The sequence below is a fragment of the Bifidobacterium porcinum genome (assembly GCF_055378475.1).
This window is the reverse complement of sequence record NZ_AP029603.1, coordinates 173014-230684: the sequence shown is the minus strand read 5'-3', so window position 1 is coordinate 230684 and position 57671 is coordinate 173014. Positions and strand designations below refer to the sequence as shown.

General features: G+C 60.8%; 41 protein-coding genes and 1 tRNA gene (2 of these 42 only partly in view). 20 read left to right on the top strand and 22 right to left on the bottom strand.

The window, feature by feature from the left end; translation table 11 throughout:
* The 10 genes from ACZ41G_RS00860 to ACZ41G_RS00815 form a co-directional block, all read right to left on the bottom strand.
* Positions 1-738: the 5' portion of a glycerophosphodiester phosphodiesterase family protein gene (locus tag ACZ41G_RS00860; RefSeq protein ID WP_464145415.1), read on the bottom strand. Its footprint begins 318 nt before the window's first position; 738 of the gene's 1056 nt are visible here — the first part of the coding sequence; its start codon is at positions 736-738; the stop codon falls past the left edge of the window.
* Between the two features lie 335 nt (positions 739-1073).
* Positions 1074-3065, bottom strand: a complete 1992-nt coding sequence (locus ACZ41G_RS00855; protein ID WP_464145413.1) for an ABC1 kinase family protein — start codon at positions 3063-3065, stop codon at positions 1074-1076.
* A 110-nt stretch (positions 3066-3175) separates the two neighbouring features.
* Positions 3176-3403 (bottom strand): phasin family protein, encoded by a 228-nt coding sequence (locus ACZ41G_RS00850; protein WP_015449738.1) that lies wholly within the window; start codon positions 3401-3403, stop codon positions 3176-3178.
* 161 nt (positions 3404-3564) lie between these two features.
* A complete protein-coding gene (locus ACZ41G_RS00845) occupies positions 3565-4362 on the bottom strand; it encodes a type 1 glutamine amidotransferase (RefSeq protein ID WP_464146300.1) in 798 nt (265 codons plus the stop codon).
* A 73-nt stretch (positions 4363-4435) separates the two neighbouring features.
* Positions 4436-5944 carry a MurT ligase domain-containing protein gene (locus ACZ41G_RS00840; protein WP_464145411.1) on the bottom strand — a complete coding sequence of 503 codons (1509 nt, stop codon included), beginning with the start codon at positions 5942-5944 and terminating at the stop codon, positions 4436-4438.
* A 1-nt stretch (position 5945) separates the two neighbouring features.
* The gene (dnaB, locus tag ACZ41G_RS00835; RefSeq protein ID WP_081966536.1) at positions 5946-7385 is read right to left on the bottom strand and encodes a replicative DNA helicase; all 1440 of its coding nucleotides are present in this window, start codon (positions 7383-7385) and stop codon (positions 5946-5948) included.
* A 1571-nt stretch (positions 7386-8956) separates the two neighbouring features.
* On the bottom strand, positions 8957-10789 hold the full coding sequence (locus tag ACZ41G_RS00830) for a [protein-PII] uridylyltransferase family protein (protein ID WP_464145409.1): 1833 nt from the start codon (positions 10787-10789) through the stop codon (positions 8957-8959).
* A 240-nt stretch (positions 10790-11029) separates the two neighbouring features.
* The gene (locus ACZ41G_RS00825) at positions 11030-11368 is read right to left on the bottom strand and encodes a P-II family nitrogen regulator (protein WP_015449732.1); all 339 of its coding nucleotides are present in this window, start codon (positions 11366-11368) and stop codon (positions 11030-11032) included.
* Position 11369: 1 nt separating this feature from the next.
* Positions 11370-12653, bottom strand: a complete 1284-nt coding sequence (locus tag ACZ41G_RS00820; protein WP_033506608.1) for an ammonium transporter — start codon at positions 12651-12653, stop codon at positions 11370-11372.
* Between the two features lie 297 nt (positions 12654-12950).
* Positions 12951-14297, bottom strand: coding sequence for an ammonium transporter (locus tag ACZ41G_RS00815; protein ID WP_464145406.1), 1347 nt, complete (start codon positions 14295-14297; stop codon positions 12951-12953).
* A gap of 430 nt (positions 14298-14727) precedes the next feature.
* Between ACZ41G_RS00815 and ACZ41G_RS00810 the strand changes: the two genes are divergently transcribed.
* A complete protein-coding gene (locus ACZ41G_RS00810) occupies positions 14728-15954 on the top strand; it encodes a cation:proton antiporter (protein WP_464145404.1) in 1227 nt (408 codons plus the stop codon).
* Positions 15955-16713: 759 nt separating this feature from the next.
* Here ACZ41G_RS00810 and ftsY read toward each other — a convergent pair.
* The gene (gene ftsY / locus ACZ41G_RS00805; protein ID WP_464145403.1) at positions 16714-18024 is read right to left on the bottom strand and encodes a signal recognition particle-docking protein FtsY; all 1311 of its coding nucleotides are present in this window, start codon (positions 18022-18024) and stop codon (positions 16714-16716) included.
* Between the two features lie 460 nt (positions 18025-18484).
* Here ftsY and ACZ41G_RS00800 point away from each other — a divergent pair, with 460 nt between their 5' ends.
* A complete protein-coding gene (locus tag ACZ41G_RS00800; protein ID WP_464146298.1) occupies positions 18485-19288 on the top strand; it encodes a TetR/AcrR family transcriptional regulator in 804 nt (267 codons plus the stop codon).
* A 171-nt stretch (positions 19289-19459) separates the two neighbouring features.
* A complete protein-coding gene (locus tag ACZ41G_RS00795; RefSeq protein WP_464146296.1) occupies positions 19460-20527 on the top strand; it encodes a glycosyltransferase family 2 protein in 1068 nt (355 codons plus the stop codon).
* Between the two features lie 118 nt (positions 20528-20645).
* Here the strand turns inward: ACZ41G_RS00795 and ACZ41G_RS00790 are convergent, their stop codons facing one another.
* Positions 20646-22316 carry a C69 family dipeptidase gene (locus ACZ41G_RS00790; protein WP_464145401.1) on the bottom strand — a complete coding sequence of 557 codons (1671 nt, stop codon included), beginning with the start codon at positions 22314-22316 and terminating at the stop codon, positions 20646-20648.
* A gap of 158 nt (positions 22317-22474) precedes the next feature.
* Between ACZ41G_RS00790 and ACZ41G_RS00785 the strand changes: the two genes are divergently transcribed.
* The 5 genes from ACZ41G_RS00785 (at position 22475) to ACZ41G_RS00765 (ending at position 25537) form a co-directional block, all read left to right on the top strand.
* Entirely contained in the window at positions 22475-23209 is a 735-nt protein-coding gene (locus ACZ41G_RS00785; protein ID WP_464145399.1) for an amino acid ABC transporter ATP-binding protein, read from the top strand.
* A gap of 149 nt (positions 23210-23358) precedes the next feature.
* Positions 23359-24171, top strand: coding sequence for a transporter substrate-binding domain-containing protein (locus tag ACZ41G_RS00780; protein WP_044098625.1), 813 nt, complete (start codon positions 23359-23361; stop codon positions 24169-24171).
* 53 nt (positions 24172-24224) lie between these two features.
* Positions 24225-24887 (top strand): amino acid ABC transporter permease, encoded by a 663-nt coding sequence (locus ACZ41G_RS00775; protein ID WP_033506597.1) that lies wholly within the window; start codon positions 24225-24227, stop codon positions 24885-24887.
* A gap of 146 nt (positions 24888-25033) precedes the next feature.
* Complete coding sequence (locus tag ACZ41G_RS00770) at positions 25034-25294, top strand: mycoredoxin (protein ID WP_026503460.1); 261 nt, start codon at positions 25034-25036, stop codon at positions 25292-25294.
* A 166-nt stretch (positions 25295-25460) separates the two neighbouring features.
* Positions 25461-25537: transfer RNA gene (locus tag ACZ41G_RS00765), tRNA-Lys, on the top strand.
* A gap of 125 nt (positions 25538-25662) precedes the next feature.
* On the opposite strand, the gene ACZ41G_RS00760 is transcribed toward ACZ41G_RS00765, so the two are convergent.
* Positions 25663-26478, bottom strand: a complete 816-nt coding sequence (locus ACZ41G_RS00760; RefSeq protein WP_464145397.1) for a 5'-methylthioadenosine/S-adenosylhomocysteine nucleosidase — start codon at positions 26476-26478, stop codon at positions 25663-25665.
* Between the two features lie 314 nt (positions 26479-26792).
* Here ACZ41G_RS00760 and zwf point away from each other — a divergent pair, with 314 nt between their 5' ends.
* The 3 genes from zwf (at position 26793) to pgl (ending at position 30652) form a co-directional block, all read left to right on the top strand.
* Positions 26793-28331 (top strand): glucose-6-phosphate dehydrogenase, encoded by a 1539-nt coding sequence (zwf, locus tag ACZ41G_RS00755; protein ID WP_464145395.1) that lies wholly within the window; start codon positions 26793-26795, stop codon positions 28329-28331.
* On the top strand, positions 28328-29323 hold the full coding sequence (locus ACZ41G_RS00750; protein ID WP_464145393.1) for a glucose-6-phosphate dehydrogenase assembly protein OpcA: 996 nt from the start codon (positions 28328-28330) through the stop codon (positions 29321-29323). The genes zwf and ACZ41G_RS00750 overlap by 4 nt, the downstream gene beginning before the upstream one ends.
* A 525-nt stretch (positions 29324-29848) precedes the next feature.
* Complete coding sequence (gene pgl / locus ACZ41G_RS00745; RefSeq protein WP_464145391.1) at positions 29849-30652, top strand: 6-phosphogluconolactonase; 804 nt, start codon at positions 29849-29851, stop codon at positions 30650-30652.
* A 900-nt stretch (positions 30653-31552) separates the two neighbouring features.
* Here the strand turns inward: pgl and gndA are convergent.
* On the bottom strand, positions 31553-33007 hold the full coding sequence (gene gndA, locus ACZ41G_RS00740) for an NADP-dependent phosphogluconate dehydrogenase (protein WP_439729795.1): 1455 nt from the start codon (positions 33005-33007) through the stop codon (positions 31553-31555).
* A 483-nt stretch (positions 33008-33490) separates the two neighbouring features.
* Between gndA and ACZ41G_RS00735 the strand changes: the two genes are divergently transcribed.
* The 4 genes from ACZ41G_RS00735 to nrdF all read left to right on the top strand — a co-directional run bounded on the left by ACZ41G_RS00735 (position 33491) and on the right by nrdF (position 37785).
* On the top strand, positions 33491-33799 hold the full coding sequence (locus ACZ41G_RS00735; RefSeq protein WP_321046557.1) for a glutaredoxin domain-containing protein: 309 nt from the start codon (positions 33491-33493) through the stop codon (positions 33797-33799).
* 59 nt (positions 33800-33858) lie between these two features.
* Positions 33859-34404, top strand: coding sequence for a class Ib ribonucleoside-diphosphate reductase assembly flavoprotein NrdI (gene nrdI / locus ACZ41G_RS00730; RefSeq protein ID WP_464146294.1), 546 nt, complete (start codon positions 33859-33861; stop codon positions 34402-34404).
* A 96-nt stretch (positions 34405-34500) separates the two neighbouring features.
* Complete coding sequence (gene nrdE, locus ACZ41G_RS00725; protein ID WP_464145388.1) at positions 34501-36669, top strand: class 1b ribonucleoside-diphosphate reductase subunit alpha; 2169 nt, start codon at positions 34501-34503, stop codon at positions 36667-36669.
* Positions 36670-36789: 120 nt separating this feature from the next.
* Complete coding sequence (nrdF, locus tag ACZ41G_RS00720) at positions 36790-37785, top strand: class 1b ribonucleoside-diphosphate reductase subunit beta (RefSeq protein ID WP_044098634.1); 996 nt, start codon at positions 36790-36792, stop codon at positions 37783-37785.
* Between the two features lie 141 nt (positions 37786-37926).
* On the opposite strand, the gene ACZ41G_RS00715 is transcribed toward nrdF, so the two are convergent.
* A complete protein-coding gene (locus ACZ41G_RS00715; protein ID WP_464145386.1) occupies positions 37927-39375 on the bottom strand; it encodes a putative ABC transporter permease in 1449 nt (482 codons plus the stop codon).
* Between the two features lie 1035 nt (positions 39376-40410).
* On the opposite strand from ACZ41G_RS00715, the gene ACZ41G_RS00710 reads away from it, so the two are divergent.
* The 4 genes from ACZ41G_RS00710 (at position 40411) to ACZ41G_RS00695 (ending at position 47945) form a co-directional block, all read left to right on the top strand.
* Positions 40411-41325: a hypothetical protein gene (locus ACZ41G_RS00710; protein ID WP_464145384.1), complete on the top strand. Its 915-nt coding sequence runs from the start codon at positions 40411-40413 to the stop codon at positions 41323-41325.
* A 1032-nt stretch (positions 41326-42357) separates the two neighbouring features.
* On the top strand, positions 42358-44934 hold the full coding sequence (locus ACZ41G_RS00705; protein WP_464145382.1) for a YhgE/Pip domain-containing protein: 2577 nt from the start codon (positions 42358-42360) through the stop codon (positions 44932-44934).
* A gap of 5 nt (positions 44935-44939) precedes the next feature.
* Positions 44940-47144: a YhgE/Pip domain-containing protein gene (locus ACZ41G_RS00700; RefSeq protein ID WP_464146292.1), complete on the top strand. Its 2205-nt coding sequence runs from the start codon at positions 44940-44942 to the stop codon at positions 47142-47144.
* A 96-nt stretch (positions 47145-47240) separates the two neighbouring features.
* Positions 47241-47945 (top strand): TetR/AcrR family transcriptional regulator, encoded by a 705-nt coding sequence (locus tag ACZ41G_RS00695; RefSeq protein WP_464145380.1) that lies wholly within the window; start codon positions 47241-47243, stop codon positions 47943-47945.
* Positions 47946-48189: 244 nt separating this feature from the next.
* Here the strand turns inward: ACZ41G_RS00695 and ACZ41G_RS00690 are convergent, their stop codons facing one another.
* Positions 48190-49773, bottom strand: coding sequence for an MFS transporter (locus ACZ41G_RS00690; protein WP_321046550.1), 1584 nt, complete (start codon positions 49771-49773; stop codon positions 48190-48192).
* 235 nt (positions 49774-50008) lie between these two features.
* Here ACZ41G_RS00690 and ACZ41G_RS00685 point away from each other — a divergent pair, with 235 nt between their 5' ends.
* Positions 50009-50155, top strand: coding sequence for a hypothetical protein (locus ACZ41G_RS00685; protein ID WP_464145378.1), 147 nt, complete (start codon positions 50009-50011; stop codon positions 50153-50155).
* A gap of 179 nt (positions 50156-50334) precedes the next feature.
* On the opposite strand, the gene ACZ41G_RS00680 is transcribed toward ACZ41G_RS00685, so the two are convergent.
* The 6 genes from ACZ41G_RS00680 to ACZ41G_RS00655 all read right to left on the bottom strand — a co-directional run.
* The gene (locus tag ACZ41G_RS00680; RefSeq protein ID WP_033506578.1) at positions 50335-51039 is read right to left on the bottom strand and encodes an ABC transporter ATP-binding protein; all 705 of its coding nucleotides are present in this window, start codon (positions 51037-51039) and stop codon (positions 50335-50337) included.
* Positions 51032-51904, bottom strand: a complete 873-nt coding sequence (locus ACZ41G_RS00675; protein ID WP_033506577.1) for an ABC transporter ATP-binding protein — start codon at positions 51902-51904, stop codon at positions 51032-51034. Before ACZ41G_RS00675 ends, ACZ41G_RS00680 begins: the two co-directional genes overlap by 8 nt.
* A 1-nt stretch (position 51905) precedes the next feature.
* A complete protein-coding gene (locus ACZ41G_RS00670; protein ID WP_033506575.1) occupies positions 51906-53030 on the bottom strand; it encodes a branched-chain amino acid ABC transporter permease in 1125 nt (374 codons plus the stop codon).
* 2 nt (positions 53031-53032) lie between these two features.
* Positions 53033-53956: a branched-chain amino acid ABC transporter permease gene (locus tag ACZ41G_RS00665; protein WP_015449691.1), complete on the bottom strand. Its 924-nt coding sequence runs from the start codon at positions 53954-53956 to the stop codon at positions 53033-53035.
* Positions 53957-54233: 277 nt separating this feature from the next.
* Positions 54234-55430: an ABC transporter substrate-binding protein gene (locus ACZ41G_RS00660; protein ID WP_015449690.1), complete on the bottom strand. Its 1197-nt coding sequence runs from the start codon at positions 55428-55430 to the stop codon at positions 54234-54236.
* An 851-nt stretch (positions 55431-56281) separates the two neighbouring features.
* Positions 56282-57671, bottom strand: the 3' portion of a protein-coding gene (locus tag ACZ41G_RS00655; RefSeq protein WP_464146290.1) for an ABC transporter ATP-binding protein. The gene runs 485 nt beyond the window's last position; only the last 1390 of its 1875 coding nucleotides appear in the window; its start codon lies off the right edge, out of view; its stop codon occupies positions 56282-56284.

The window sequence follows — 57671 nt, the reverse complement described above, 5'->3', positions numbered from 1 at the left end:
CGGGTTGAAGGACTCAATCACATACTGGCCGTCATAGCGGCGCAGCAGCTCGTCACCGCGCTGCATCAGGGCTTCGTCACGCTCGCCCCACAGGGAGTTGTCGTCGAACTTGTACTCCACGATCAGCGGTACGCGGCCGTTGACCACACGCAACACATCCGCGAACAGCGGGACATGCTGGTAGTAGCCGTCCGGCGCGGCTTGCGGAGTGGACGGCTGCCCACCGGCGAAATCAATCCGCTCTGCGGCGGCGTCACCGGGGGCCGCGGGGGCTGGGAACAGCGGGATCCTCGTCAATTCGTCATAGGTGAGGTCTTCGATTCTGCGCGGGTCGCCAGCCACACGCAGCAGGTCGCCGTCATGCACGACCACGACCTGGCCGTCACGGGTCAGCTGCAAATCAAGCTCGATGCCGTACCCAGCCTCACACGCCGCCGCGAACGAAGCCAAGGAATTCTCGGGCGCGATCGGCCCTTCGACCACTGGCGAGCCGTACCCCGCCTGCATAGCCATGCGACGCGACAACGCCACGTATTCGCCGCTTTCCGCAGCGTACTGCTCGGTCAAGCCAGAACCGGCATCATGCAGACCGCGATGCGCGTACCATACCTGCGGCACGACGGGTACGAAATTGTTGCGTTTGTCATTGAACGAACGAGGCGCGATGGCCCATGCCGCAGCCCCGGCCGCGGCGGCGGCACCGACTAGCAGATGCGTCAGTTGCTTATTACCGGACATGTTTCCTCCTCGTGGACATGCTTATTCGAGCCTACCGTACCGGCAGAACCAACGTCCGGGAATCCAGTGAACGCAGCGTAACCATCTGGCAAACCGCAGGAAACCGCGCTGCCGGGCGCCCGCCCAGCGTAACCAGTTTGGGAAGACACACAAAACCAGCCACGCAAACCGACCGCCCAGCGTAACCAGTTTGAGAAGATGCACAAACCAACTACGCAAACACGCCCGCCAGCGTAACCAGTTTGGGAAAACACACAAACCAGCCACGCAAACACGCCCACTAGCGTAACTAGTTTGGGAGGACACGGAGCGCGATGCCGGGCGGGCGGCTCGATTCAGTGCTTCTTTTTGCGGCCTTTGAAATAGATGTCGAACACAATCCATACCGACAAGATGAACGCGATGACATACCCCATGAACCCGACCACGGGGATACCGAAGATAATCGGCTTCATGCCGGCGTAATACACAATCGACGAGCCGATGAACAGCCCGACCACAATCAGCGCCATCGTCAAGCGATTGACCATATCGCTCAGCAGTTTGAACGGCTCATCGAATCCGACGAGCTGCATATTGGCACGCAATTGGCCACGAGTGAGCATCCGTGAGGCGGTTTTCATCTCGGCGAGCGTTTGCAACGCGCCGTGCAAGGCCTTATGTCCCTCAATACCGAGCGTCTGGACCTCATTCTCGATTTCGGCGAGGTTTGTCTTGCTGCTGGCGATGTGCTGGGAGATGATCTCAATCATGTTGACATCCGGAATGAACTCGTCCAGCAGCCCTTCCAGCGTCACCAACGCCCGGCCGACCGTGGTCACCGAACTTGGCACCTCGATGCCGTGCCGTTGGGCGAGCTGGGTGAGTGAGGTGATGAAACTGGCGATATCCAGCTCATCAAGGTCAACCGTACCGTATTCTTCGACAATCAAATCAAGATCCGCAAGCAATTCCGGGTAGTTGTCCACCGCGGTGCCCGTCGTCGCGAACCGCAGCAACCCGTCGGCAAGCGCCGGTGAATCCTGCTTGGCGACAGCGAAAATCATATCCTTCATCACCGTGCGGGTCTTTTTGTTGAGCCTGCCGGTCATACCCAAGTCGATCAGGATGATCTTGCCGCCGGAGATGATGATATTGCCCGGATGCGGGTCGGCATGGAAGAACCCTTCGTCCAGCACCTGGGTCGCGTAATTATCGACGAGTTTGGTGCCGATTTCCTTCAGATCGTAGCCTTTGGCGACAAGCGCGCCCGGATGCGACAGCGAGATGCCGTCGATATAATCCATGACGACCACGTGTTCGGTACACAGGTCCATATATGGTTTCGGGCAGTCCATATAGGCGAATCGCGAGCAGAACCGCTTGAATTCCTGCAAGTTGCGTGCCTCGACCAGAAAGTCCGTCTCCGATTCGAAGGTGTCCCACAGTTCTTCGACGACGCCTTGGAAGTCGACGACCTGCGCGTTGTGCATGATTTTCGTGGCGCTCCTGGCGATGGTGCGCATGATGGACACGTCTTGCGCCATGGTTTCGCGCACGCCTGGACGCTGGACTTTGACGGCCACATCCTGCCCGGTCACGAGGGTCGCGCGATGTACTTGCGCGAGTGAAGCCGAGCCGAGCGGAGTCGAGTCAATAGATTTGAAAATATCTTTGACCGGTTTGCCGTACTCGTGGGACAGGGTGTCCAGCACGGTCTGGTAGGGCATCGGGTCGGCGTTGGCCCGCAGTTTGGCGAGTTCGTCGCAGAAAGATTGCGGCAGAATCTCCGAGCGCATGGACAGGATTTGTCCGACTTTGACGAAGGTGGGGCCGAGCGCCTCGAACATGAGACGCATTTTGACCGGCGTGAGTCCGTGGATTGCGTCGAACTGGTTGGCGATCCGGATGATCTGGTCGAGACGCTTGAGTTTGCCGCGCCGGGTGAGATGGTATTTTTCGGAGAAATCGTTCTTTCGGCCGCTGAACAGGCCGATTTTTTCGCCGGCGTATGTGGGCGCGGCGCCCGAGGTCTCCTGCTGGGGACCATCGTGCGCGAGCGGCGTATTGCCAGGCGAGGCGTCACCAGTCGCGGCGGTTTCTGAGGCGGTGTTGCCGGCGGCGGTCTCACCGGGAACAGTGTTCTCGGAAGCCGCATTGTCGGAAGTCGCGTTGTCGGAGACTGCACCGGGAACAGCACCAGAAGCAGCAGCGCCGGAAGCGGCCGCATCGTCGCTCCGGGATGACGCGCCCTGCGTTTCCGTGTGCTCTTCCAGCTCAGGCGCTACCGGTCCGCCGGATTCCTGCTTCGCGACATCGCGCGATACCTCGTGTTGATCGTCTGCCATATCAGCCATATGCTACTGCCTGACGCCGGGCATGCCACATGCCGCCGTCGGCCCTGCCGCATGTCATAGCACGCGACGAAGGCGGACGGCGGCATGGCAACCGACCGGAGTCAGTCCTTCTTCTCGTCGGAAGCGGGCTTGGTTTCCTCGGCCTTCGCTTCCTCAGCCTTGTGCTTGAGCTCGGCGTTCAGCGCCTTGCCCTGTTCAACGGTAATCTCGCCCTTCTTCACGAGATCATCCACGATTTCCTGGCTCTTTTCGACCGTAGTCGCCAGAGCGCCGACACCTGCGAGGAACACCTTGTGCAGCAGGCCGTCGTTGAAGTTGAAGTCAGCCATCATTACCTCCTTGTATCAGGTCCTTGTACGTCCAACATTACCCCACGAAGTCACGGGCGGGAGGCATGACACTCCCATTCGCGCGTCGCGTAGGCAAAATCCGGCCTGGAATGACGACGACGGGCGCTTCCGCCTTCCATCTGTCAATCCCCGTCTGTCGTTTATCTGGGCCGGGATGCGGCCACAACCCGAGCATGCTGCGCGAAATCGTCGATTCTGCGCAGCTCGGCGGACTGCTGCTCGTCCTGCTGAGGGGAAAACGCGCCATACCGCCGTTCAGCGGCGATTCGAATCAAACCGTCCGCCAGACGAGGGTTCTTCGGCAGAACCGACCCGTGCATGTATGTGCCGATCACGTTGCCGAACCGCGCGCCCTCGGTGTGGTCGGTGCCGTTGTTGCCGGTGCCTTCGGCGTCCACGCGACCCAAGGGCTTGGTGCCACCGGTCAGGAAGGTCTGCCCGGAATGGTTTTCGTAGCCGATGATGTCGCCAAATTCCTCGCTGTGCTCGACCAGATTACCGATCATGCGGTGTTCGCGGCCCACGGTGTACGCACCGAGGATGCCAATGCCGTCAAGCCTGGTGCCGTCCACGGTTTCGAAATACTCGCCGAACAGCTGGTACAGGCCGCAGATCATGAGCATCGGCACGCCGTCCGCGGCGAGCGTACGCAGGGTGTCCGCGCGGGCGAACAGGTCGTCCGTGATTTTCTTCTGCCCGTTGTCCTGTCCGCCGCCGCCGAGGATCAGGTCCACATGGTCCGGCCACGGGTCGCCCTGGTTGTATTCGTGGAGAACCGGGTCGTAGCCGTACAGCGACAGCCGGCGCATGACGGTGAGCACGTTGCCCCAATCGCCGTAGATGTTCATATCCTTCGGGTACAGGGACACGACGTCAATGCGGCGGCCCGGACGCGTGTCGGCCTCGGTATCCGCAAGGTTCCGGGTTGCTTCGTTCATTGCTGGCATGACAAGCTCCTTCATATTTCGCTGATTGCGTCCATGCATGATGGCGATGGCGTCGTTGACGCGGTCATCTGCCGACGCCCGCGTCCGTGACATCGGTGATATGCGAGAGTTTCGCGCGCGTGCGCAGCATCGCCGTGTAGGTGCAATAGATGCGTTTCGGCGTGATCGGGTCGGCGGCGACGAAATCGGCGACCGCCTGTTCGAGATCGGTATCGACATGGCTGACCGGCACCTGGTCGTATTCGAGGCGCAGGGCCATGTCCCAAGCGCGCGTGCCGGACACCGCCGCTACTCCGGTGCCTCGCAGGCCGGTGAAATCAACATCCCACAGCCAGCTCATATCGCGGCCGTCGGCGTATTCGTCGTTGATGATGATCATCGTGTCGTGCCCGGCGGGCGGGAACGAGGCAAGCGACAGGCGGAAGCCCATCGGATTTTTGACCAGCAGTAGCTCGACGGGCGTGCCGCCGACGCTGATAGTCTCGCCGCGGCCGAACGCAGGGGTCACGCGGGACAGCGATGCGATCAGATCGTCATCCGAAGCGACGCCTTGCGGGGTGTCTGCGGTGACCGCGCGCACGACCGTCGCGGCAGCGGCTGCGTTGAACAGGTTGTAGACGCCTTCGAGTTTCACGGATGTGGCGATGTCGTGATCGGTGATCCGGTACGTGGCTTCGTGGTCGCCTACGTGAGTGAGAGTCACGTCGGCATTGAGGCAGTCGGGGTTGTAAGTGGCGGAAGAGGTGGCGGTAGCGGTAGCCGTGCTGCTGCCGGCGCCTGTGGGCTGTGCTCCCGCGGCTTGTACGGCGACGGCCTGCGCTTCAGCAGTTTGTACTTCAGCGGCCTGCATATCGGTATTGTGCATGTCGTCGTCAGACGGGAAATAGCTGCGCAACGCCTGGGACAGGCCGAAATAGCGCACCTGCACGCCCGGCTGCACCTCGCTGGCAAGCCGAGCGATACGCGGATCCTCGCGGTTGAGCACCACGGTCCCGGTGGTCGCGCGCGCCACATGGGCGAGCAGGCGGGCCGTGTTGTCGATTTCGCCAAAGCGGTCAAGCTGATCGCGCATCACGTTGAGCAGCAGCGCGTAGCGGGGGCGAACCTGCCGGACGAAATGCACGGCATACGCTTCGTCAAGCTCCAACACCGCGATATCCGCGTGCAGATGCCCGAAGGTGCTCACCTGGGTGAGCAGGGAGGAGACCACGCCGCGCGTGAAATTCGAGCCGGTCGGGTTCGTGAACACGCGCAACCCCATGTCGGAGAGCATGGAGGCGACCATGCGGGTCGTGGTGGTCTTGCCGTTCGTCCCGGACACCAGCACCACCCCGTACGGCAGCGAGCTCAAGGTGCGGGCGAGAAAACCGGGATCGATGCGCTCGACCACCTTGCCGGGCAGTGCGCTGCCGCCATGATGCAGCAGGCGGGATGCGTGCCGGACGGCCCGGCCGATTGTCGGGGTCGCGAACGCGTACCACGGGCACTTGGGCGCGGGCGCGGACTGGGCGGAATCGACGGGCGCGGCGGAATCCTGCCGTCCGCCCGATACCGGGGAAAGCTGTTGCGCCATGTCATACCTCCTGCTGTTGCTGATAATCCTGCGGCATATCCTTGAACTTCGATGTGGCGCCAAGGAAGGCAAGATGGAACGTTTCTGTCGGGCCGTTACGATGCTTCGCCATGATGATATCGGCCTCGCCGGGGCGATCCTCTTTATCGTAGAAATCCGGGCGATGCACGAGGAACACCACGTCGGCGTCCTGCTCAATTGAACCGGATTCACGCAGATCGGACAGCTGCGGCTTGCGGTCGTTACGCATTTCCGGACCACGGTTCAACTGGCTCAACGCAACGACCGGCACCTCAAGCTCCTTGGCGAGCAGCTTCAAGGCGCGGGAGAATTCGGAAACCTCCTGCTGACGGCTTTCCACCTGCTTGCCGGAACTCATGAGCTGCAGGTAATCGATCACCACGAGTTTCAGGTCGTTCGTTTGCTTGAGTCGGCGGCATTTCGCGCGGATTTCCATCAGGCTCATATTCGGGCTGTCGTCAATGAACAGGGGCGCGTCCTGCATCTTGTTCCAGAAGTTATTCAGCGTGTTCCACCGTTCCGGCGTGATGTCATCCGCTCGACGCAACGCGACCAACGGAATGTTCGTTTCAGCAGAGATGATACGTTGCGCGAGTTCCACGCGGCTCATCTCAAGGGAGAAGATGATAGTCGTCATATTGTGGTGTAGCGAGGCGGAACGTGCGAAATCAACGCCGAGCGTGGACTTGCCCATGGCCGGGCGGCCGGCGACGACAATCATCTGGCCCGGCTGCAGGCCCTGCGTCACGTCATCGATATCGCGGAAACCTGTCGGCACACCACGCTCGACCTCGCCGTTCTGCAGTTTGTCGAGCTGGTCGAGTGCATCATGAACCACCGGGCCGATGGCCGAATAATCCTGACGGACCTTGCCGACGCTCATCTCATAGACCTCGGCCTGGGCCATATTCACGACATCCTCGGCCTGCGAACCTTCCGCCGAATAGCCGAGCTGCGCGATTTTCGTGCCCGCTGCGATCACATTGCGCAAAATCGCGCGCTGATGCACGATTTCGGCGTAATATGTGGCGTTTGCGGCGGTCGGGACGGAGGCGACCAGGCTGTGCAGGTAATCGGCGCCGCCGACCTTCTCGAGATCGCCGTTCTTCATCAGCTCATTCGCGACGAGCACGGCATCGACCGGCTGCGAGGCTGAGAACAGGTCGATGATTGCCTGATAAATCGTCTGGTGCTTCGGCTGGTAGAAATCGGACACGCTGATCATCTGCGAGACTTCGCCGATGGCGTCCTTGCTCATGAGCATGCCGCCGAGAACAGCCATCTCCGCGTCATCGTCATGTGGGGGCACGCGGTCGAACACCGCGTCGCGGACGGGGGTGCCCGTCTCACCCTTCACATAACCGGAAGACCGGCCCGACCGGTCGCTGCGGGCATTGTCCCATGGATTTCCTTCTGCCATACCCATGAGTATAGGGGGATGGATGTAAGGGAATCGCGACCGCGACGCTGAGGGCCGATTGCTCGGCGCCCTTCATTCCTCCACGCCCAGCATCATCCAACCACCCGGTTTGTGAGCCAATCCTCACACAACCCAACACGGACCGGCCAAAACCGCCAACACCCACTACTCAACCACCCAGATTGTGAGCCAATCCTCACACAACAGGGCACAGGTTGACCAAAATCGTCAACCTCGGCACTGCAACCACCCACTTTGTGAGCCAATCCTCACACGGCTGCCCGCCAAGCATTCTTGCCAATCACGCATGGTCGGACATACACAACTACCCAGATGACACCCGACAACACCACAACACCAGACCATCAACCACGCCACGAGTGCCCAGACATACACAACTACCCAGATATCGCCCGCATACAGCTGTCCACCAAGCATTCCCACCGATCACGCATGTCTGGACATACACAACTACCCAGTTGACACACAATCCAACGGACTCCGGAAGCTTACCGCCCAACCGAGCATGCCAAGACATACATAACCCAACAGATATCGCCCGGATTCGGCCGCCAACCACAGATTCCCACCCGTTACGCATGACCAGACATACACAACCCGTCAGATACCACACGGATGCCGCCATTCACCACGGGTTCACGCCCGTCATGTACGGCCGGGCATACACAACCCGCCAGTTTGTCCCAAGATCAATCACAGCCTCCGAAGTCTGACAATCAGCTTGACTGCATCTGAGAGTCCAGTCTGTCGGCAGCACTGGTCGTTCATCTTCAATCCGCCACGCCTGTATGCGGTTTTCATATTGTTCACCTTTGCGACACGCGGATGCCACAAAATGTGGATAGAAAATCGAGTTATCCACATTGTGGGGATAACCGTGTGGATAACGTATGTGATTATCCACATATTGGGGATAATTCTGTGGATAGCTTGGGGACAATCCACAGCCGCCGCAATATCGATTTGCATCTGCTCCATCAACGTGCTACAAGGAGCAACTCCAATGACGCGCGCTTCTACTCTGGCGACCTCCTGCGACCAGACATCCACAAACACGCATCAGCATCCGCTTGCCTCGACGATCACAACAAGCGTTCGGATTTTTTCACCGGCGTCAGAAATTCCGAGCGCAAGGAAAGTCGCGAAGCGCTGACAAGGCGAAACAGAGTAAGGCAGCACGAATATGACGGGACATCGCAGTTCAAGACGAGGTGAAACCCGCGGAATCTGGAACGACGAACAATACGTCAATCTAGCCGCAGCTTTTGGGCAGACCGATTCGCGCCGCATGATTCAGACCGGCGGGAGCAAGCCCCTGTCTCACGGCTGTTCGCAGCATATTCGACATCACTCGCATCACATACGACCATATATTCGGATTGTTGGCGCCAACGTCAGAAATACCGGATGTAGTGGGCCATCGGGGCGACGGATGCAGGATGTAGGCAAGGACAGGTGTGCCAGTGCGGCCGGTCTGACCTGATCAGACCGATCCAACCAAACCGACCCGATCAAACCGACCCGATCAAACCAGCGAACCGCGGACACGGTCAGCGTCCCATCGCCTCGCGCGCGGCCTGGTACATCATGCGCACAGTCGCCTCGCGCCAGCGCGACCAGCCGTACTGCTTGGTGATCGCCTCGCCGGAGGTGGCACCCAACGACGAGCCGTCCGCCCGCGTCAGGTCGAACAGCATATCCAGCAACACCGGATCGTTCTCAACACGCCCAGCAAGCTCGCGGCCAACCGCGGGATCCTCCGGATCCTTGCCCGTAGCGAATTGTGAGAGCGTCAGATGCTCGCGCACCAGCAGTGTCGCCCGGCTGACCACCTGGTCGTCGAAGCCCATACGCCCCAAGATGACCGGCACATGCCTTGCGCCCTCTGCCGCATGGTCGCGTACGCCCGGACGCTTGCCGATGTCATGCAACAAACCAGCCAACAGCAGTGTCGCGTATTGTGTGTCGTCGTAGCGCATGCCGCTCGGCGCCTCACGTCCAAGCCGTGAGACGACTTCGATCATATGGCGGTCAATCGTATAGCGGTGCGCCGCAGACGCGGACGGCCGGTTGCGCACGCCCAGCCACTCTGGCATCCACCTGCCCGGCAAATCAACGAAATCAAGCTCCTCCCACACCGGCGGCAGTGCCTGACCCGTGGCCAAGAACCGGATGAACAGTTCGCGCGTCTCGCGGTCCCAGCTTTTATCGGTGACCGGGCAATGCTTGAGATTCAGCAGGGTTGACGGGTTAATCGGCAGGCCGTATTCCGCGGCCGCCACCCCGACACGTAACGGGAGGGTCGCGTCCCGGCTCGGATCGACACCCACGGCTAGGGCCACCTCCTGCTCATGCTCGACCACACCGGGCGCAATAGTCTTGAAAGTCGGCGCCTCACGTTTGCCGCCCGCCCGGGGCTGGAACATCTGGAAGAACGCGAACCGCGGTTTTTCATGGGTGAGCGTGTGCCGTGCGTGCGAAGCCGTGGAATCCAACGAGAACGCAATACGACGGCCCAGCGTGGCCAGCAGGGTTTGCAATCCTTCAACCGCATCCGCCTCGCGCTCGCCTTCCGGCAGGGTCGGGTCGGCCAAGCCGAGCATCGCGGCGACTTTCGGCTGGTAGGCAGGCAGCAGCAAGTTGGTTTCCTTGCCGGCGACCACGTGCAGGCAGTCGCGCACATCTAGCAGCCGTTCAACCGCCTCGTCATAGGAGCCGTGGGGCCGGTCGGCAAGCCAGGATGCCGCAAGCGCGGACACGAGCACTGTGTCGCGCAGGCCGCCGCGAGCCTCTTTGATATCAGGCTGGTTCAAGTACGGGAGCCTGCCGAACTCCTCAAGACGTGAGGACGCCGAATCAAGCAACTCCTGCAATCGTTTGCGCGCCGCTTTTCGCCAGCGTTCGAGAATGGATTTCGCCGTTTTCTCGATGAGTTCGGTGTCCCCGGCGACCGGCTGCACGAACAACCATCCCATCGCGGCAGGCAAATCATGGTCAGTAACCGACTCGCACTGCTGCCGGGTGCGGACCGCATGGTCGAGGTCGAGACCGCTGTCCCACAGGGGGTACCACAGTTTGTTCGCCAGCTGGTTGAGCTGGTCGTCTTTCAACGTGTGCGGCTCGACCATGAGCACGACGTCGATGTCGGAGCTCGGGCCGATCTGCCCGCGCGCAAGAGAGCCGACCGCGGCAAGACCCACACCGTGTTCGGGCACGTCGAAGGGCACGGATTCGACCGCTTCCTTCCACAGTTCGCACAGGCTGGTCATCGCGATTTGCGTACGCTGCTTGCGTTTGTCCTTGCCGCGACGGTAGACGCCGTCGGCGTCCGGCTTGCTGACGTCCATGAAGCGTTGTTTCAATCCATCAACCGCAGAAGCCATATCCCCTCCAAACGAGCCATATTCCCCGCGATTTGGGCGGACCGCGTATCAGACCGCGACCCACCCCGCACGTGTGACGAATGCGCTTGGCGCACCGCCCGCCAACAGTCCGCTTGAACCTCGACGGGCGTATAAAGAATCCCCGCACTGCGCCAGCACGTGCGGGGACCTGTCTTATCAATACCCGACCGTCAGCGCCGCGGCAAACAGACGAAACCGCGACACCGGGGACGGGAGCTTTCAGATGGCGGCCGAACCGGTTTCGCCGGTACGGACGCGCGTCACGGAGTCAAGAGGCGTGACCCACACCTTGCCGTCGCCGATGGTTCCGGTGCCCGCGGACTTCACGATCACACCGACCAGCGTTTCCGCGTCGGCATCGTCGGAGAGCACTTCCACGCGAATCTTCGGGATGAGATCCACCGTGTACTCGGCGCCGCGGTAGACCTCGGTGTGGCCGCGCTGGCGACCATATCCATTGGCTTCCGAGACGGTCAGGCCATGCACGCCCGCAGCAGCGAGCGCTTCCTTGACATCATCAAGCTTATGGGGCTGAATAATAGCGGTAATAAGCTTCATCTCACTTCACCTCCTTGAGGACGGAGCTGGCAGTGCCAGCGAAATCATATGCACGCTCGCCCTGGTCGGCCATATCGATGCCGGAGACCTCCTGAGCTTCGGTGACGCGCCAGCCCATCGTCTTCTCAAGCGCGAAGACGATGATCGAGGTCACCACAGCGGAGTAGAGGATGGCAATCAGGGCCACCAGGATCTGGACGACCAGCTGACGCCAGCTGCCACCGGTGAACAGACCGGTGCCGACACCGAAGAAACCGATGAGCACGGTACCGATCAGGCCGCCGACGCCGTGGACGCCAACCACGTCGAGCGAATCGTCATAACCAAACTTGAATTTCAGACCGCACGCCAGGCAGGTGACCACACCGGCGATAGCGCCAATCACCATCGCCCACAGCGGGGAGACCACATCGGCGGCAGGGGTGATGGCAACCAAGCCGGCCACCATACCGGATGCCGCGCCGACCGCGGTGTAGTGACCGGAACGCACCTTCTCGGTGAAGCCCCAAGCGAGCATCGCAGCGGCCGCAGCAGCGGTCGTGCTGACCCACGCGTAGCCGGCGGTGCCGTTCGCACCGAACGCGGAGCCGGCGTTGAAGCCGAACCAGCCGAACCACAGCAGGAACGCGCCGAGCATCACGAACGGTACGTTGTGCGGGCGAATCGGCTGCGTGCCGAAGCCCTTGCGCTTGCCGATAATCAGCACGGTGACAAGAGCCGCGGTAGCCGCGTTGATGTGGACCACTGTGCCGCCTGCGAAATCATGCGCGGCAGCGCCGAGCGCCTGCGAAATGGCACCCGTCGGAGACAGCAGGCCGCCGTTCCACACCATGTGCGCCATCGGAGCGTAGTCGAACGTAATCCACAACGCCACGAACAGCATCCAGGTGCTGTACTTCACACGTTCAGCAATCGCGCCGGTAATCAGCGCAACCGTGATCATCGCGAAGGTGGCCTGGAACGCCACGTCAATGCTGCCCGGATAATCCCCGGACGTGTTGGCTGCGGTGAACACACCATCCTTGGCGACCATGGAGTCCTTGAGCAGGAAGCCGGTGGCCGGATCGCCGAAGATCCCGCCGATATCCTTACCTGCGTAAGCGATCGACCAACCCCAGAACGTCCAGATGATCGCAGTGACCGAAATCGCGGCCGCCGACAGCATCAACATGTTCAGGACGGCCTTCGCGCGGACCATGCCGCCGTAGAAGAACGCCACACCAGGCGTCATCAAAAAAACCAGAGCCGCGGATGTCAACATCCACGCTGCATTTCCGGTGTCCATACATTACCTCCCTCTCCGGCGCCTGCCTTGGACGAGGCGGGCGGGCGAGCGAACCACTCACTATGTAATCCCCATGTGGGAACTGACACGGTTATGGAACGCCCGCCGGGTTTTCGAAACGTTACGGAATGTTACGCCAACGTTACAGCGCTTGTACAATTATCCGCGACTCGTCTCGAATTCCGCGCTTCGCGGGAAACCGTGGACAGGAATCCCTGCCAATTTTGATGACCACATTGTGAGCATTGTCCAACAGCGTGCCACAGGTGGCAGGCCAAAGGACGGTTGCCAGTCTTGCTACTTGGCGGCGGCGGCCTCCTTCGCCGTTGCGCCAGCGGCGGCAGCGGCCTCAGCCTCAGCCTCAGCTTCGCGGGCGACACGGGCCTCATAGGAGTCCTCACTCTTGGTGAGCACGCTCGGCTCGAAATCAGCGTAGGCGGCGACCAGGCCGTGCTCAGGCAGATCAAGGCCGGACAGCTCCTCCTTGGCGGAGACGCGCAGGCCGATGGTGTGCTTGATGACCCAGAAGATGATGATCATCGTGACCGTGGTCCATGCCGCGACCGCGACCACACCGAGCAGTTCGACGCCCAGCAGCTTCAAGCCGCCGCCGTAGAACAGGCCGCCGTCCTTCGCGAACAGGCCGACCAGCAGGGTGCCGCCGGCACCGCAGCAACCGTGGGCGGCGAATGCGCCGACCGGGTCATCGATCTTGAACTTGTTTTCGACGATGGATGCGGCGTACACGTAGATGAACGCGCAAATCAGGCCGATGAAGAAGGCACCGACCGGGCTGACCACATCGCAGCCCGCGGTGATGCCGATCAGGCCGGCGAGCGCGCCGTTGATGGTCAGGCCGACATCCGGCTTGCCGTACTTCTTCCAGGCGAGGAACATCGCGGTGAGCGCGCCGACAGCGGCCGCAAGGTTCGTGGTGATGAAGATGCTGCCCATCTCCACCCAGGTGTCCTTGCCGTCGGCGGTGATCGTGGAGCCCGGATTGAAGCCGAACCAGCCGATCCACAGCAGGAAGATGCCGAGCATGGCGAGCGTCATGCTGTGGCCCGGGATTGCGCGGGCTTTGCCGTTCTTGTCGAACTTGCCGATACGCGGGCCCAGGAAAATCGCGCCGACCAGCGCGGAAATGCCGCCGACCATGTGTACCACGGTGGAACCGGCGAAATCATGGAAGCCAAGCTGGGCGAGCCAGCCGTCCGAGTTCCAGCACCAGTGGCCGGAAATCGGGTAGACAATCGCGGAAATCAGGGCGCTGTAAATCAGGTAGGCGGAGAACTTCGTGCGTTCCGCCATGGCGCCGGAGACGATGGTCGCGGATGTCGCGCAGAACACGGTCTGGAACATCAGGTAGACCATCGTCGGAACGTATTGGTTGTACTGGTAGCTGCTTGTCACGAAGAAATCAGGCTTGCCGATGATGCCGCCGATGGACGGGCCGAACATGATGCCGAAACCGAAAATCCAGAACAGGACCGTGCCGATACAGTAGTCCATCAGGTTCTTCATGGCGATATTGCCGGCGTTTTTCGCTCGTGTGAAGCCTGTCTCAAGCATCGCGAAGCCGGCTTGCATCATGAACACCAGCGTCGCGGCGAGCAATGTCCAGATGACATTGGTCGATGACATGGCACCCACTTCCTTTCCTCTCTTATGGGATGGCTGTCTGAATCCAAAGGACGTGGACGCTGTGTCCAAAGGGCGTGAACGCCGTGTCCGAAGAACCGGCCTCAACCCGTCTCTTGTGCGTCCCGGATTCTGGCAACCATGCTAAACAGACGGATTTCTTGGGAATGCACGCCTTGTTACGGGCAGGTCAGGTAGATTGCGCTCGTGTAACAGTCGATACCGCGGCGAGATTACAGTAAATCCGTAAGTGAATCCATATATATGATGTCGGTTTGCGGGCGATTGACGGCAGGCGGGCTGAATGTATGCGTGCCGCGCGCGTCATGTATGTCATGCGCATCATACGCGCGAAATGCGCTGTGTGTGCACGCTGGGAGTGACGGGGCGCCGACGGTCGAACTGTCCAAGGCGTTCGGGAAGGAAGGTTCCGATGGCGGTGTTCGTCGCGACATTATGCGCGATCCTGGTGCTGACCATGCTGTCCGGCGCGATATGCCGGAAAACCGGGCTGCCCGAGGTCGTCGGGCAGATCGTGGTGGGTATCGTCTGCGGACCGGCCGTCCTGGGACTGATGCAGCCGAGTGATTCCACCGAATTGTTCAGCAATATCGGCATCATCGTGCTCATGTTTCTCGGCGGCGTGGGCTGCGACCTGGGGCTGCTCAAACGCTACTCCAAGGCTGCGCTCATCGTGGCGTGTATGGGCGTGATCGCGCCGGTGCTCATCATGGGCGGGGCGAGCATGGCGTTCGGCTTCGACCCCATGTCGTCGCTGTTCATCGGCGTGGTGTTTTCCGCGACATCGGTGTCTATTTCGGTGGCCGTGCTCAAAGAAGCGGGGCGGCTGGATACGAAGGAAGGCGCGTCGATTCTGGGCGCTGCCGTTGCGGACGACGTGATCGGCGTGATCCTGCTGAGCATCATGAGCACGCTGATCAGCACCGGCAGCGTTTCCGTTCAGCAACTTGGTTTGATTGCGCTCAAGCAGGTCGCGTTCTTCGCGGGGACGGTGGTCGTGGTGCTGTGGGTGGCGCCTTGGCTGATGACCTTGGCCGCACTCATCAAAGCGCCGAGCGGCATCGCGATTATGGCGACAATCATCTGCCTGGCGATGGCGTGGTGCTCGGAGCTGGTAGGGTTGAGCTACGCGGTCGGCGCGTTCTTCGCGGGCATCGCCGTAAGCCGCAGCGACTACCGCGAGCAAGTGGACCGCGACATTGAGCCGATCGGCGACTGCTTCTTCGTGCCACTGTTCTTCGTGAGCATCGGTTTGAACACTGAAGCGGTGCATGATATGCATCTGATGTGGTTCATTGTGGCGATGACCTTGCTGGGCGTCATCACGAAGATTGTTGGATGCGGGCTGGGCGCGCGGATGGCCGGATTCAACGGACGCAGCTCCCTAGTGATCGGCACGGGTATGATCCCACGCGGCGAAATGGCGCTGATCACCGCGCAAATCGGCTTCTCGCAGCATATTCTGTCGGACAACTACTATTCGACGATTATTTTCACGATTTCACTGGTGACACTCGTCGCGCCGCTGTTCCTGAAGGCTGCGCTGCGGGGCACTCCGGCGCAGGATGATACAGCCGGGGTTAATAGCCCGGCGAACGAGGCCGGGGCCGGGATCGGGGTCACAGCGACAATCGCCTGATTCCTTGCACCCCGGTCGGTCTTTATTTTTCTGGGCTCGACAGCGAGTCCGTCGACGGTGCTCGACGGCGGATCCGTCTGCGGGTTCAATCAGCGAGTCCCGTCAGCAAGTTTTGTCAGCGAGTAATCATCGTGGCCACGAAATCTCAATATCTCGTGATTTTGCCTTGACGAGCGAGTTTTTCAGAAAAAAGTTTGAATATCTCGGCGATTGCGTGAATCGCGCGAGATTTTGAGACCGAACCGGCGACACGGCAACAGGGCGACATCTTAGATTCCTTGAAATATCAAGGATTTCTGATGATGCGGCCGGTAGTGCCCGCAGCGCAAAATCGAAAAATCTCTTGAAAAAGACCGAACCGGCGAGATATTCAGAAATATCTCTCAATATCTTAATCCTGTGCCCCGAAATCACGAGATATTGAGATTTCGAATCGCGAATCCGCGCGGCCAAGAAGCCGCGGGTGACGGCGATGCCCCGGCACGCTGCGGTGAGTCAGTCCCCAGCACTGGCGATTGGCTTGCAATATCTACAAACAGGTTACGCTGAGAAGCCCGTCAGCGTAACCAGTTGTGAATGAGAACGACATTCGGATACGCGAGGTAAGTACCGGTTGTTACAGAAGGCGCATGATGGCGATGCCGCCGGCACGCTTCGTTGCGTACGGCGGCATCGTCACGCTGTAGCGGCGCTATCATGCTGCGGCACTACCACACCGCTTCGGACTGCGGTTTCTGGCTTCCGCTCCGGGATTCGGTGTCAGGCGAGAATGCCGTCGACGAAGTCCTCCGGATTGAAGGGCGCCAGATCGTCCGGGCCTTCGCCCAGACCGACCAGCTTGACCGGCACGCCAAGCTCCTTCTGCACGGAAATCACAATGCCACCCTTTGCGGAACCATCCAGCTTGGACAGCACGACACCGGTGATGCCGATTGCCTGGGCGAACACCTTCGCCTGTTCCATGCCGTTCTGGCCGGTGGTCGCGTCAAGGACGAGCAGCACCTCATCGACCGGCAGGTTCTTTTCGGTGACGCGGCGAATCTTGCCGAGCTCATCCATGAGGTTCGCCTTGTTCTGCAGGCGACCCGCGGTATCGATGATCAGCACGTCGGCGTTCTCGTTCTTCGCGCGCTGCGATGCCTCGAACGCGACGGATGCCGGGTCGGCGCCATCCTTGTCGGAACGCACGACCGGCACATTGACCTTCGCGCCCCAGGTTTCCAGCTGGTCGGCCGCCGCCGCGCGGAAGGTATCCGCCGCGCCGAGCATCACGCTCTTGCCCTCGGCGACGAACAGGCGCGCGAGCTTGCCCGCGGTCGTGGTCTTGCCGGTGCCGTTGACACCGACCATGATGATGACGCTCGGCTTGTGCGCCTCGGGCTTGTCAGCGTTCAGGCGACGGTCGGTATCCGTACCGACCATCGCAAGCAGCTTGGAACGCAAGGCCTCACGCACTTGGGTGGGGTCATGCGTGCCGGTGATACGGGCGTCGTTGCGCAGTTCATCGACCAGCTGCTCGGAAGCGTCTGCGCCGACATCGGCCATGAGCAGCGTGTCCTCGACATCCTCCCAATCAGCCTCGGACAGGTGGTCCTTGGCGAGAATGTTGAACAGGGCCTTGCCGAAGGGGTTCGCGCTGTTCGCCAAGCGCGCCTTCAGACGGGTCATGCGGGAGGTAGCGGATTCCGGCGTTTGCGGCTGGGATTCAGCGGTCTGGGAGGTCTGGCTCTCAGGTTGGGCGGATTGGGCCGAACCGGCGGATTCGGTTGACGAAGCCGCTGATTGCGCTGATTCGGCTTGTTTCGTCGATTCAGCCGATTCAGCTCCCGACTTTTGGTCGGACGGTGTCGACGCAGTCCCGGCAGCGGATCCGGCTTCGGAACCGGCAGCCTGTTTCGTCGCAATCGCCTTGTCGGCGGCCGCTTTCGCCGCGGCCTCACGGTCTTCGCGGGCCTGCTCGGCCGCATCGATACGCTTCTTGCGTGAACGGTCAGCAAGCACGCCGGTGACAATCAGCGCGATGGCGATAACCGCCACTACAACAATCGCGATAATCTGTTGAGTATCCATACCTCCAGCCTATGGTTTTCAAGGGACAGGCGGGACTAGACGCGCAAATCCAGGATGCCGGACAGACGTAACGGCAGCAACCCACAGATGGGCGCGTATCTGCACAGCGCTGATGAGATACGCCCGCATCTGCAGGTTCCCGCGGCACCCCACGCCCACCCCGCGCCCGGCAACCGGCAGATGGGAGCGCATCGCGGACAAGCCGACACCACCCAACCACAACAACCCACAAATACACGCACATCTCAACAGCACTGGCAAGATACGCATCCAACCGCCGGGTTCTGCGCCGCAGGGCGAACAGGAACCTCGAGATACCTTGCTATCTTTGGGTGCCTTTGAGCGCCAGCGCCCCGGGACGAGGTATCCGCACCCGGCGGCACCGCCGACCCACCATCCCCCTCCACAGCTGAAATCCACAAGGGGTGAGAAACTAGACACTATGGCAGGTAGTTCGAGGATGACGTCGTATCAGCGGCGCGAGCAGCTTATCGAGATAGGGAGGGCACTGTTTGCGTCCAAAGGGTTCGAAGCGGTGAGCGTCGAGGAAATAGCCGCGAGCGCTAAAGTCAGCAAGCCCATCGTCTACGAGCATTTCGGCGGCAAGGAAGGCCTGTACGCCGTGGTCGTCGACCGCGAAATGCGCGCACTGACCGACGCGCTCATCGGTTCTCTCAGCGACACGGAAGCCCATCCCCGGCAGATTGTGGAACGCGCCGCCCTCGCACTCCTCACCTACATCGAGGAGAATCCGGAAGGCTTCCAAGTCCTGGTGCGGGATTCCCCGAGCACCGACCCAACCGGCTCGTTCAGCTCGCTGCTCGGCGATGTGAGCTCAAAAGTCGAGCAGATTCTCGTCGAATGGTTCAAACGCCAGCATCTTCCCGTCAAAAGCGCGCCGTACTACGCGCAGATGCTTGTCGGCATGACCGTGTTCACCGGCCAGTATTGGGCCGACCGACCCAAGCTCGGCAAGGAGCAGCTCGCCGCGCTCATCGTCAACCTCGCCTGGCACGGCCTGTCCCGCCTCGAAGCCAAGCCGGAACTGCGCTATGAGGGCGCGAAGGCCAAGCGTGCGCGCGAAGCGGCTGAAAAGGCGGCGCAGAAGACGAAGCACGACAATGGCGGCGAACAGCGCAATCCGCCCGCCGCAGACGCCAACTCCGCCGACACCACCGCCACCGCGGAACCGATTCCGCCGGCTGCTGCAAATCAGGCGGATTCTGTGCCCCCAGAGAACGCAACCCCGGAGGACGCGGCATAATCCGGACACTTTCCGCGACTTGAACCTGCGGTAACGCCTTTGTGAAATCCTCATGCAAATCAGGCGCCGAAACCCGCAAATCGGGCAAGCCCCGCCACGCCGCCACACTCCCCGTGATAGCCTTGCACGGGACATACAGAAGGTGGAGCAATGACTAATTTCACGGACGCCATGCCGGATTCTCACCACAGCGTTCAACGAGGAACGTCACAGCAGGCCAAAACATTGACGTTCGTCGTACCTGCATACAACATGGAGCAGTATCTCGAACGTTGCGTCGCTTCGTTGATTGACACGCCCGATACCGGCGACATCGAGGTGCTCATCGTCGACGACGGGTCATCCGACACGACCCCCGCGCTCGCGGACCGGCTCGAAGCCGCGCATCCCGGCACAGTCAGGACGATCCACCAGCCGAACAAGGGGCACGGCGGCGCGGTCAATACCGGCATTCGCGAGGCCGCCGGCATGTACGTCAAGGTCGTGGACGCTGACGACTGGGTCGGCAAGGCTTCACTCAGCCAAGTCATGGAAACCCTGCGCGCGCAACGCCTCGAACGGGAGCCCATCGACCTGCTGGTCACCGATTACGTCTATGACAAGGTTGGCAAACGCAACAAGCATGTTGTACATTTCAGCAACGTCATGGATGCGAACCGTAGGCTCGGCTGGGACGATTTGCGGCATTTCGGCATCTCGCAATACATGATCATGCACGCGCTCACCTTCCGCACCTCGGTGGTGCGTCAATCAGGCATGATTTTGCCGGAGCACACGTTCTATGTTGATTTCATTTACTCGTATCAGCCGTTCCCGTGGGTGCGCAGGCTCATGTACCTAGATACGCCGTTCTACCACTACTTCATCGGGCGCGAAGGCCAATCCGTGCAGACCGATGTGATGATCCGGCGCGTGCGGCAGCTGCAACTCGTCAACCATCTCATGCTTGAGGCGACACCGGAACGCGGCACCGTGCCGGACGGGCTATACCGGTACATGATCCACTTCCTGTCGATCAACAGCGTGGTGACCAGCGTTTTCCTGATTCTGTCGCGCGACCGTGAAAATTACCGCCAGAAGGACCGGCTGTGGCACGAAATCGATGTTACTTCGCCGCAAATCGGGCATGACGTGCGGCATAAACTCGTCTCGCGCGCGATCAACCTGCACGGGCGGACCGGGCGATTCATCATCCGGCACGGCTACAACATCGCCGAACACGTCGTCGGTTTCAACTGATTCGCTCCGTTCGTTCCGTTCTCTCCGGATTCAGCCGGACTTGGTCGAACCTGTGAGCGTCGGCACAACCTTCTACCGACGCTCACAAGCCACTCAGCGTCGGTAGAAGGTTGGGCGGTCAGCGGTCGGACATGGCGAAGGCGTTGCGCATCAGGTTGCTGGACGTGTACAGCACCTTGCTGAGCAGCTCCTGGGTTTGCGAGCGCAAGTAATCCGCCATCTGCCGGTTCGCCTGCTCGAGGGCGTCGCACGCAGTACGGCAATCGGCGGATTCTCCGGAAGCAGCATCGTCGGCCGCTCCGACGGCAGCATCCACGCGCACCCCGCTATGCTTGATGCCTTCGACATCCTCGATATCGGCGCAGCTTACGGCATGTCCGGCCCCGGCGCCGGCACCAGCGCTCGCACCGGCACTCGTCGCACCCCGCAGCGCGGCATCAACACGCGCGATATGCGTATGCCCATGCGACATGACGTTCTCACGGTAATGCTCGATCGCGTTGCTGTTCGACACATAATGCGGGTCGGCGAGCGCCGCGATGATGCGGCTCGTCCAATAGAACGAGTCCGTTGACACCTCCGCGCCCGTATCACGCAAATACGCAGGCGTGTCGCGCACATTCGTATAGAACGGGGTGAGCGTGGTGAACGGGCCGGACCCGTATTGCAGCCACATCACCGACCGATTCACTTCCGGCTCGTACGGGCGAATCTGCAGCAATCCCATCTGCCCGGTGCGGTTGATGCCAATCGGACGATACCGATGCCGCGTCTCATCCGTGCCGCGCGTGCCGTACGGGTCGTAGGGCGTGTCCTCGAAATGCGAAGCCATGAGGAACGCGACATCCTCAACCGTCACACGGTTCTCCGGCCGGCGGCACCACGGAATATCATCGGATATCGGCGTATAGCGGGCGGCTGGCGAATCCCAGTCCTCGCTCGGGTTCAGATAGCGCTCCATATACCAGGCACGCGGCGTGTTGTAGATATGGTCTTTCGTCGTACGTGTGCCGAACAGCGTGCGCGGATTGAACCGGCCAACCCGGTTCAAGCTGTCTGCGCCCATGCCGCGGTCGAGATGATTCTCACGGATGAACTCCGTCAGATCGGCGCTGCACATATGATTGCGGGCATCGCCGAGCGCATCCTCTATATCGAAATCGTCAAGCCCCAACTGGTTGGGAATCGCGGCATAGCAGTCATCCGGCACACGCTTGGCAATCCAATGGTGTCCGCCAATCGTCTCCACATACCACACGTCGTTCACATCCGAAATGGCGATGCCGTTCGCCTCATACGTGCCGAACCGTTCCAACAGCTCGCCCAGCCGGTGCACGCCTTCGCGCGCGGAATGCACGTACGGCAGCACCAACGTGATGAAATCCTCCTCGCCGATGCCACCGGGGATTTCCGGCCGGTAATCATCATCGCCGGGATTGCCATGGGCCGGCTGCAATTCGACCATCGGATCAGCACCGAGCACCCGCTCGTTCACCGCAATCGTCTCGGTCGCGCTCATCGCGATATTGCGCTCGCTGATCCCGCATTCCGCGAGGATTCCGCGGCCGGGCAACGCGTTCGGGACAATGCTGTAGCGGCACGGGTCATCCGGCAGGTCGATGCTCACGTGGCTCAGTTCGCTGCGGTAATGCCGCGGCTGGTCGCACGGGTTGACGGCGATGAAGCGTTTCGGGTCGTAGCGGCCGGAACCGGAATCGTCGTTGCGGGCGATCATGGTCGAGCCGTCGATAGTGGCGGATTTTCCGACAAGAAGCGTAGTACAAGACATGATTCCACTGTAGGACGGCATCGGGATGGGCTGGCGTGAGCGGGGGCTGATAGCCTGCGATAGGCGATTGGTATAGCCACGCCGGAAAAGGTCACCGGCCCGGCCTATACAGTTGATAGATACAAATCCGCCATATAGGTCCCGTGAAAGGAGCGTCAATGATCACCATCCGCGACGTGCATAAACGTTTCGGCAAGCATGATGTGCTTACCGGTATCGATCTTGATATTCCGCACGCGGCGACGGTCACCGTCATCGGTCCGTCCGGATCTGGCAAATCCACGCTGCTGCGTGTCATCGACGTGCTCGAACATGCCGATAGCGGCACCATTGATTTCGGCGACGGCCCGGTCGATTTAGCGACCCGCGACAAGGCGACGATCCACACAATCCGTTCACGCATCGGCTTCGTGTTCCAGAACTACAATTTGTTCGCCAACAAAACGGCGTTGCAGAACGTGACCGAGCCGTTGATTTACGCGCAAGGCAAGTCACGCAAGGAGGCCGAGGCCATCGGGCGTGAACAGCTTGACCGCGTGGGGCTCGCCGACTTCGCCGACCGCTACCCCAGCACCCTGTCCGGCGGGCAACAGCAGCGCGTGGGCATCGCACGGGCCATCGCCGCGAAACCTGAGCTTCTGCTGCTTGACGAGCCCACCTCCGCCCTCGACCCGGAAATGGTCGGCGGCGTGCTCGAAGTCATCCGGCAGCTTGCCTCGGACGGCATGACCATGCTCATGGTCACCCACGAGATGCGGTTCGCCCGGGAGGCTTCCGACCATGTCGTGTTCTTTGAGCACGGCGGCATTGTGGAGCAAGGCACGGCAAGCGACATTTTCGACCATCCATCGCAGCCGAGGACCGCGGAATTCCTGCAATCCTTCGCTTCCTGACCCTCGTTTCAGGCCGCATGCAATCGACCGCCTGCCAGCGCAGTCCCCGCAATCGGCACGTCTCTGCCATATGCCAAACGTTAAACGTCATACGTCATACGTCATCGTCGGCAATCAATCACCATCAATCACATACAAGGAGAACAACCATGACCACACGCACACGCCATACTCTGCGGCTCGCCGCCGCGGCCCTCGCCGCCATCACCCTGATCGCGCCGTTGGGCGCTTGCGGCTCCTCCAGCTCGTCCACGAGCGCGCTGCAGGAAGTCAAGAACAAGGGAACGCTGGTCTTCGGCACCGAAGGCACATACGCTCCCTACAGCTACCATGATTCGAAAACCAACAAGCTCACCGGCTACGACGTGGATGTCGCCACTGCCGTCGCCAAGGACCTTGGTGTGAAAGCCGAATTCTCCGAAGCGAACTTCGATTCGCTGCTCGCCAGCGTGGATTCAAAGAAAACCGACAGCGTGGCCAACGAGATCACCACCACTGCCGAACGCAAGGCGAAATACGATTTCACTGAGCCGTACGCCTACTCCTACGGCGTGGTCGTCACCCGCAAGAGCGACAATTCCATCAAATCCTTCGACGATATCAAAGGCAAGAAAGACGCCGGGCAGAACGGCAGCAACTGGGCGAAAGTCGCGCAAGATAAAGGCGCGACGCTCGTGCAGGTCAACGATTTCTCGCAGGCCGTGGAAACCCTGACCTCCGGGCGGGCCGACGTGATTGTCAACGACGGGCTCGCTGTGCTCGACTACCTCAAGCAGAAGCCGAACGCCGACATCAAAATCGCCGTGAAAAGCGAGAAAACCCCTGCCGCGCACTTCCCGCTGCGCAAGGGCAGCGACGACCTGACTGAAGCGATCAACAAGTCCATTGCCAAGCTGCGCAAGGACGGGACGCTCAAGAAGATCTCTGAGAAGTACTTCGGCGAGGACATCTCAACCAAGTAACGCTCGGTTGCGCTGGAAACTGAAAACCGGCATAGATTACGAAAGGAGCCGCAATGGACGGCAGGGTCTGGCAGATAGTCGTCGATTCATTCGGCAAACTACTGATTCCAGGAATCACGGTGACGATTCCGCTCACCCTGGTCTCCTTCGCCATCGGCTTGGCGCTGGCGATTATCGTGGCGCTCACCCGCGTGGCCCGCACGCCGGTACTCACGCAGATCGCGCAGTTCTACGTGTGGGTGTTCCGTGGGACGCCGCTGCTCGTGCAACTGTTCGTGATCTTCTTTGGTCTGCCGTCCATCGGCGTGACCATTCCGGCGATTCCGTCCGCCATCATCGCGTTCTCGCTCAACGTAGGCGCTTATGCGTCCGAGACCTTGAGAGGCGCGATCGAAGCGGTGCCGCGCGGGCAGTTCGAGGCCGGGTATGCGACGAACATGTCGTACGTGACCATCATGCGGCGCATCGTGCTGCCTCAGGCGTTCCGGTCGGCGTTCCCCGCGCTGTTCAACACGTTCATCTCGCTGGTCAAGGACACGTCGCTCGCCGCGAATATCACCGTCGTCGAGATGTTCATGACCGCGCAGCGCATCACCGCCGTGTACTATGAGCCGCTTGCGCTGTACCTCGAGGTCGGGGTCATCTACCTGCTGTTCTGCACGGTACTCACCTGGGTGCAGCACTGGTGCGAACGGCGGCTGGCGGCGCACAGCTGATCGCGTGGCGCTGTCTGTTTTGCGCGGACCGCGAATTCTGATGCCGGACAGCTGCATCCGCCATCGTCTTGCCTTAGCATAGGCAACCAACGCGCGGGGCGAACGGACGGGAGCCCCGCCGGCAACCATCAACGAAAGAAGGAACCATGAGCGATATCAACGTGTACGGCGCAAGCTGGTGCGGCGACTGCAAGCGGGCTAAGGAGGCGCTTAACCGGTTCGGCGCGGCGTTCGACTGGCACGATATCGAGCAGGAAGACGGTGCCGCCGACAAGGCCGTGGAAATCAGCGGGCAGAAGCACATCCCGGTTGTCCAGTATGCGGACGGATCATTCCAAGTCGAGCCGTCGGCCAACGACATCAAGGCGAAACTGCAGGAGCTGGGTGCGCTGCCGGCAGAGGCATGAAGCGTGGCGGGGCGTGACCGTGGCTGGGGTTCGCGCAGGCATTGACAGGAACCACTGAAAGGCGCAAGTGTGCCGACGGCTGATTCCCGCGAGCCCCAGCCGCTCATGCCTCCCATCGACGATGGCCGGCGTGCCGGTCGAGCCATGGTGTACAATACCGTTTGTTGCCCCTCTAGCTCAATTGGTTAGAGCAGCGTCCTTTTAAGTCGTGGGTTGTGGGTTCGAGTCCCACGGGGGGCACCACCTAAGTCCTTGGAACCCAGCAGTTTCAAGGACTTTGTTTTTCAAAGCATTCCATCTGTCTGGTTGCGGATGCTGCGTTTCCCCTTATGCGTGGTAGATTTCCGACGATTTTGCGGGATTTCGGCTTATTCGCGGCGGATTTGCGCCGCTCGTAGGGCCGCTAGGACCGCCCGGACCGCCGCCCCGGCGTTTTGGGCGGCGAGGGTCATGTCCGACTGGTGACGGTTGAGGTCTTCGTACGCCTCGCCGCAGCGGTTGCTCATCGCGCGTACGGCCAGGAAGGGCACGCGGTTCTTGGCGCACACGTGGGCTGCCGCCGCGCCTTCCATCTCCTCGCAGTCGCCATGCCAGACGCGGCGGGTGCGCTCGAGTACGTCGGGATCGGTGTTGAACTGGTCACTGGTCGCAATCGTGCCGAGCGTGTACCGGCGGCCGGCACCGTTGTCGGTGGCGGTGTTATCGGCGGCATCATCGGCGGTGGCAGCAGCGGCGGTATCGTCCATCTGTGCCAACGACGGCGCGCGACGATACCCCTGTTCGTCCAGAACCTGGCAGGCGAGCGCGGAAAGACGGCCATCGGACGCATACGTGTGCAGGAAGGGGTCGCATTCGGCGATGATGTCGTTGTTGGTCTCCAAGTACACCAGCGAACCACCGACCACGATATCCCCGACCTCCAGCAGCGGGTTGAGGCTGCCCGCAATACCGCTGAATATCAAGGCATCCGGATGATATTCGCAGATCAGCATTTGGGCGGCGGCACCTGCGGCGACCTTCCCCATACCGCCCACGCACACGACGACAGACACCTCGCCGAACTGTCCGGTGACCAGATCGGTGCCGTACCGGCGGCGGCGCTCGATTCCATGCAAGCCCTCGATGATGGGTTCAGCTTCCTGCGGCAGCGCACACAGCACCGCAACGCGATGATGAGTCTCCATACTCCGATCGTCGGGCACGGTTGAGACATTCGACGGGCGGCAGACGGACGGCGGCGGGTGGATGGCGTACGATACCCGGCCGTTGTGCGACGCGGCAGTCGCATGATGGGCATATAGCCTGATGGCAGAGCCGCGACCCGGTGATATCCGACCGCCATCTGACAGCCGTGCGATCGGGCAGTCACGACAACAGAGTGATATCTCGCCGCCGCCCCACAACCGGCCTGTTTGGCGCGATACGCCAGTCGTGAAATCAGCCTCGCAGCGCGGACGGCCCGAAACCAAACACCTCCCCCACACGTATGATGGCCATTATGAGCAACACACCAACCTGGACCAACCCGCTGCGCGACCCGCGCGACCTGCGTCTTCCGCGCATCGCCGGCCCGTGCAGCCTGGTGATTTTCGGCGTGACCGGTGATCTGGCTCAGAAGAAGCTCCTGCCAGCCGTCTATGATCTGGCGAATCGCGGCCTGCTGCCGCCGAGCTTCGGACTGACCGGCTTCGCCCGCCGCGACTGGACCAACGAGCATTTCATCGAATTCGTCAAAACAGCAGTCAAGGCCCGCTGCCGCACCCCGTTCAAGGAATCCACATGGGAGAACCTCGCCAAGGGCATCCGCTTCGTACAGGGCACCTTTGATGACCCCGCGGCGTTCGAACGGCTGAGCAACACCGTGCAGGAGCTTGACCGAGACCGCGGCACGCAAGGCAACCACGCTTTCTACATGTCGGTGCCGCCGCGCGCGTTCCCGCTGGTATCCAAGCAACTCGCCGCATCCGGCCTGTCACGCTCCACCGAAGGCGCGTGGCGCCGCGTGATCATCGAGAAGCCGTTCGGCCATGACCTGGAAAGCGCCCGCGAGCTTGACCGCGTGGTGTCCGAGGTTTTCGACCCAAGCTCGGTGTTCCGCATCGACCATTATCTCGGCAAGGAAACCGTGCAGAATATTCTCGCGCTGCGATTCGCGAACGAGATGTACGAGCCGATCTGGAACTCCAACTACGTGGACCACGTGCAGATCACGATGGCCGAGGATATCGGCATCGGCGGCCGCGCCGGCTACTATGACGGCATCGGCGCCGCACGCGATATCATCCAGAACCATCTGCTGCAGCTCATGGCGCTCACCGCGATGGAGGAGCCGGTGAGCTTCTCCGCACAGGATCTGACGGCCGAGAAGACCAAGGTGCTGTCCGCTGTCCGCCTGCCGAAGGACTTGCGCGCCCACACCGCCCGCGGCCAGTACGCCCGCGGCTGGCAGGGTTCGCACGAAGTTGTCGGTTATCTGGACGAAAAAGGCATCGACAAGTCAAGCACCACCGAAACGTATGCTGCGATTCGCCTCGACGTGGACACCCGCCGCTGGGCCGGCGTCCCGTTCTACCTGCGCACCGGCAAGCGTCTGGGCAAGCGCGTCACCGAAATCGCCGTCGTGTTCAAGCGCGCCCCACACCTGCCGTTCGAGCAGACCGCGGTCCGCGAGCTCGGCAGCAATGCGGTCGTGATCCGCGTGCAGCCGGACGAGGGCGTGACCATGCGGTTCGGCGCGAAAGTCCCCGGCGGCTCCGCGATGGAAGTGCGTGACGTGTCCATGGACTTCAGCTATGGCCGTTCCTTCACTGAAAGTTCCCCGGAAGCCTACGAGCGCCTGATTCTTGACGTGCTGCTCGGCGATCCGCCGCTGTTCCCGACCACCGAGGAAGTGGATTTGAGCTGGAAAATCCTCGACCCGATCGAACAGTTCTGGTCGACGCTCGGGCAGCCGCAGCCCTATCGTTCCGGCACATGGGGCCCAGCGGAAGCCGATGAGATGCTGGCCCGCGACGGCCGCCATTGGAGGATGCCATGATTATCGACCTGCCTAATACACGAACCCGCGAAATCTCCGCGAAAATCGACGAACTGCATGAGGAGCGCGGCGAGTCGGCGACCGGGCGCGTGCTCACGCTGCTGATTCGTACCGACGACGCCGAGCTTGAGAACTCGCTGGAAGTCGCGAATGCGGCGAGCCGTGAGCATCCTTGCCGCGTGATTGCGATTGTGCCGAACACGCACGCCACCATCGCTTCTGGTGCGGTGTCAGCTGAAGGCGAGGATGGCACTGACGGCGAAGGCTCCAGCACCAAGACTGCCGACGAATCTAATCTCGATGCGCAAGTGCGATTCGGCGCGGATGCCGGCGCTGGCGAAGTGATTGTGCTCCGCCCGCGCAACGGCCTAGTCGACCATCTCGACACGCTGGTCATCCCGCTGCTCGTGCCGGATGCGCCGGTCGTGGCCTGGTGGCCGACGAATCCGCCGTCCAACCCGTCGAAGGACCTGTTGGGCGCCATGGCGTCGAGCCGTATCACCGACGCGATGCGTTCCAGCAACCCGGAAGCCACGATCGAACGGCTCCGTCGCAACTGGTCCGCCCAAGATGTGGACCTGTCGTGGACGCGTCTGACCGTGTGGCGCGCCATGCTCGCCTCCATGGTCGACCAGCCGCCGCACATCCCGATCGTGCACGCTCGCGTCACCGCGCCGAGCGATTTTCTGCCAGCGGATCTGCTGCGCGCTTGGCTGCGGCTCAAGCTCAACGTGCCGGTTGATTTCGATGCCGACGAGAACGCGGAGGCAGTCACGGGTGTGTATCTGACCCGCGAGGACGGCGGCGTGCTGTCGCTGGAACGCCCGCACGAGGACCAGTCGATTATCAGCGTTCCCGGGCAGACCCCGCAGCCGATCAGCGTGCCGGTGCGCACGCTCGAAGACTGCCTGACCGAGGAGCTGCGTCGCATGGACCCCGATGAGGTCTATGCGGATGTCATCAACAAGGGCTGGGATCTGATTTCGCACTGAGCCAGGCGGATGGCGGCCCCGGGCCCGGATGCCGGACCTGAATACCGGACCCGGATGCCGGTTATTCGGCCATCCGGCCATCGGGTTAATCACGATACACGACGCCCGGCTGGGCGGCGCCGATTGGGAATTGCTTCCCGATTAGTGTCGCCCAGCCGGGCGTTGTTGATGCTATTGGCGTTTGCAGCCTTTCAACTCGGTTATCAGGCGCCGATACACTTCGGGTATGGTGTCGGCTTTGCTGCGGGCATGGCGTCGGTCATGATTCAGCGGGCGAAGGGGGCGAAGGTGATGCCATGGATGTGTTCGGGCGGTATGCGGTTCTCCTTTGACTGATTTGCGCTTATCATGCATCGTCGGGTTGATGCGGTTGCGTTCATAGCAATCCCAGCACAACCGCTTAAGTTATGGCGACAAGCCGGAAGCGGCCGCGACGTACGATAATTTCCACGGCAACATATCCACAACGACTATGCTGTCAAGAAGATACGTACTCGCAAGATACGCACTGATTCAGGAGGAATCATGGCCCAACGCACACTCGTGGTATATCCGATCAAAGACGCGGTCGCCCAAGCCGGAGCGCAACGTCTGCTGCTCGCCATCGCCGACCTGCTCGGCGAACGGCTCGCCGGCGGCAAGACCCGCGCCCGCGTGGATGTGGCGCTCACCGGCGGTTCGGACACCATCAAAGCGTTGGAATACATGGCATCCAACCCACTGACCGACACCATCGACTGGACGCGCGTGCACCTGTGGTGGGCGGATGAACGGTTTGTCGCCGCCGACGATAACGATCGCAACGCGCTGCAGGCACGCCGCATGCTGCTCGACCGGCTGGTTGCCGATGGGCGGCTCCCTGAGTCCAACATCCATGAGATGGCCGCAGATACGCGCAACGCTGCGGATATCGCTGCGGCAGACGATGCGACGACCGACGCGCTGCTTGATCAGGCGGCACGCGCATACGCGCGCGAACTGGTTCGCGAGCTGGGTATCGTACCGGTGATGGATATCGCCGTGATGGGCATGGGACCGGACGGCCATTACGCGTCACTGTTCCCCGGGCATGCCGAGGTGTCCATCGCAGACCGACTGGTCGTCGGCGTGAACCACTCCCCCAAGATGCCGCCGCTGCGCCTGAGCATGACCGCGCCGCTGCTCGCCCAGACGCGCCGCATGTGGTTCCTGACCGCCGGCGCCGGAAAAGCCGATGCGCTCGCCCACGTGTTCGCCACGCACAATGATCCCGCCTGGCCGTCATCCTTCGCGGACGCCACCGACGAGCTCGTCTGGTTCACCACCCCCGACGCGGCTGCGCAACTGTAAGGTGCTTGCTTACAAACCGGCTACGCTGAAGGCTACGAGCGAAGCCGGTTTGTAAAGGATTCAACATCTCGATTCAGAAGGCGCAAATCACGAGTTTTTCAGATTTCAGTCTGGAAAACTCGGCGGAAAAGACAGATTCCTGAAGAAATTGAGGAATCGGGATGGTCGCCTGCGCGACCGATTCTATAAAAACCGCGGAATTCCAACGATTTCGGGATATGCGTTTGCGACGGCATGGGCGCGGAATCTGCAATAGTCCGTCGGATGGCGTTCAGACGCGAGAGAGCGGAACCGAAAAATATTGGGATTATTGAGATTGGCTGCTGGACATCGATCGCCCTGTACTGGAACGGGATGCGGCTGGACAAATTGCCAAGACCGATGCGGGAGTTCTGTTATGAATCGTCTCGAGGGCAGCAAACTCCCGGTTGCGCACGGGAGTTTAGCGCGAAAGCATGAATCTGGCAGAGTTCTCCCAAAACGGCTTTGAGGCCGATTTTTGAGAATCGCGGAATTCCAACGTTCTTGTTGGGAAATCATGCATGAGAATGCCGGATTCTCGTAAACTCCCGCGTCCGGAACGGGAGTTTAGCGGCGAATTGCCTAAATCAGCATAAACTCCCGGGCCAGCCAACGTTCAGCAGGCAGAAACGACATCAAGACAACACAGCCGCCGATATCCACGAGGCCCCCAATTACACAAACTGGTTACGCTGAGAGAGTCGTCAGCGTAACCAGTTTGGAGGCATCTGATTTACAAGGGCCGATGCGGTTCGCCTCCGGCCCTGCAATTATTGACCAGCCTACGGCCGGTCTCAAATATTTACTGCGGCGCGCAATACGGCGCACCGCAGCCGAACCCTAGGCACAGCCCACCGGGCCGTGCCTACCGTCCTGAAATCACGCGGTGATTTCAGGACGGCCGGGTTCGGCCCACAACGTGTGGAAGGCGCCGGGCTGGTCGATGCGGCCGTAGGTGTGCGCGCCGAAGTAGTCGCGCTGGCCCTGGATCAGAGCGGCGGGCAGACGGTCGGAACGCAGACCGTCGTAGTAGGACAGCGAGCTGGCGAACGCCGGGGTCGGCATGCCGTTCAGCGCAGCCTGGGCGACCACGCGACGCCAGGAATCCTGCGCCTTGGCAATCGCATCCTTGAAATACGAGGCGAACAGCAGCGACACGTTTGCTTCGCCGGATTCGAAGGCCTCGGCCACGCGGTTCAAGAACTGCGCGCGAATGATGCAGCCGCCACGCCAGATGCGCGCCACCGCAGCAAGATCGATATTCCAGCCGTACTCCTTGGCACCGGCCTGAATCTCATCGAAGCCCTGCGCGTAGGCGACGATCTTCGAGGCGTACAGCGCGTGGCGGATATCCTCAATGAACGCGGCACGTTCAGCCGGCGCGACATCAAGCTTCTGCTCAGGGCCGGCAAGATGCTGCTTCTGCGCTTCGGCACGCTGCTCGGTCATGCCGGACAGACCGCGGGCGAACACCGCTTCGGCGATGCCGGTCACCGGAATCGCCAGCGACAGCGCGGTCTGCACAGTCCACGTGCCGGTGCCCTTCATGCCCGCATGGTCAACAATCACGTCCACCAACGCCTTGCCGGTCTTGGCATCCACCTGATGCAGCACTTCGGCAGTGATTTCAATCAGATACGAATTCAGCTCGGTCTTGTTCCACTCTTCAAACACGTCACCGATCTCGGCGGCATCCATGCCGAGCCCGCGGTGCATGAGATCGTAGCTTTCCGCGATAAGCTGCATATCCGCATATTCGATGCCGTTGTGGACCATCTTGACGAAGTGGCCGGCGCCGTTCTCACCGATATGCGTGACACACGGCTCACCTTCGGCGACCGCAGCGATGGACTTGAGGATCGGGCCGAGAGTCTTCCAGGATTCCTCGGTGCCGCCGGGCATGAGGGACGGGCCGTTGAGCGCGCCTTCCTCGCCGCCGGACACGCCGCAGCCGACGAAATGCAAGCCACGAGCGCGGATATCCTTCTCGCGGCGAATAGTGTCCTCGAAGTAAGAGTTGCCGCCATCGACGATGATGTCGCCCGGCTCCATGGCGTCGGCGAGCTCGTTGATCACCGCGTCGGTCGGGGCGCCGGCCTTGACCATGATGATCGCGGTGCGCGGGCGCTTGAGGGAGGCGACGAACTCCTCAACGGTTTTCGCGGGCACGAACTTGCCTTCGGTGCCGTGCTCGTTGATGAGCTTTTCCGTACGCTCGTAATGCCGGTTGTACACGGCGACGGTGTTCCCGTGATGCGCCAGGTTGCGGGCGAGGTTGGAGCCCATTGCCGCCAGTCCGACGACGCCGATGTTTGCAGTAGCTTCTACGGCCATTACGTTACCTTTCCCAAGTCCAATGACAGGTTCGATGACACGTTCATACGCGTTCATTCGCAGGCGCGGCTGTTCGCCGCGTACATCAGCTGTCAGTCTATCGCGAGCCTTGGGCGGAATGCCTATTCCGTTCCACGAATACGCCCTGAGCAGTACCACGGATGGCTTCAACGACGGCGAACACGAGATGCACCCGCGATACCCGCACTCGTGCACACGGACATGTCAAGTCTGAATCACGGATTTGTCGGATACCTCACATTTCGATTGCCGGCCGGCATCGTCGCCGCCCAGAACGCGCACACCCCGGAATCGTTCTCCCGACTATGATGAGCAACTTATGGAAATCACTAGATATAGTAGCGACACGCTCGACACGCCACTAGTGATGGTGGTTTTTTGTTCCTGCCCAGTCGTGTAGCGTAACAGTTCCGACACCGCCACGACAGCTTCCGTCATGACGCTTTCGACCAAGGAGGACAGTTGACCATCACCGTGTTCACCAAACCGCAATGCCAACAGTGCGAGGCGACCAAACGCCGCCTACGCGACCGCGGGATCACCTTCGAAACCGTCGATTTGAGCGAGAACCCCGCGACGCTGACGCAGCTGGTCCAAGCCGGATACCGCCAAGCGCCCGTCGTGATTACGCCGGATGCCGCGTGGTCGGGATACCGGCCGGACCTCATCGACCAGCTCGCCGGAGCGCTCGCGACCGCAGACACGACCGCGAACGCAAACGCAAACGCAGACACGCAATCCGCCCTGGCGACCGACGGGAACCGGGCATGACCGACGCAACCGCACGCATGATGGGCGACTTGGGTTCCAGCGTCGCGGCACCCGGCAGCATGACACCCGGCGTCCCAGAACCAAGCTCTCCGAATTCCAACCCTCCAGCGCCCGGCACGCCAAGCCCCAGCGAGCCTGAATCCGCAGCAATCGACACCCACATCGGCGCAGTCGTGTACTTCTCCTCCGCGTCGGAAAACACCGCGAGATTCATCAAGAACTGCCATCTGCCCGAAGCCGGGCTCAACGTGTATCGCATCCCGCTGCGCCCGAAGAGCGCCCCGCTGGTTGTCAACGAACCGTTCGTGATCGTCGTGCCGACATACGGCGGTGGCGACATTTCGAAAGCCCTGCCGCCGCAGGTTCGCCGTTTTCTCAACGACCGCGGCAACCGCCGACTACTGCGCGGAGTCATCGCGTCCGGCAACACGAATTTCGGCGATGCGTTCTGCGCGGCGGGTGACGTGATCGCCGCGAAATGCCATGTGCCGTTCCTGTATTCCTTCGAACTGACCGGCACACCCGAGGACATGCGCAAGGTCCGCGAGGGGCTGCGCGGCTTCTTTCTGCGGCCCGCGGCGGCCGAAACCGACCGGCCCGACTGAAAACCCTTGAAAGCTCCGCAACCAATCAACCATCCCCACCATCACTCATCTCAACCACCTCATCCACAATCACCGCACCAACCAGAAAGGCCAATCATGACCGCAACCGCCACTTCGCCCCAATTCACCATTCCGCAGGCGGCTCCCGACTATCACGCCCTCAACGCGATGCTCAACCTATACGATGACAACGGCCGCATTCGCTTCGATGCTGACCATCAGGCTGTCGACGCGTATATGCAAGACCAGGTCGAGCCGCGCACCATGCGGTTCGTCTCCACCCGCGAGCGCCTCGCCTACCTGCTGGATCAGGGATATTACGACCGTCGCGTCTTTGACCAGTATTCGGACGATTTTCTGGACAACTTCTACGACCATGTAGAACATCAGGGATTCACGTTCGAGACCTTCCTGGGCGCGTTCAAGTTCTACGCATCCTACGCGCTCAAGACGTTTGACGGCTCGCAGTATCTGGAGGATTTCCCACAGCGTTGTGCCGCCGTCGCTCTGGAGCTTGCGGACGGTGACGAGCAGCGTGCGATCGAGTACGCGGACGCCATCATTTCCGGCCGTTACCAGCCCGCCACGCCGACCTTCCTGAATCTTGGCAAAGCGCAGCGCGGCGAGGCGGTGAGCTGCTTCCTGCTGCGTATCGAAGACAATATGGAGTCGATTTCGCGCGGTATCAACGCGGCGTTGCAACTGTCCAAGCGCGGCGGCGGCGTAGCACTCCTGCTGACGAATCTGCGTGAGGCGGGCGCCCCGATCAAGCGCATCGAACACCAGTCAAGCGGCGTGGTTCCGGTCATGAAACTGCTCGAGGACTCGTTCAGCTACGCGAACCAGCTGGGGGCGCGCCAAGGCGCCGGCGCGGCGTATCTCAACGCGCATCACCCTGATATCATGCGCTTCCTCGACACCAAGCGCGAGAACGCAGATGAGAAGATCCGCATCAAATCGCTGGCCCTCGGCGTGGTGATTCCGGACATCACCTTCGAGCTGGCCAAACGCCGCGAACGCATGGCCCTGTTCAGTCCGTACGATGTAGAGCGTGTCTATGGTGTACCATTCGCCGATATTTCGGTCACGGAACACTATGACGAGATGCTGGCCGATGACCGTATCCGCAAGACGTACATCGACGCGCGCGAATTCTTCATGACGCTCGCCGAATTGCAATTCGAATCCGGCTACCCGTACATGCTGTTCGAGGACACCGTGAACCGCGCGAACCCTCTCAAGGGCCGCGTGACCATGAGCAACCTGTGCTCCGAAATCCTGCAGGTGCAGGAGCCGAGCACCTACCGCGAGGACCTCGGCTACGAGCATGTGGGCCGTGATATCTCCTGCAATCTGGGGTCGCTCAATATCGCGAAGGCGATGGACGGGGGTCTCGCCGCGAGTGTCGAAACCGCCGTCCGCGCGCTCACCTCGGTCAGCGACCATACGCGACTGGATTGTGTGCCGTCCATCCGGCGCGGCAACGAGGAAAGCCATGCAATCGGCTTGGGACAGATGAACCTGCACGGTTTCCTCGGCCGCGAAGACCTGCGGTACGGCAGTGATGAGGCGCTCGATTTCACGGATATGTATTTCCTGACCGTCGCCTATCACGCGTACCACACTTCGCACGCAATCGCCGTTGAACGCGGCACACGATTCGCAGGGTTCGCCGACAGCGCGTATGCCAAATCGGCCGGCGACGGCAATTATTTCGACAAGTACATCGACGGCACGTATCGCACCGAGCCACGGACCGATACCGTGCGCAAGTTGTTCGCCCGCCTCGGCGTGGCCATCCCCTCCGCCGACGATTGGCGTGAACTGCAAACCGAAATACTGCGCGACGGCATCTACAACGCCTACTTGCAGGCCGTGCCGCCGACCGGGTCGATTTCGTACATCAACCATTCCACGAGCTCGATTCACCCGATCGCCGCGCGCATCGAAATCCGCAAGGAAGGCAAAACGGGCCGCGTGTATTACCCGGCGCCCTACATGACCAACGAGAATCTCGACATGTTCGAGGACGCGTACACCATCGGCTGGAAGGCGATCATCGACACCTACGCCGAAGCCACGAAGCACGTGGACCAAGGCCTGTCGCTCACGCTGTTCTTCCCTGATACCGCCACGACGCGTGATCTCAACAAGGCGCAGATCTACGCATGGCGCAAGGGCATCAAGACGCTGTATTACATCCGCATCCGCCAGCAGGCGCTCGAAGGCACCGACGTCGAAGGCTGCGTCAGCTGCATGCTGTGAGCGGCGTCATTCCGCCAATCCTTGTCCCATGAACCAATGAACCATTGAACCGACCGAAGGAACATCATGACCACCACCCCCACCGCACCCCGCACTGTCCGCATCGCCGATGACGCGATGATGACCGCGTCCATCACCCCGGCGCAATACCGCTACCATCACGGTTCGCGCGTGCGGCCGATTAACTGGAACCGCATCACGGACGACAAGGACCTCGAGGTGTGGAACCGCCTCGTCGCCAACTTCTGGCTGCCCGAGAAAGTGCCGCTGTCGAACGACGTGCCCGACTGGCGAGCGCTGAGCGAGCGCGAACGTACCACCACCGTGCGCGTGTTCACGGGCCTGACGCTACTCGATACCACGCAGGCCACCATCGGCGAAATCTGCCAGATCGAGCATGCGCGCACCGAACACGAGCAGGCCGTGTACACGAATATCGCGTTCATGCAGTCCATTCACGCGCGTTCGTACTCGTCAATCTTCTCCACGTTGTGCTCCAGCGAGCAGATTGATGAAGCGTACCGTTGGGCCGTGGGCAACGACATCCTGCAGGAGCGCGTCGACACCGTGCTCGAACAGTATGAGAGCGACGACCCGCTCAAACGCAAGGTCGCCGCCACACTGCTCTCGTCGCTGCTGCTGTACGCGGGCTTCTATCTGCCGTTGTATTTCGCGGCTCGCGGCACCATGATGAACACCGCTGATATGATTCGTCTCATCCTTCGAGACAAGGCGATCCATGGGTATTATTCAGGCTACAAGTTCCAGCGCGGACTTGAGACCCGCAGCGCCGACGACCAGCAGATGCTGCACGACTTCACGATGGACCTGCTCGACCGCCTGTACGAGCTGGAAATCGAGTATTCCAAGGACGTGTACGCGGGCTTCGACTTCCTGCCCGATGTGCTTGCGTTCGTGCGATACAACGCGAACAAGGCACTCATGAACCTCGGCTACTCCACACGCTTCACCGCCGAGGAAACCCAGGTGAGCCCGGAAATCCTGGCTGCGCTGTCACCTTCGGCGAACGAGAACCACGATTTCTTCTCCGGTTCGGGCTCGTCCTACGTGATGGGCAAGGCCGAGGAAACCGACGACGACGATTGGGATTTCTAGGGTTCGGAGGATTCCGCCACACGCAACCGCTGATTTGGCCTGGTTCACGGGTGCCTCGCTTATCGCGACCGTGAGCCGGGCGACCGGCAGATGCGCGGTGCACGCCCGCGCATACCGGTACAGCTCCGCAATACGCGACTGCTACGCCATACGGCCGGACTTCGACGGGTCGATGGTCATGGTCTGGAACCGATGCTGCATATACGAGTCATTGAAATGCTCGGCGAAGAACTGCGTGACCGGGGCATTCTGTGGCACGCCAGAAACGCGGCTGTACCAGCAGTCCAGCGCCATCAGCGTCATCACGATGTCAACCAGCATCAACACCGTGCACACCGCAGTCAACGAATACCTAATCTTCCACGGAATCCTATTGATCAGGCGCAACAGATACGGCAGCACGAACTTGATCCACGCGAGCCCGAGCAAACCCCAGAACACCATGTACTTACCAGACGTACGACCGCCAATCGACAGCCATTGACCGGTGTAATCCCACGCGGTGATGCCGAACGCCGCCTCCATGAACCAGCTGACGAAGAATTCAAACGCGCCGCCGATCACCGCGCTCGCGAAGAAAATCAGCACCGGATTCTTACGCCACAACCGGTTCAGGCACACCGTCAAAATCACCGCGCCGCAGCCGTAAATCGGGGAAAACGGCCCCCACAGCAGCCCCGCGCGGTCCTGGTATTCATGCACGAGCACGAAATGGTAGATGGTCTCGATAATCAGCCCCACCACGCAACCGACAACGAACAGCCAGAAAATATTGAAATAGTCAAGGGAAATATAGCCCTTGCCGCTCTGGTCGCGTCCGAGCATATCCGCTTGGACGGCCCTGTTGTACGCGTCATGCTCATCCATGCGTTTGAGATGCCACTGCAGTTGACGTTCCTGAAGCAGTGCCGGATCAAGCGTCACCGACAGGGCGACCAGGATGGTCATCTGCACGAACGGTCCGAGTAGATTCGTGCCGAAACCTTCCAGTGCAAGCGACAGCATGCCATGCGCGAGCGTGAGCGGCATCAGCGCGTACGCCCACCGGGCGGCATGCCGGCGGTGGCTGCGCAACAGTTGCACGCCGAACACCGCCATGCACGCGGCGTTGGCGATCAGCACCACCACTTCGACGCAGGAGAGAATGAACGGCAAAGCGAGCGCGTCGATTGTGACTTTGCCATCAAGAACCTGGCGGATTCCATACGTGAGTTCGTAGATAATCAGCGGGATGGTGCACACGCCGAGCAGCATGACCAAGCCGCCGTAGAGGCGGGTGATGAACGGGAGCGTGTGTTTGCCGTCGTCAAGCAGGGAGGATGATTCCTCGTCGGCGCTCAATTGGTTGGCTGTCGCCTCGCGGGTCGCGTCGGAGATTGTGAGCGCGGCGATGGCGTCGGATACCGCGGACAGGGTTGCAGGGGCGGCGGTTGCAGGAGTGCCGGTCGAGCTGGGGGCGTTGTCAGCAACTACTCCATCATCGCCCTTGCCGGCGGCGTCACATACGTTTGCAGTGTTGTCGGAGCCGCTCACCAACGACGCCCCATCCGCGCCCGCCATTTGAAGACCGGCGTTGTCAGTTCCTGCCATATGCTGCTCCTATCCAGACGATCGTCAAACCGAAATCCGCAAGGACCTGCGTCGCCACGATGCATCTGTTGCCAGCGTACCTAGTTGTTGTAACTGTTTCTAAAGTAACATCATCCCGGTCCTTACCGTGCGACGCATGCGCGACCAGCCAGACAGACGCGGAATTCTCAATATCTTGCAAAATCGGCCGGCGAACTGAGATTTTCAGAAAAATCTCTAAACAACTCTCCGCAGAGACGAAATCCGCGATTTTTACAGACTTTCCAACGTGTGCGGCTAACACCGCCAGCCCAAAAATCGTTGATATTCCGCGCTTTTCCTGATTCCGTCATGTCGACGACGACGCGCGACAATCTCAATATCTCTCTCAATCACGCATCGGACACGAGATTTTCAGACTTAGTGCTCAACATCTCGCGAAATCAAGACGGAGTCGAAAGATTTTCAGATTTCAAGACTCAGAGATTTCTTTGGCACTCGGTCGGCGGCTACCGGGAGTCGAGCTTCGAAAGCATCAGAGACCTAGAACATCGTGGCGTGGAACGGGTGACCCGAAATCGCAGATATAGAGCCGACAATCTGAGACCGCGCGCGAAACCGGAGCCAGAGAAACGGAAGTGAAGAATCAGCAGCATGCGGCGCTAATCCGACGGACATCGTTGGAGGCTGAGTGCGGAATTTCGGGAACTCGCGCCACCGTCCATCGTCAGATGCGCGCGTTGTCTAATTACTCCACAAACCAGCTACGCTGACAACCGCTTTAGCGTAGACAGTTTGTATCGGTGCGCACACTGGTTTCGCAGAGCGCACCGCCGGCTCTGGTGATCTCGCGCTTTCAGGTTCCATCCATGATTTTGGCAGACCACCGTGTGCGACTTTTGAGATGCTCATACGCCGATTGGCAGTGCATCCAAGGGTTGATGAGGTTAGCTGAAATCAATAAGGAAGCCGGGCAACATGGCTCGGCGGTCCGCGACAAGCCGCAACTACCGCGGCACGGCGAGGACAGCGAACCGACATTGAAGGGAGCATAACATGAGTGCAGATCAGCAGAATCCGCAAGACCGGCGGAACCAAGACACGCAGGAAACCCAGCAGATTCAGGACGTGCAGCAGACACAGCCGATCACCGACGCGAAGGCATCTGCAACAGGCGGGGAAACCAACGGCGGCAAGGCATCCGTCGGGAATGTGCCCGCAGGCGAAGCGTCCAATAGCAAGACGACGAATACCGATGTTACAGCGAACGGCGACACCGCAGAAGCCCCGGACATCGACGGGGTTTCCTGGAACTGGGCCGCCACGCATCGCGGCGAGGCGCAACCGGCAGATGCCGTCGCCAAAGCCTCGGCACAGGCGCGGCAGGCTCCGGGCGGACAGCCTCATCAGCCATCACCAGCGCCAGAGCAGAACGGACAAGTGAGCGGCGCCGGCCAAGCGGCTAGGGCCGGTCAAGTAGCCGGTGCAGGTCAGACGCAAACCCCGCCGCAAGCATCGCCGTACGGGTATGCATCCCAGCCGTACGCGCAACAGCCCTACGTACAGCAGCCGCAATATCAGTCACCGTACGGGGTTCCCGGAGCGTATCCCGCACCGACGGGTACCCAGAAGAAGCCGAAAAAGCCGTCAAAAATCCGCGCCTTTTTCGCCAGTCTCAACACCGGCACTATCGTGTTCGCGGCCGTGGCGGCACTGATCTGCGGACTAATCGGCGGCGTTGCGGGCGGATTCATCATGCGCGCGACCACGCCCAGTCGGCAGCAGCAAATCGTGCAGCCGTACGGCTACGGGCGCATGATGCCGGGCAGCTCGAACGAATCCGGGTCCGGGTCGAGCAGCGGATCAAGCAGAGGATCCGAAAGCGACGGCTCAAGCTCGTCCAGCGACGACAGCAGCCTTGGACTCGGACTCGGCGGAAGCGGCATTTTCAACGACACCGGCAGCATGTGAGTGAGCGGGCGGCCGCAAGTGAGCGGGCGGCCGCAAGTGAGCGGTCGGACTATGCGAGCCACGCGATTCCTTGGAATACACGGCTGCGCGGGTCCACTCGATTGCGCGCCGCAGCTGCGTGATTTGCGCGGCTGCATGATTTGCATGACTGTGCAATCTGCATGTCTGCATAGACCGCACGACTATGCGATTTCAGCGACTGCAAATCCACACGGCTGCGGCAGTTCTCAAGGCCGCCAACCTTCGCTGCGATACCGAGGCTCAGATGCATCAACATCTGTCGCACTCCCGTCGTGGACTGGATCGGGTTTCAACGTTTGATTCCCGATCCAGTCCGTACGGCCGTCCGTCGCAGCATGCGCCCGTAAACCGTACCCAGCCGAAAACGGCGGAATACCAAGGTTCTTTGATTATCGCCGATCAGTCGCACGGCCGGGCACACATCGATCCCAGTGTTCTCCTCGACCCGAATCCGATTTCAGCGTCCGATTCCCGAATCAGTCTACGGAAACAGGCGGTCCGGCAGGCTGGCACAATCCGCGTCAATCCAGAAACGGCGGAATCCCGCGGTTCCCAGACCATGACCAGCCAGCCGCCAAACCGGCCACGGCCCCGAAGCCGGACCAAACCCAATCTCGCACCCGAATCCCCGAATCAGTCCAAGACGGCGGCGCCTGCGACAGACAATCGCCGCCCGCACACAGCCAGAAACAGCGGAATACCGCGGTTCGTTGATTATAATCGACCGGTCGCACAGCCAGGCGCACATTGATTCAAGTGTTTTTCTCGGACCAAATCCGATTTCGGAGTCCAATCCTCGAATCAGCCCCACCGAACCCACCCCGGAACAAATCATCAGCCCCAGAGCCGGACGCAGCATATCTAGACACACCGGCACGACACGCGCAGAAGCCTCAATCCGGCAGCAAACTCTTCCACGCCTGCCGTTACGCTACTTATCTCGTAGCGCTACGTGTCGCGTATCGCTTTTACCATTAAGGTATGCACGTCAAACAAGCAAGGGGCCGCCATATGAGGAATGCGTTAAAAATCCTGCGCCGCGATCTGCTGCGCTGGATCAAAGCCCCCACTGCTTGGGTGATTGCTTTCGGCTTGTGCTTCATCCCACCGATGTACGCGTGGTTCAACGTGCGCGGTTTCTGGAACCCGTACAACAACACCAACGGCATCAAGGTCGCCGTTGCCAACAAAGACAAAGGCACCACCAGCACGCTGACCGGCGATTTGAACGCAGGCAAGCAGGTCGTGGCCGAGCTGAAGAAAAACAAGCAGATCGGCTGGACGTTCATGAATGAGAGCGACGCCTTGGAAAGCGTCGAATCCGAGCGCTGTTATGCGGCGATTATCATCCCGTCCGATTTCAGCGATTCGCTCGTCAACGTAGTCACCGGCAGCGGTGACCGGCCCAAACTGAGCTATTACGTCAACGAAAAAGCCAACTCCGTGGCCACCAAAGTCACCGACACCGGCGCCAATACACTTGATCAGCAGATCAACAGCAATTTCGTATCCACAGCGAGCAAGGCGATTGTCAATATCGTCAACAAGACCGCCGACACCATCGACGACCAGGCGTCCGCCGCAGGCGGGAGCGCGGCCAAAGATCTCAGGACCACATCCAACAACCTGGCGACCATACGCCAGACCATGACCGACCTTGACACGACACTCGCGCAGGTACCCACGAAAACGGCGGCAGCACGCGCGTCCTTAAACACCGCAACCCAGCTGGTGGCTCAAGCCGGCAACGGACTGACAGGCACCTCGCAACTACTGAAAACCGCGCAGACCAGCATCAACACCTTCACATCGGAATCCTCAACCGCGCTTGACACCAGCTCAAGCCTGCTGTCACAAGCCAGTTCGCAGACCAGCCTCACCGTCGCCGCCCTCGGCACGGCGCTGACCAAGGCGAACGGCTCGGTCCAGACCGCGCTCGACGCCGCCCAGAACGTCAGCGACACGAACGCCACCATCATCACCGAACTGACGGAGCTCAACACCGAACTCGGCAACGCTGGTATCGCCACCGACGCCGGCACTGCGGCGCTCAAACGCCTCCAGCAGCAGAACGACAATCTGCAAGGTTCCATCAGTGATTTGAACAATCTGAACCGCGACATCAACGACACGGTCACCGCCGGCACTACGGCATCACAATCGCTCAACGACGCCACGCAGAACACGCTGCAATCAACCGACAAAGCCCGCAACACCATCAACACGAAGGCACTGCCAAAGCTCAACAGCGGGCTGAGCAGCCTCGCCTCGACCAGCGCAACCCTGAGCGCCCTGGTCACCGGGCAGGATTCACTGGTCGCGCAGGTCAACACCGTGCTCGACCAGCTGGACCAGTCCGCAGCAAGCACGCGCAGCGCCATCAGCAGCGCCGGCGACAGCCTTGACCGTGTGCAGAGCAAGGTTGACACCCTGGCCACGGATCTGACCGCGCTGAGCACATCCAACGCGCTGAGCAACATTCTCGGGGAGAACGGCAAGCTTGACGCCAAGAAGATTTCCGACTTCATGCTCTCCCCCACCGTGCTCTCCACAAAAACCCTCTTCCCGGTGAATTCATACGGTTCCGCGATGGCGCCCCTGTTCACCGCGTTGGCCCTATGGGTGGGAGCTTTCGCGCTCACCGTGATTCTGCGCACTGAAGCCGATGACGACGGCATCGAAAACATCACCCCGGGAGAACGCTATTGGGGCCGATGGCTGCTGCTCGCCATCCTCGCCGCAGGACAAGGCGTCACCACGACAGTCGGTGAAATGCTGCTCGGCGTGCAGGCGGTCAATCCGTTCGCGTTCGTAGGCACCGGCATCATCGTCGCGCTCGTCTACCACAGCATCATCTACGCGCTGGCCACTACCTTCCTCCACATTGGCAAAGGCATCGCCATCGCCTTGGTTATGGTGCAGATTCCGGGCGGAACCGGCTTGTACCCCATTGAGATGATGCCGAGCTTCTTCCGCAAGGTATACCAACTGTTCCCGTTCACCTACGCGATCGGCGCACTACGCGAATGCATCGCCGGCTTCTATGACGGTCAATGGCTCGACGACATTGCCAAACTCATGATCTTTGCCGTCGCGTTCTTCATTCTCGGCCTGTGGTTGCGACCGAAAACCGCCAATCTCAACCGCCTGTTCACGCGCGAACTTGAGGAAGGCGACATGGTCATCAGCGAGAAGATGGAGATGCCTGGCCGCACGTATGGTCTGACACAAATCATCCGCGCACTGGCAGGACGGGACGAGTACCGCGAGCGCATCGAACGCAGAGCCGCCCGCTTCACCATGCTGTACCCGAAACTCAAGCGCGCCGCACTCATCACGGGTATCGCCGTGCCGGTGATTCTCGCCGTTGTGCTGTCCATTCTCACGCCGAGCAGCAAGGTCAACGCCATGGTCATCTGGCTGATTTGGATTCTGCTCATCATGGGGTTCCTTATGACCATCGAACTCATCAAAGACAACATCGAACGGCAGACGCGCCTAGGCAATCTTGACGAAGAGGCGATTCAGCAGATCCTGCTCGATGAACAGGACAGCCGCCCGAGCCGCATAGGAAGGCATTCCGCATGAAAACAGTGAAAACAGCATGGAAACTTTTCACCGGTGATATGCGGCGCATGTTCAGCAATGTTGTCTCGGTGATCATCGTGATCGGGCTTGTCGTCATCCCCGGCCTGTTCACCTGGTTCAACGTCGCCGCCGCTTGGGACCCGTTCGGCAACCTCAACCAGTTGAAAATCGCCGTCGCCAACACCGACAAGGGGTATAAGAGCAGCCTTGTCCCGGTGAAGGTCACTGTCGGTGACAGCGTGGTCAACGCGCTGCGAGCCAACGATCAGCTCGACTGGACCATCACCACCAAGGACGATGCAATTGACGGAGCGAAATCCGGCAAATATTATGCGGCCGTAGTCATCCCCTCCAGTTTCAGCAAGGACATGATGACGTTCTTCTCCGACGACGTGCAGCATGCGAAACTCACCTACTACACGAACGAGAAGATCAACGCCGTCGCCCCGAAAATCACCGGACAGGGTGCCGATCAGGTGGCTGCGCAAGTCAACCAGACCTTCGCGCAGACCATCGCCACGGTCGCGCTGAGCGTCGCCAGCGACCTGTCCGATGAGCTTGGCAGCGAAAAGGCGTCGAAACTGCTCACCACCTTCAACGCGAATGTGGGCGATATGGCGACGCAACTGGGCGACGCCGCATCCATGCTCAACACCTTCGCCGGACTTACCGACACCGCGCAATCCTTGATTTCCAGTTCCGACCAACTCGTGGACAGCATCTCTGCGAGCGCGAAAAGCACAAGCAGCTCGCTGAAAGACACCAAGCAGGGCACCAGCGACATCACCAGCGCTCTCAACACGGCGTCGAAAGCCCTGACCACGGCGTTCACCAACTCAAGTTCAAGCTATCAGGCTGTCGCCGATTCCATCGACTCCACGCTCGACAGTGCGGGGACGGGTGCGTCGGACGCGTCCGCGGGGCTCAAACGACAGGCGGGCATTATCGACCAGCAAATCACGGAATTCCAAGCGCTCAGGGACAGTATCGCGGGCATCACCGTGCCCGACATGTCCGACGCCGCTGCGCACGACCGGCTCGTCACCGCCCGCGACAACATCGTCAAGCAGCTGGACACGGCGATCAGCGCGCAAACCCGGGTGCGAAACGCCATCAATACCGCGGCGACCGCCATCGACACCGGGAAAACCGATGCAGAAGCGAAACGCGCCGAAATCAGCGGACTCGCCCAACAAGCCAAGCAGTCCATCAGCGGTCTGAAAACCAGCTATACCAAGGAAATCAAGCCGCAAATCACATCAATCAGCAATTCGATCTCCAGCGTGACATCCACGCTCGCCAGTGGATCGGACACTTTGGATTCCACGCTCAGCGACCTCGATTCCACGTCGAAAACAGCTGGCAAAGCGCTGTCCAACATGCGCAGCGTGCTGACATCCACCGCGCAACTGCTCGAGAAGAACAGCACCAAACTGGATGATTTGAACAGCAAGCTGGCGCAGGCGCTCAACAGCGGTGATATGAGCGAGGTGCGCAGCGTGCTCGGCAATAATCCGGAAACGCTGGCCGCATCGCTTGCGGCACCGGTGAAACTCAACCGTAAGGCGCTATTCCCCGTGGAGACCTTCGGCACCGGACTCACACCGTTCTACACCTTCCTGCCCCTGTGGGTCGGCGCGCTGCTGATGGCGGTGACCCTCAAGACGCAAGTGTCGGCGCGCATCCGCAAAGAGCTTGGCGACCCGAAGCCCAGAGTCCTGTTCTTTGGGCATTACGGAGTGTTCGCGGTGCTGGGGCTGCTGCAAAGTACTTTCTCATGCGGCGGCACGCTATTGTTCCTGCGCGTGCATGCCGTGCACCCGCTCCTGTTCATGCTCAGCGGGTGGCTCAGCTCGCTGGTCTACTCGTTCTTCATGTATGCGATGGTCGTGAGCTTCTACAACGTCGGCAAGGCGATCGGCGTAATCATGCTCGCCATGCAGATTTCCGGCTCCGGTGGAGGCTACCCGTTGCAGGTGCTGCCTGATTTCATCACGTGGATCAGCCCGTTCCTGCCGGCCACGCATTCGATTATGGCGATGCGGGCGGCGATTGCAGGCATCTACAACAACGACTATTGGATTGCCATGGGCAAGTTGGCGCTGTTCATCATCCCGGCGCTGCTTGTGGGGCTGGTGATCCGCAAGCCGGTCATGCGGTTCAACCGCTGGTACGCGCACACGCTCGAGGCGACCAATGTCATCCAGTAGGTGACGCGCGGCAGGTGATGCGGCAAGTCGCGTGGTGGAGCGTACGGCAGGTGGACAAGCGAACAGAGAGTAAGAAGAGAGCGGGAGAGAAACATCATGGACGACAATTCGTCAGCATCGAGACGGTCTGATGCCTCAACCACGTTGGAACAGGCGACTGTCGCGGCGGCGGCTTCGGCGCAAACCCCGGAACGAGTGGCGCAACGAGCCCAGTCGCGAGCGCATATTCAGGCGCATTTGCAACGCGGCGAACGGCGTCGTGAGGAAACCGACCGGAAAATCCTGCAAGCGACACTGCAAATCGTGGCGTCACAAGGCATCGGTGCGGTGACCATCGAGGAAGTGGCGCGGCGTAGCGGAGTCGCAAAAACCACGATTTACCGCCGGTATCGCAACACCGACGACATGCTGCATCGTCTGCGCACCATGCAATGGCCCGAGAGCATCCTCGATACCGCGGATCTCGAGCCGAATCGCGGCAATCTGCGTCGCATGCTCGAATCCATCACCAGCCAGTTCGATGAGGAAATCGGGTTGAAAGCCGTCGGCGTGGTACTGTCGGCGAGCAACGGGTATTTCGAACAGATCGTCGCGCAGGTGATTCAGCCGGTCAAGCAACACGTCAGCGACTTCTTCATCCGCGGGCAGCAGGCGGGAGTGTTCCGGAGCGGCTTGGATCTGGGCTTCATCTTCGCGACCATCATCGGCTCGATGATGGCGAACCATGCACTCACCGAAGAGACGAGCGCATCCTGGGCGGTGAAGATGACCGACCTGCTGTGGCCGATGATTGCGGCGTAGCGGGCGAGGCGGTTGCGGGCCGGCGGCTTAGTGGGGCGGTGTCCGGCGGGCTTAGTGGGCCGACGAGCCGAATCACGGCCACACCAACCCGCCATGCAACCGCCCAGTCACACCACAGGCAGATACCCCGCCAATCACTCCGACAACCAAACCAATCCACCCGCCGTGCAACCACACAGTCGCACGGCGGGTGCGTATCCAGCACGACGGCACACCAGCACCGCGGCACACCGCCGCGCCACGCTCACGATTCCAGCACGGCCAGCACCTTGTGCTCGTCGTAGAACGCGAAGATGAAGCCGCCGATTGCGCACAACACGGCCGCGCAGATTGCCGCGACACGATATCCGGTTCCGGCCGCCGCGCCGATGGTGCTCACGCCGGTGAACAGCAGCATCGCCACGCTCTGCCCCATCTTCATGGCGAAGGTGCGGGCAGCATAGAACATGCCCTGACGGTCCTGACCGGTGGTCTTCGCGCTGGCATCCGCGATGTTCGCGACAATCGCCTGCGGCAGAATACCGAACGCGGCCATCGGCACCGCACCGACCACCGACAGCAGCACGCCCTGCACCATCGGCGGAATCGCACTGATCACGCCGGATCCAAGCAACCCCGCGAACGCGAACGCAACCGTGAAGATCACAAAAGCGATGAGCAGCAGCCGCTTCTTGCCCACCCGGTTCGCGAGCATGTTCACTGGCACGTAGAACAGCACGGATACCGCGGTCATGAGCACGAAGTACACGGTGGTCACGGATTCAGGCAGTTTCAGCAGACTGGTCACGAAGAACGGCAGCCCGGTCTGGAAGGTGGTGATCGCCACCCAGTAAATCACGTCAGATCCTACGAAACGGCGGAATTGCACGTCTCCGAAGGTCTGTTTCAACGATTCCAGCGTGGATTCGCTGGTCGGCTGCGAGCGCACGTAGCGTTTCTCGTCAATGGCGAGCGGCGGAACGAGCATGCAGATGAACGCGACAATCGCCATCAACGTGAAGGTGAGCCGAATGGCAGGCACACGGCCCATGGACGGCACGAACGCACCCCAGATGACGGGCGCAACGTAAGCCAGCGCAGTACCGGCAACCCATGTGAACGAGATGGCGGTGGAAATGGCGAGCTGCTGTTTGGAGTTGTGACCGAGTTCTGCGATTAGCGCGTTGTATGGCGTGCAGTAGAAGGTGAGCGCCACGTAGTAGGCGATGACGGCGACGAACAGGAAGGCCGCGTTCAGCCAGCTGGTGCCGTTAATCGGGCTCCAGAACACGAGCACGGTGATGATGGCGAGCGGTAGCGCGGCGAGACGCAGGAACGGCATGCGGCGGCCGCGCGGGGAACGGCAGCGGTCGGACAGGCTGGCGACTGCCGGGTCGACGAACGCGTCGAAGAACCGCGCGAATGCGGTGATGCCGCCGACCACGGTCACGATGCCGAGAATGGCGAGGCCTTGCGGCACGAAGACGGTTTGACCTTGGCGGATGGTTTCGGCGTCCGGCTGATAGAAGTACACGAGCCAGTTGGAGATGATGCCGGACAGGAGCGCCCAGCCGAACTGTCCGATGGCGAATGCGCGGATTTTGGAGCCAGGCAGTGATTCGGGCGCAGCGGCTGGCGATGCCGTTTGTGCTGCGCCTGGCGAAGCAACTGGTGAGGAGGTTTCCCCGGTAGCCGACGCAGTGTCTTGAGCGGCTTGAGCGCCTTGTACGTTGCGAACGTTTGCGGCGTCCTGCTCGCTCTGCCTGCCGCCGGTCGGTGTAGCCGCCTGTGCAGCTGGCTCAGTGCCACCGCTTATGTTGCGCGTATTGTCGTGCTGTGTCTCATCCATGAGAACGCCTCCGTGTCCGTGTCGGACTTCATTGCCGGTCTTACAGCAGTCTATCGCGCATTCACGTTCGCTGCTGACGGGTATGGGCATTCAACGGAGAAGAATCGGCAGTCGGAGTATGGCGGGCCGAATGCACAAAGATTGCAACGCCTGCGAGGATTCTCAGCAATAACCTTGGTTCCCAAATACCTCACCTGATGGTGGACAGGGTGCCTTTCTCGGAATCATAGGTGGTATGCGCGTCTACCTTGACCGCAGTCTGCGCGAATTCGACACCGTCTACCCCGCGGGCGGCGACGGCCACAGCGCGGTGAAACTCACGCCCGACGAACTCTACGACGTCTCCGGCGCCGACAAATGGGTCGACGTGTGCAAGGAGTAGTGCGGTGTAGTGCGACCGGGCAGTCACGCCACGGACAGAATCGGCAACCCCCAACCGCCCAAATACCCAAACGACCCCTAAACCCCCAAACAACAGCAAGGGGGAGTGACCGGGACCCACGCTAGGGTCCCCGTCACTCCCCTTCACACGTCTGCGCTGGCCATCAGCGCAAACGGCACTCACGCACCGAGATACGCCTTGCGCACCTTCTCGTCATGGAGCAGGTCGCTGGCCTTGCCTTCCATGGTGATGCGGCCGGTTTCCAGCACGTACGCGCGGTCGGCAATCGACAGAGCCATTTTCGCGTTCTGCTCGACCAGCAGCACAGTGATGCCTTCATCGTGCAGCTTTTCGATGATGCGGAAGATCTCCTTGACCAGTTTCGGCGACAGACCCATCGACGGTTCGTCCATCAGAATGGTGTTCGGCCGGCTCATCATCGCCCTGCCCATCGCGACCATCTGCTGTTCACCGCCGGAGAGCGTGCCCGCCAGCTGGCGACGACGCTCCTTGAGCCGCGGGAAATACGTGTACACCTTGTCCAGATCCTCAGCCACATGCGAGGTGTCCTTGAGGCTGTACGCACCCATTTCAAGGTTCTCCTGCACGCTCATACGCGTGAACACGTGACGGCCTTCAGGAACATGCGCCATACCGAGGGTCACAATCTTGTTCGCCTTGGTTTTCAGCAGGTCCTGGCCGTTGAACACGATACTGCCGGACTTCGCCGGAACCAGCCCGGTGATGGTGTGCAAGGTCGTGGTCTTGCCGGCGCCGTTCGCACCGATCAGCGACACGATCTCGCCGTCATCCACATGCAGGCTGATGCCCTTGACCGCGTCGATGGCACCGTAGGATACGCTCAGGTTCTTGATATCAAGCATCGTGCTCCTCCTTGCCATCGGTTACGTTGCCGTCAGCCGCGTTACCGTCCGCAGCCGCATCGCCCTCAGCCTCATCAGCCGCGTCATCCTCATCCTCGTCACTGCCAAGGTAAGCGGAAATCACGCGAGGGTTGTGCGCAATCTCCTCAGGCAGGCCAGACGCAATCGTGCGCCCGTAATCAAGCACCTGGATGCGCTGGCACACGTTCATCACGAGGCTCATATCATGCTCGATCAGCAGAATCGCGATACCGAACCGGTCGCGGATCGTGTTGATGCATTCGAGCAGGTCCTCAGTCTCGGTCGGGTTCATGCCGGCAGCCGGCTCGTCAAGCAGCAGCAGCTTCATGCCGGTCGCGAGCGCACGCGCGATTTCAAGCTTGCGCTGGGCGCCATACGGCAGGTTCGCCGCCTGCGTCTGGGCGAGGCCTTCGAGCTTGAAAATCCGCAACAAATCAATGGCTTTCTGGTGCATCTCGCGTTCCTCGCGCCAGAAACGCGGGGTGCGGAAGATCGCGCCACCCATGTGGTAGCTGAAGGATTCGTTGAACGCGACAAGCACGTTTTCCTCGACGGTCATCTGCTTGAACAGGCGGATGTTCTGGAAGGTTCGGGCGATGCCGGCGCGCACGACCTGGTAGGTCTTCTTGCCGTTCATTTTCTCGCCGTCCAGCCAGAATTCGCCGTCGGTGGGCTTGTACACGCCGGTGAGCAGGTTGAACACGGTCGTCTTGCCGGCGCCGTTCGGGCCGATCAGGCCGACAAGCTCGCCCTTGTTGATGGTCATGTTGAAATCGTCGACAGCGCGCAGACCACCGAAGGTGATGCCGAGATGCTCGGCGCGCAGAATCGGTTGTTCAGTCATCTCACGCCTCCTTTCCGGCGGATTGTGCGGATTGCACAGTTTCCGCTGCGGCCGCTGTTGCAGTCACGTCGCCAGATTCCACGGTTTCTGCCGCGATGGCCGCTTTCGCCGCGCCGCCGCGACCGTTGCGGTAGACGATGCGGTTGATGAGCTTCGGCAGCGAGAACTCCCACGAACCGAAGATGCCTTGCGGGCGGAAGATCATGAACACGACCAGCACCACCGAGTAGGCGAGCATGCGGTAGTCGGAGAACGCGCGCAGCGCCTCCGGCAGAATCGTGAGCACGATAGCCGACAGGATCGAGCCGGTGAGCGAACCCATGCCGCCGAACACGACCATGATCACGTAGTTCGTGGATTGCAGCCAGCCCGCGTACGCCGGGGTGAGCGAACCCATGTACTGCGCGTAAATGCCGCCGGCGAGCCCTGCGAAGAACGCGGAAATCGCGAACACGAGCACCTTAAGGTATGTAACGTTCAAACCGGATGCGCTGGCCGCGATCTCGTCGTCGCGAATCGCCTTGACCGCACGGCCGTAGCGGGAACGCGCGAACATGAACAGCAACACGACAGTAATCACGGTGATCCAGAACACCACGTACAGGTTGGCGATACGGTCGATGCCGATAAGCGCCTGACCGGCCTGGCCCTTATCAAGGCCGACACCGCCGGCTGCGGGGATGTTCTGCAGCACGACGCGGATAATCTCGCCGAAGCCGAGGGTGATAATCGCCAGGTAATCGCCATGCAGACGCAGCGCCGGAATACCGACCAGAATGCCGAAAATGCAAGCGATTACAGCGCCCACGAAAATCGTGAGCAGGAAGCGAGCGGTCGGGTCCATCGCGATGCCCTTGGCGACAATCAGCTTGCTGAGCAGGGCTGCGGAGTAGGCGCCGATCATCTCAAAACCGCAGCAGCCGAGTGTCAGCTGGCCGAGCACGCCGACCGTCAGGTTCAGGGACGTGGTCATGATGACCGCGATGCAGCAGGTCATCAGGATGCCCTTGATATACGTGTTCGCGGCCCCGGATTCGCATACCGCCATCAGCAGGCCGAACAGCACGGCGATACCCACAGCGCACACGATATAGGACTGTTTCATGGAAAGCGCGGATTTCTTCATCGTCACACCTTCTCCGTCTCAGGCTCGCCCATCAGGCCGGACGGGCGTACGAGCAGCACGATGATGAGGATTGCGAACACGATCGCGTCGGAGAACGCGGACGTGATCACGCCGCCGGTAATCGTGCCGATATAGGCTTTCGTCAGGCTTTCGATCAGGCCGATCGCCAAACCGCCGACCATAGCGCCAGGAATCGAGCCGATGCCGCCGAGCACAGCCGCCACGAAGGCTTTCAGGCCGAGCATCATGCCCATCGTCGGGGACACCTGCGGGTAGGACACGCAGTACATGAGCGCGGCGATGGCGGCGAGACCCGAGCCGATGGCGAAGGTCAGGGTAATCGTGCCGTTCACGTTAATGCCCATGAGCAGGGACGCTTCCTTGTCTTCGGACACCGCGCGCATGGCCTTGCCTTGCTTCGTGCGCTTGACGTACAGCTGCATGGCGACCATCATGATGACGCCGAGCACAATGGATACGATGGTCGCGCCGTCAATCTTCAGCTGGCCGATCGTCAGGGTCGGAATCGAAACGATAGTGGGGACGGTCTTGTAGTCGGCGCCGAAAATCGCCTGTGAGCCGTTTTCAAGCAGCAAGCTCATGGCGATGGCGGTGATCAGGGCGGTCATGCTGTTGCCCTTCTCGCGCACCGGCTTGTACGCCAGGCGTTCGACGAGCACGCCGACCAGCGCGCAGACCAAGGTTGCGGGAATGACAGCCGTCCATGCGGGCAAGCCCATGACGGCGAGTGCTGGAATGCTGAGCATCAGCGTATATGCGCCGATCATGATGAAGTCGCCGTGGGCGAAGTTCAGCAGTCGGATGATGCCGTAGACCATCGTGTAGCCGAGCGCCACGAGCGCGTACACGCTGCCGATCTTCAGGCCGTTGAAAATCTGGCTGATGAACATGACGAAACCGCTCATCATTCCTCCTTTCGTGTGTGTGTATGTGGGTGAATGTGTGTGAATGTGTCAGTGTGTGAATGTGTATCGGTGTGCTCGCCAATTCCTGACTCAGTGAATCAACGAACGCAAGCGCAAAGAAATTTGCGTGTAAGCGGGACGCCGCCTGGAAAGACCGCTAGTACGCGAATGGAGAGGGCCGGAATCGGCCCTCTCCTTCACATGGGATTGTTGCCGTTTGCACCTTTCGAATCCCCCTTGGAATCCTTGGGGTTTCGGGCGCGCACGGCAGTCAGCCTCACTTGGTGGACGGCTGGATGGTGGTGCGGTACGTCGGCTTGCCGTCCTTGAGCTCAAGAACGATCACGGACTTGTTCGGCGAACCCTTCTTGTCGAGCGTGAACTTGCCGGTCACGCCGCTGAAGGACATGCCGGAAATCGCGTTGCGCACCTGCTCGCGGGTAGCGTTCTTGCCGGCCTTCTCGTAAGCCTGCTTGAACATGTACACGGAATCGTACGCGAGTGCGGTGAAGGTGTTCGGCTCCTGATTGTTGTTGGCCTTCTTGTAGGACTTGATGAAGTCCTGCACCTTGCTGTTCGAGGTGTCGTCAGGCGAATAGTGCGTGGTGTACAGCACCTTGTCGTACTGGGACTTGTCGCCAGTGAGCTTCAGGCCGTCGTAGCCATCGGGGCCCATGACGTAGCCCTTGTAGCCGAGCGAACGAGCCTGCGGGATGATGTACGGGCCAGCGACCGAATAGTAGTACGGCGCGTACAGGAACTCAGCACCGGACGCCTGAATCTTCTGCAGCTGCGAGGAGTACTCGGTGTCGTCGGCGCTGGAGGAGTTCTCCTCGTCGACCACGTCGAGGCCGGCCTTCTTGGCCGCGGCGGCGAAGGCCTTGCCCACGCCGGAGGAGTACGGGTCGCCGGTGCCGTACAGCACGGCGACCTTCTTGACCTTCAGGGTCTCGGCGGCGAACTTGGCCGCGATCTCACCCTGGTAGGAATCCTTGAAGCAGGTGCGGAACAGGTAGCCGCCGGTGGCGATGGAGTCGGAGGTCGCCGCCGGTGCGATGGCCGGGAGCTTCGACTGATCGGCCAGAGGCGCGACGGCCGCGGTGGTCGAGGAGATCGTCGGGCCGAGCACGGCGAGCACACTGTTGTCGCCGGCCAGCTTGTTGAAGGCGTTTGACGCTTCGGTGGCGTCGCCCTTGTCATCCATGCTTTCCAGCTTGATCTTCTTGCCGTTCAGGCCGCCCTTGGCGTTGATCTCGCTGATCGCCAGCTTGAAGCCCTTGAGCTCAGCCTCGCCGTACGCTGCGGCGGTGCCGGAATTCGTGGTGATGCTGCCGAGCGTGATCGTGTTGCCGCTGGCTGCGCCGGCGGAGTTGCTGGAATCGTCCATGCTGCCACCGGAGCAGGCCGCCATGGACATCATCATGGCCGCGGCCGCCGCGATGGCGGTCGTCTTGCCGAAGAACTTTGCGTTCATCAGGAATCTTCCTCTCTACAAAAGATTCTGGGAATAATCGTGAGAATTCGTCAGAATGTCGCATGAAATGCTGATTCTGAATGCCACAGACGCGCGCGACACGTGATCGGGTGAATCCGTCAAACGCCGTCAGGCAAAGGTTCTTCGGGCTTTTGGCCTTACTCGAGTAAACCTCGTCTCAATCTATTGCTGGGTTCCTTTTATACGCGAGGATTGCGGATATGTAAATGGCTTGTCCTTATATTGAACTTTTCGATAACCTCATCCTGAGACGATTTATGTCCACAATGTGGACACCGTGGGGTGAAATCGTCGGAATTGTGCGGTTTTGCTGGGTTGCTCTGAGGAGGTGCGAAGGTTTCAGGCGCAGGCTCTTCAGGTGATCATCATGTTGCCGGCGTATTGGCGCGGGGGTACGTGCGGTTGTCGGTAACGCGGGCGTGGACGCGGTGCCACAACGACCGTCTCACCGACCAGACCGCACGACCCGAACCATCAGCACCGCCACCATGCGAGGAAATCCTCACACGATGACCCCCGACCAAACCAAATCACCAAACCTGAACCGCCCAACCCGCCAGATTGCGAGCCAATCCTCACATACTGACCCCGGGCTTATGCTCCGAAGCCGGCATCAATGTCCGGGAGCACCACCGTGCGAGCCAATCCTCACACAGCGACCCCCAATTCGCGCTTATTATCACTTAGCCGGTAACTGATAATGACATCGTCCCTTATTATCACTTAGTGGCTAAGTGATAATAAGGGACGATGAAAACAACGCTAAACGCGAGACGCCAAACACGCGGCATCAAACGCAAGGCACCGGACTCGACACCCCGCCCTGCACCTCACGCGACGAGCGAGGCGAACTGGCTGTTGTACAGGTCGGCGTAGAAGCCGCCCTTGTCGAGCAGTTCCTGATGCGTGCCACGTTCGATGATGTCGCCGTGGTTCATAACGAGAATCATGTCCGCGTTGCGAATCGTGCTCAGGCGGTGAGCGATCACGAAGCTCGTACGGCCGACAGTCAACTGGTCCATGGCCTTCTGGATGAGCTCCTCAGTACGCGTATCCACCGATGACGTCGCCTCGTCGAGAATCAGAATCGGCGCGTCCTGCACCATCGCGCGGGCGATGGTGAGCAGCTGCTTCTGCCCAGCGGACAGCGCGGCCTTGTCGTCAAGCACGGTGTCATAGCCTTCCGGCAGTGATTCGATGAAGCGGTCAAGTCCTACTGCCTTCGCGGCGGCCCGCACCTGCTCGTCGGTCACGCCCTGCTTGTCGTACACGATGTTGTCGCGCACAGTGCCCTGGAACACCCAGGTGTCTTGCAACACCATGGAGAACTGGCGGTGCACCTCGGAGCGCGGGATGGACGCCGTCGGCACGCCGTCGATGCGGATTTCGCCGTCATCCAGCTCGTAGAAGCGCATGAGCAGGTTGACCATCGTGGTCTTGCCGGCACCCGTCGGCCCGACGATCGCGACTTTCTGCCCGGCTTTCACGCTGGCGCTGAAATCATGGATGACCGGCGTGTCGGGCTTGTAGCCGAAGCGCACATGGTCGAAGTCCACGTCGCCGCGGGCCCGGTCGCCCAACGCGTCACTGGCGTGTGCATGGCCTTGTGCCGCCTCGATCTGGGCGCGATGCTCGGCGAAGCTGCCGGTCGCGTCGACGCTCATCTCCGGCTCCTCGAGGAAGCCGAACACGCGCTCCGACGCCGCACCGCACCGCTGCAGGTTCTGCATGGCCTGCGCGAACTGGGCGAGCGGCTGCGTGAACAGGCGGATGTACATCATGAACGCCACGATGACGCCGAACTCGATGCGCCCGTCCATCGCGAGCGCCGCGCCGACCACGCATACGGCCACGTAGCCGAGGTTGCCGATGAAGGTCATGAACGGCATCATGAGGCCCGACAGGAACTGCGATTTCCATCCGGATTCGTACAGGCTGTCGTTGTAGCGTTCGAACTGGCGGATCGAATCCGCTTCGCCGGAGTAGGCCTTGACGATCACGTGACCGGCGTACATCTCCTCCACATGCCCGTTGGTCTGGCCGAGCGCGAGCTGCTGCTGGGCGAAGTACTTCTGCGAGAAGCGCATGATGAGCATCATGAGCACGAGACCGATGATGCTCACGCCGATGGCGGTCAGCGTCAGCGTGACGTTGTTGGCGAACATCATGACGAGCGCGCCGACGAACAGCGTGATCGACGTGACGAGCGCGCCGAGGCTC

Excerpts from the sequence above, each read along its gene's own strand:
- ACZ41G_RS00670 (WP_033506575.1), bottom strand. The coding sequence starts at position 53,030 with ATGAAGAAATCCGCGCTTTCCATGAAACAGTCCTATATCGTGTGCGCT.
- ACZ41G_RS00705 (WP_464145382.1), top strand. The coding sequence starts at position 42,358 with ATGAGGAATGCGTTAAAAATCCTGCGCCGCGATCTGCTGCGCTGGATC.
- nrdI (WP_464146294.1), top strand. The coding sequence starts at position 33,859 with ATGACACCCGGCGTCCCAGAACCAAGCTCTCCGAATTCCAACCCTCCA.
- ACZ41G_RS00710 (WP_464145384.1), top strand. The coding sequence starts at position 40,411 with ATGAGTGCAGATCAGCAGAATCCGCAAGACCGGCGGAACCAAGACACG.
- ACZ41G_RS00790 (WP_464145401.1), bottom strand. The coding sequence starts at position 22,316 with ATGTCTTGTACTACGCTTCTTGTCGGAAAATCCGCCACTATCGACGGC.
- ACZ41G_RS00690 (WP_321046550.1), bottom strand. The coding sequence starts at position 49,773 with ATGGATGAGACACAGCACGACAATACGCGCAACATAAGCGGTGGCACT.
- ACZ41G_RS00830 (WP_464145409.1), bottom strand. The coding sequence starts at position 10,789 with ATGGCTTCTGCGGTTGATGGATTGAAACAACGCTTCATGGACGTCAGC.
- ACZ41G_RS00810 (WP_464145404.1), top strand. The coding sequence starts at position 14,728 with ATGGCGGTGTTCGTCGCGACATTATGCGCGATCCTGGTGCTGACCATG.
- ACZ41G_RS00795 (WP_464146296.1), top strand. The coding sequence starts at position 19,460 with ATGCCGGATTCTCACCACAGCGTTCAACGAGGAACGTCACAGCAGGCC.
- zwf (WP_464145395.1), top strand. The coding sequence starts at position 26,793 with ATGAGCAACACACCAACCTGGACCAACCCGCTGCGCGACCCGCGCGAC.
- ACZ41G_RS00665 (WP_015449691.1), bottom strand. The coding sequence starts at position 53,956 with ATGAGCGGTTTCGTCATGTTCATCAGCCAGATTTTCAACGGCCTGAAG.
- ACZ41G_RS00775 (WP_033506597.1), top strand. The coding sequence starts at position 24,225 with ATGGACGGCAGGGTCTGGCAGATAGTCGTCGATTCATTCGGCAAACTA.
- ACZ41G_RS00785 (WP_464145399.1), top strand. The coding sequence starts at position 22,475 with ATGATCACCATCCGCGACGTGCATAAACGTTTCGGCAAGCATGATGTG.
- ACZ41G_RS00760 (WP_464145397.1), bottom strand. The coding sequence starts at position 26,478 with ATGGAGACTCATCATCGCGTTGCGGTGCTGTGTGCGCTGCCGCAGGAA.
- ACZ41G_RS00660 (WP_015449690.1), bottom strand. The coding sequence starts at position 55,430 with ATGAACGCAAAGTTCTTCGGCAAGACGACCGCCATCGCGGCGGCCGCG.
- ACZ41G_RS00825 (WP_015449732.1), bottom strand. The coding sequence starts at position 11,368 with ATGAAGCTTATTACCGCTATTATTCAGCCCCATAAGCTTGATGATGTC.
- ACZ41G_RS00680 (WP_033506578.1), bottom strand. The coding sequence starts at position 51,039 with ATGCTTGATATCAAGAACCTGAGCGTATCCTACGGTGCCATCGACGCG.
- ACZ41G_RS00840 (WP_464145411.1), bottom strand. The coding sequence starts at position 5,944 with ATGGCGCAACAGCTTTCCCCGGTATCGGGCGGACGGCAGGATTCCGCC.
- gndA (WP_439729795.1), bottom strand. The coding sequence starts at position 33,007 with ATGGCCGTAGAAGCTACTGCAAACATCGGCGTCGTCGGACTGGCGGCA.
- dnaB (WP_081966536.1), bottom strand. The coding sequence starts at position 7,385 with ATGGCAGAAGGAAATCCATGGGACAATGCCCGCAGCGACCGGTCGGGC.
- ACZ41G_RS00715 (WP_464145386.1), bottom strand. The coding sequence starts at position 39,375 with ATGGCAGGAACTGACAACGCCGGTCTTCAAATGGCGGGCGCGGATGGG.
- ACZ41G_RS00800 (WP_464146298.1), top strand. The coding sequence starts at position 18,485 with ATGACGTCGTATCAGCGGCGCGAGCAGCTTATCGAGATAGGGAGGGCA.
- ACZ41G_RS00845 (WP_464146300.1), bottom strand. The coding sequence starts at position 4,362 with ATGAACGAAGCAACCCGGAACCTTGCGGATACCGAGGCCGACACGCGT.
- ACZ41G_RS00815 (WP_464145406.1), bottom strand. The coding sequence starts at position 14,297 with ATGTCATCGACCAATGTCATCTGGACATTGCTCGCCGCGACGCTGGTG.
- ACZ41G_RS00685 (WP_464145378.1), top strand. The coding sequence starts at position 50,009 with ATGCGCGTCTACCTTGACCGCAGTCTGCGCGAATTCGACACCGTCTAC.
- pgl (WP_464145391.1), top strand. The coding sequence starts at position 29,849 with ATGGCCCAACGCACACTCGTGGTATATCCGATCAAAGACGCGGTCGCC.
- nrdF (WP_044098634.1), top strand. The coding sequence starts at position 36,790 with ATGACCGCGTCCATCACCCCGGCGCAATACCGCTACCATCACGGTTCG.
- nrdE (WP_464145388.1), top strand. The coding sequence starts at position 34,501 with ATGACCGCAACCGCCACTTCGCCCCAATTCACCATTCCGCAGGCGGCT.
- ACZ41G_RS00855 (WP_464145413.1), bottom strand. The coding sequence starts at position 3,065 with ATGGCAGACGATCAACACGAGGTATCGCGCGATGTCGCGAAGCAGGAA.
- ACZ41G_RS00770 (WP_026503460.1), top strand. The coding sequence starts at position 25,034 with ATGAGCGATATCAACGTGTACGGCGCAAGCTGGTGCGGCGACTGCAAG.
- ACZ41G_RS00695 (WP_464145380.1), top strand. The coding sequence starts at position 47,241 with ATGGACGACAATTCGTCAGCATCGAGACGGTCTGATGCCTCAACCACG.
- ACZ41G_RS00675 (WP_033506577.1), bottom strand. The coding sequence starts at position 51,904 with ATGACTGAACAACCGATTCTGCGCGCCGAGCATCTCGGCATCACCTTC.
- ACZ41G_RS00820 (WP_033506608.1), bottom strand. The coding sequence starts at position 12,653 with ATGGACACCGGAAATGCAGCGTGGATGTTGACATCCGCGGCTCTGGTT.
- ftsY (WP_464145403.1), bottom strand. The coding sequence starts at position 18,024 with ATGGATACTCAACAGATTATCGCGATTGTTGTAGTGGCGGTTATCGCC.
- ACZ41G_RS00780 (WP_044098625.1), top strand. The coding sequence starts at position 23,359 with ATGACCACACGCACACGCCATACTCTGCGGCTCGCCGCCGCGGCCCTC.
- ACZ41G_RS00750 (WP_464145393.1), top strand. The coding sequence starts at position 28,328 with ATGATTATCGACCTGCCTAATACACGAACCCGCGAAATCTCCGCGAAA.
- ACZ41G_RS00850 (WP_015449738.1), bottom strand. The coding sequence starts at position 3,403 with ATGGCTGACTTCAACTTCAACGACGGCCTGCTGCACAAGGTGTTCCTC.